This window comes from Arthrobacter sp. Hor0625, from assembly GCF_052567525.1.
The window spans coordinates 915,632-969,881 of the sequence record NZ_CP199586.1 but is presented as its reverse complement, the minus strand read 5'-3'; the positions used below and the strand labels follow the sequence as shown (position 1 = coordinate 969,881).

Annotated in this window: 54 protein-coding genes, 1 tRNA gene and 1 other RNA gene (2 of these 56 cut by a window edge); 28 read left to right on the top strand and 28 right to left on the bottom strand. The window is 69.4% G+C overall.

The genetic code is table 11. From position 1 onward, the window contains the following. A protein-coding gene (locus tag ACTWLI_RS04305; protein ID WP_445155445.1) for an FAD-dependent oxidoreductase crosses the window boundary here: on the top strand, nucleotides 1-666 show its 3' portion. It extends 588 nt beyond the left edge of the window; only the last 666 of its 1,254 coding nucleotides appear in the window; its start codon lies off the left edge, out of view; its stop codon occupies nucleotides 664-666. Nucleotides 667-755: 89 nt separating this feature from the next. Here ACTWLI_RS04305 and ACTWLI_RS04300 read toward each other — a convergent pair whose 3' ends face one another. The 5 genes from ACTWLI_RS04300 to acsA are packed head-to-tail and all read right to left on the bottom strand — an operon-like array spanning nucleotide 756 to nucleotide 6,413. Further along, nucleotides 756-998, bottom strand: a complete 243-nt coding sequence (locus ACTWLI_RS04300; protein ID WP_445155444.1) for an acyl carrier protein — start codon at nucleotides 996-998, stop codon at nucleotides 756-758. 46 nt (nucleotides 999-1,044) lie between these two features. Beyond that, the gene (locus ACTWLI_RS04295; protein WP_445155443.1) at nucleotides 1,045-2,535 is read right to left on the bottom strand and encodes a 2-oxo acid dehydrogenase subunit E2; all 1,491 of its coding nucleotides are present in this window, start codon (nucleotides 2,533-2,535) and stop codon (nucleotides 1,045-1,047) included. Beyond that, nucleotides 2,528-3,508, bottom strand: coding sequence for an alpha-ketoacid dehydrogenase subunit beta (locus ACTWLI_RS04290; RefSeq protein WP_445155442.1), 981 nt, complete (start codon nucleotides 3,506-3,508; stop codon nucleotides 2,528-2,530). The genes ACTWLI_RS04295 and ACTWLI_RS04290 overlap by 8 nt, the downstream gene beginning before the upstream one ends. Then, on the bottom strand, nucleotides 3,505-4,524 hold the full coding sequence (gene pdhA, locus ACTWLI_RS04285) for a pyruvate dehydrogenase (acetyl-transferring) E1 component subunit alpha (RefSeq protein WP_445155441.1): 1,020 nt from the start codon (nucleotides 4,522-4,524) through the stop codon (nucleotides 3,505-3,507). The genes ACTWLI_RS04290 and pdhA overlap by 4 nt, the downstream gene beginning before the upstream one ends. Then, nucleotides 4,521-6,413 (bottom strand): acetate--CoA ligase, encoded by a 1,893-nt coding sequence (gene acsA, locus ACTWLI_RS04280; protein ID WP_445155440.1) that lies wholly within the window; start codon nucleotides 6,411-6,413, stop codon nucleotides 4,521-4,523. Before acsA ends, pdhA begins: the two co-directional genes overlap by 4 nt. 131 nt (nucleotides 6,414-6,544) lie before the next feature. On the opposite strand from acsA, the gene pyrE reads away from it, so the two are divergent. The 4 genes from pyrE to ACTWLI_RS04260 all read left to right on the top strand — a co-directional run bounded on the left by pyrE (nucleotide 6,545) and on the right by ACTWLI_RS04260 (nucleotide 9,744). Then, nucleotides 6,545-7,120 carry an orotate phosphoribosyltransferase gene (pyrE, locus tag ACTWLI_RS04275; RefSeq protein ID WP_445155439.1) on the top strand — a complete coding sequence of 192 codons (576 nt, stop codon included), beginning with the start codon at nucleotides 6,545-6,547 and terminating at the stop codon, nucleotides 7,118-7,120. 103 nt (nucleotides 7,121-7,223) lie between these two features. Next, nucleotides 7,224-7,991, top strand: coding sequence for a GAF and ANTAR domain-containing protein (locus ACTWLI_RS04270; protein ID WP_445155438.1), 768 nt, complete (start codon nucleotides 7,224-7,226; stop codon nucleotides 7,989-7,991). Nucleotides 7,992-8,087: 96 nt separating this feature from the next. Beyond that, the gene (locus ACTWLI_RS04265) at nucleotides 8,088-8,651 is read left to right on the top strand and encodes a hypothetical protein (protein WP_445155437.1); all 564 of its coding nucleotides are present in this window, start codon (nucleotides 8,088-8,090) and stop codon (nucleotides 8,649-8,651) included. A gap of 52 nt (nucleotides 8,652-8,703) precedes the next feature. Then, a complete protein-coding gene (locus tag ACTWLI_RS04260) occupies nucleotides 8,704-9,744 on the top strand; it encodes a thioesterase domain-containing protein (RefSeq protein WP_445155436.1) in 1,041 nt (346 codons plus the stop codon). On the opposite strand, the gene ACTWLI_RS04255 is transcribed toward ACTWLI_RS04260, so the two are convergent. Next, entirely contained in the window at nucleotides 9,745-10,611 is an 867-nt protein-coding gene (locus tag ACTWLI_RS04255; RefSeq protein ID WP_445155435.1) for an HAD-IIA family hydrolase, read from the bottom strand. It abuts the gene before it with no gap. Nucleotides 10,612-10,663: 52 nt separating this feature from the next. On the opposite strand from ACTWLI_RS04255, the gene ACTWLI_RS04250 reads away from it, so the two are divergent. The 4 genes from ACTWLI_RS04250 (at nucleotide 10,664) to ACTWLI_RS04235 (ending at nucleotide 14,050) form a co-directional block, all read left to right on the top strand. Next, nucleotides 10,664-11,350: a TrmH family RNA methyltransferase gene (locus ACTWLI_RS04250; RefSeq protein ID WP_445155434.1), complete on the top strand. Its 687-nt coding sequence runs from the start codon at nucleotides 10,664-10,666 to the stop codon at nucleotides 11,348-11,350. A gap of 142 nt (nucleotides 11,351-11,492) precedes the next feature. Beyond that, a complete protein-coding gene (locus ACTWLI_RS04245; RefSeq protein WP_445155433.1) occupies nucleotides 11,493-12,413 on the top strand; it encodes an endonuclease domain-containing protein in 921 nt (306 codons plus the stop codon). 196 nt (nucleotides 12,414-12,609) lie between these two features. Continuing rightward, entirely contained in the window at nucleotides 12,610-13,629 is a 1,020-nt protein-coding gene (fbaA, locus tag ACTWLI_RS04240; protein ID WP_445155432.1) for a class II fructose-bisphosphate aldolase, read from the top strand. Nucleotide 13,630: 1 nt separating this feature from the next. Further along, on the top strand, nucleotides 13,631-14,050 hold the full coding sequence (locus ACTWLI_RS04235) for a DUF3151 domain-containing protein (protein ID WP_445155431.1): 420 nt from the start codon (nucleotides 13,631-13,633) through the stop codon (nucleotides 14,048-14,050). 92 nt (nucleotides 14,051-14,142) lie between these two features. Here ACTWLI_RS04235 and ACTWLI_RS04230 read toward each other — a convergent pair whose 3' ends face one another. Together ACTWLI_RS04230 and ACTWLI_RS04225 are read right to left on the bottom strand one after the other, a co-directional pair. After that, nucleotides 14,143-14,775, bottom strand: coding sequence for a uracil-DNA glycosylase (locus ACTWLI_RS04230; protein WP_445155430.1), 633 nt, complete (start codon nucleotides 14,773-14,775; stop codon nucleotides 14,143-14,145). Nucleotides 14,776-14,944: 169 nt separating this feature from the next. After that, nucleotides 14,945-16,153 carry a cobalamin-independent methionine synthase II family protein gene (locus tag ACTWLI_RS04225; RefSeq protein ID WP_445155429.1) on the bottom strand — a complete coding sequence of 403 codons (1,209 nt, stop codon included), beginning with the start codon at nucleotides 16,151-16,153 and terminating at the stop codon, nucleotides 14,945-14,947. 396 nt (nucleotides 16,154-16,549) lie between these two features. On the opposite strand from ACTWLI_RS04225, the gene ACTWLI_RS04220 reads away from it, so the two are divergent. The 4 genes from ACTWLI_RS04220 to ACTWLI_RS04205 all read left to right on the top strand — a co-directional run bounded on the left by ACTWLI_RS04220 (nucleotide 16,550) and on the right by ACTWLI_RS04205 (nucleotide 20,074). Beyond that, entirely contained in the window at nucleotides 16,550-17,839 is a 1,290-nt protein-coding gene (locus tag ACTWLI_RS04220) for an adenylosuccinate synthase (RefSeq protein ID WP_445155428.1), read from the top strand. 366 nt (nucleotides 17,840-18,205) lie between these two features. Then, nucleotides 18,206-18,715, top strand: a complete 510-nt coding sequence (locus ACTWLI_RS04215) for a hypothetical protein (protein WP_445155427.1) — start codon at nucleotides 18,206-18,208, stop codon at nucleotides 18,713-18,715. Between the two features lie 88 nt (nucleotides 18,716-18,803). Beyond that, nucleotides 18,804-19,352, top strand: a complete 549-nt coding sequence (locus ACTWLI_RS04210) for an RNA polymerase sigma factor (protein WP_445155426.1) — start codon at nucleotides 18,804-18,806, stop codon at nucleotides 19,350-19,352. Then, complete coding sequence (locus tag ACTWLI_RS04205; RefSeq protein ID WP_445155425.1) at nucleotides 19,349-20,074, top strand: hypothetical protein; 726 nt, start codon at nucleotides 19,349-19,351, stop codon at nucleotides 20,072-20,074. The genes ACTWLI_RS04210 and ACTWLI_RS04205 overlap by 4 nt, the downstream gene beginning before the upstream one ends. 90 nt (nucleotides 20,075-20,164) lie before the next feature. Here the strand turns inward: ACTWLI_RS04205 and ACTWLI_RS04200 are convergent, their stop codons facing one another. The 7 genes from ACTWLI_RS04200 to ACTWLI_RS04170 all read right to left on the bottom strand — a co-directional run bounded on the left by ACTWLI_RS04200 (nucleotide 20,165) and on the right by ACTWLI_RS04170 (nucleotide 28,212). Further along, complete coding sequence (locus ACTWLI_RS04200) at nucleotides 20,165-20,662, bottom strand: CoA-binding protein (protein ID WP_445155424.1); 498 nt, start codon at nucleotides 20,660-20,662, stop codon at nucleotides 20,165-20,167. Then, nucleotides 20,659-21,999 (bottom strand): O-acetylhomoserine aminocarboxypropyltransferase/cysteine synthase family protein, encoded by a 1,341-nt coding sequence (locus ACTWLI_RS04195; protein WP_445155423.1) that lies wholly within the window; start codon nucleotides 21,997-21,999, stop codon nucleotides 20,659-20,661. Before ACTWLI_RS04195 ends, ACTWLI_RS04200 begins: the two co-directional genes overlap by 4 nt. Then, nucleotides 21,999-23,192, bottom strand: a complete 1,194-nt coding sequence (sfnG, locus tag ACTWLI_RS04190; RefSeq protein WP_445155422.1) for a dimethylsulfone monooxygenase SfnG — start codon at nucleotides 23,190-23,192, stop codon at nucleotides 21,999-22,001. Before sfnG ends, ACTWLI_RS04195 begins: the two co-directional genes overlap by 1 nt. A 9-nt stretch (nucleotides 23,193-23,201) precedes the next feature. Then, nucleotides 23,202-25,241: an acetate--CoA ligase gene (acs, locus tag ACTWLI_RS04185; protein ID WP_445155421.1), complete on the bottom strand. Its 2,040-nt coding sequence runs from the start codon at nucleotides 25,239-25,241 to the stop codon at nucleotides 23,202-23,204. Then, the gene (locus ACTWLI_RS04180; RefSeq protein ID WP_445155420.1) at nucleotides 25,232-26,143 is read right to left on the bottom strand and encodes an ABC transporter permease; all 912 of its coding nucleotides are present in this window, start codon (nucleotides 26,141-26,143) and stop codon (nucleotides 25,232-25,234) included. Before ACTWLI_RS04180 ends, acs begins: the two co-directional genes overlap by 10 nt. After that, a complete protein-coding gene (locus ACTWLI_RS04175) occupies nucleotides 26,143-27,204 on the bottom strand; it encodes an aliphatic sulfonate ABC transporter substrate-binding protein (RefSeq protein WP_445155419.1) in 1,062 nt (353 codons plus the stop codon). Before ACTWLI_RS04175 ends, ACTWLI_RS04180 begins: the two co-directional genes overlap by 1 nt. Before the next feature lie 147 nt (nucleotides 27,205-27,351). Continuing rightward, nucleotides 27,352-28,212 (bottom strand): ABC transporter ATP-binding protein, encoded by an 861-nt coding sequence (locus tag ACTWLI_RS04170; protein ID WP_445155418.1) that lies wholly within the window; start codon nucleotides 28,210-28,212, stop codon nucleotides 27,352-27,354. A gap of 339 nt (nucleotides 28,213-28,551) precedes the next feature. Between ACTWLI_RS04170 and ACTWLI_RS04165 the strand changes: the two genes are divergently transcribed. From ACTWLI_RS04165 to ACTWLI_RS04140, 6 genes are read left to right on the top strand one after another with little or no spacing between them, the layout of a single operon-like run. Then, nucleotides 28,552-28,977: a CoA-binding protein gene (locus ACTWLI_RS04165; protein ID WP_445155417.1), complete on the top strand. Its 426-nt coding sequence runs from the start codon at nucleotides 28,552-28,554 to the stop codon at nucleotides 28,975-28,977. A gap of 45 nt (nucleotides 28,978-29,022) precedes the next feature. After that, complete coding sequence (locus ACTWLI_RS04160) at nucleotides 29,023-29,436, top strand: MmcQ/YjbR family DNA-binding protein (protein ID WP_445155416.1); 414 nt, start codon at nucleotides 29,023-29,025, stop codon at nucleotides 29,434-29,436. Further along, nucleotides 29,433-29,975 carry a DUF1990 family protein gene (locus ACTWLI_RS04155; RefSeq protein ID WP_445155415.1) on the top strand — a complete coding sequence of 181 codons (543 nt, stop codon included), beginning with the start codon at nucleotides 29,433-29,435 and terminating at the stop codon, nucleotides 29,973-29,975. The genes ACTWLI_RS04160 and ACTWLI_RS04155 overlap by 4 nt, the downstream gene beginning before the upstream one ends. Before the next feature lie 18 nt (nucleotides 29,976-29,993). Beyond that, complete coding sequence (locus tag ACTWLI_RS04150; protein ID WP_445155414.1) at nucleotides 29,994-30,596, top strand: hypothetical protein; 603 nt, start codon at nucleotides 29,994-29,996, stop codon at nucleotides 30,594-30,596. Between the two features lie 56 nt (nucleotides 30,597-30,652). Further along, nucleotides 30,653-30,970: a putative quinol monooxygenase gene (locus tag ACTWLI_RS04145; protein WP_346924528.1), complete on the top strand. Its 318-nt coding sequence runs from the start codon at nucleotides 30,653-30,655 to the stop codon at nucleotides 30,968-30,970. Nucleotides 30,971-31,006: 36 nt separating this feature from the next. Continuing rightward, on the top strand, nucleotides 31,007-31,300 hold the full coding sequence (locus ACTWLI_RS04140; protein ID WP_445155413.1) for a DUF503 domain-containing protein: 294 nt from the start codon (nucleotides 31,007-31,009) through the stop codon (nucleotides 31,298-31,300). A gap of 83 nt (nucleotides 31,301-31,383) precedes the next feature. Here the strand turns inward: ACTWLI_RS04140 and purL are convergent, their stop codons facing one another. From purL to purS, 3 genes are read right to left on the bottom strand one after another with little or no spacing between them, the layout of a single operon-like run. After that, a complete protein-coding gene (gene purL / locus ACTWLI_RS04135) occupies nucleotides 31,384-33,717 on the bottom strand; it encodes a phosphoribosylformylglycinamidine synthase subunit PurL (protein ID WP_445155412.1) in 2,334 nt (777 codons plus the stop codon). Continuing rightward, on the bottom strand, nucleotides 33,714-34,472 hold the full coding sequence (gene purQ, locus ACTWLI_RS04130; protein WP_445155411.1) for a phosphoribosylformylglycinamidine synthase subunit PurQ: 759 nt from the start codon (nucleotides 34,470-34,472) through the stop codon (nucleotides 33,714-33,716). The genes purL and purQ overlap by 4 nt, the downstream gene beginning before the upstream one ends. Before the next feature lies 1 nt (nucleotide 34,473). Next, complete coding sequence (gene purS, locus ACTWLI_RS04125) at nucleotides 34,474-34,725, bottom strand: phosphoribosylformylglycinamidine synthase subunit PurS (RefSeq protein ID WP_056736153.1); 252 nt, start codon at nucleotides 34,723-34,725, stop codon at nucleotides 34,474-34,476. Between the two features lie 220 nt (nucleotides 34,726-34,945). Here purS and ACTWLI_RS04120 point away from each other — a divergent pair, with 220 nt between their 5' ends. Both ACTWLI_RS04120 and ACTWLI_RS04115 read left to right on the top strand, forming a co-directional pair. Next, a complete protein-coding gene (locus ACTWLI_RS04120) occupies nucleotides 34,946-35,131 on the top strand; it encodes a hypothetical protein (protein ID WP_445155410.1) in 186 nt (61 codons plus the stop codon). A gap of 317 nt (nucleotides 35,132-35,448) precedes the next feature. Further along, complete coding sequence (locus ACTWLI_RS04115; protein WP_445155409.1) at nucleotides 35,449-38,589, top strand: S8 family serine peptidase; 3,141 nt, start codon at nucleotides 35,449-35,451, stop codon at nucleotides 38,587-38,589. Nucleotides 38,590-38,707: 118 nt separating this feature from the next. On the opposite strand, the gene ACTWLI_RS04110 is transcribed toward ACTWLI_RS04115, so the two are convergent. The 4 genes from ACTWLI_RS04110 to ACTWLI_RS04095 all read right to left on the bottom strand — a co-directional run bounded on the left by ACTWLI_RS04110 (nucleotide 38,708) and on the right by ACTWLI_RS04095 (nucleotide 41,111). Then, a complete protein-coding gene (locus tag ACTWLI_RS04110) occupies nucleotides 38,708-39,082 on the bottom strand; it encodes a serine protease inhibitor (protein ID WP_445155408.1) in 375 nt (124 codons plus the stop codon). Then, nucleotides 39,079-40,062, bottom strand: coding sequence for a 3-methyladenine DNA glycosylase (locus ACTWLI_RS04105; RefSeq protein WP_445155407.1), 984 nt, complete (start codon nucleotides 40,060-40,062; stop codon nucleotides 39,079-39,081). Before ACTWLI_RS04105 ends, ACTWLI_RS04110 begins: the two co-directional genes overlap by 4 nt. Then, nucleotides 40,034-40,540, bottom strand: coding sequence for an SSI family serine proteinase inhibitor (locus tag ACTWLI_RS04100; RefSeq protein WP_445155406.1), 507 nt, complete (start codon nucleotides 40,538-40,540; stop codon nucleotides 40,034-40,036). Before ACTWLI_RS04100 ends, ACTWLI_RS04105 begins: the two co-directional genes overlap by 29 nt. A 76-nt stretch (nucleotides 40,541-40,616) precedes the next feature. After that, the gene (locus ACTWLI_RS04095) at nucleotides 40,617-41,111 is read right to left on the bottom strand and encodes a MarR family winged helix-turn-helix transcriptional regulator (protein WP_445155405.1); all 495 of its coding nucleotides are present in this window, start codon (nucleotides 41,109-41,111) and stop codon (nucleotides 40,617-40,619) included. A 78-nt stretch (nucleotides 41,112-41,189) separates the two neighbouring features. Between ACTWLI_RS04095 and ACTWLI_RS04090 the strand changes: the two genes are divergently transcribed. Then, nucleotides 41,190-41,414, top strand: coding sequence for a hypothetical protein (locus ACTWLI_RS04090; RefSeq protein ID WP_445155404.1), 225 nt, complete (start codon nucleotides 41,190-41,192; stop codon nucleotides 41,412-41,414). Between the two features lie 131 nt (nucleotides 41,415-41,545). Further along, on the top strand, nucleotides 41,546-41,779 hold the full coding sequence (locus ACTWLI_RS04085; RefSeq protein ID WP_445155403.1) for a hypothetical protein: 234 nt from the start codon (nucleotides 41,546-41,548) through the stop codon (nucleotides 41,777-41,779). A 92-nt stretch (nucleotides 41,780-41,871) separates the two neighbouring features. On the opposite strand, the gene ACTWLI_RS04080 is transcribed toward ACTWLI_RS04085, so the two are convergent. The 4 genes from ACTWLI_RS04080 to ffs form a co-directional block, all read right to left on the bottom strand. Next, nucleotides 41,872-43,230, bottom strand: coding sequence for an aspartate kinase (locus tag ACTWLI_RS04080; RefSeq protein ID WP_445155402.1), 1,359 nt, complete (start codon nucleotides 43,228-43,230; stop codon nucleotides 41,872-41,874). 288 nt (nucleotides 43,231-43,518) lie between these two features. Continuing rightward, nucleotides 43,519-44,118, bottom strand: a complete 600-nt coding sequence (gene recR, locus ACTWLI_RS04075) for a recombination mediator RecR (RefSeq protein WP_056736130.1) — start codon at nucleotides 44,116-44,118, stop codon at nucleotides 43,519-43,521. A gap of 45 nt (nucleotides 44,119-44,163) precedes the next feature. Continuing rightward, on the bottom strand, nucleotides 44,164-47,319 hold the full coding sequence (locus tag ACTWLI_RS04070; protein ID WP_445155401.1) for a DNA polymerase III subunit gamma and tau: 3,156 nt from the start codon (nucleotides 47,317-47,319) through the stop codon (nucleotides 44,164-44,166). 27 nt (nucleotides 47,320-47,346) lie between these two features. Next, an RNA gene (gene ffs, locus ACTWLI_RS04065) (signal recognition particle sRNA small type) lies at nucleotides 47,347-47,443 on the bottom strand. Between the two features lie 368 nt (nucleotides 47,444-47,811). Between ffs and ACTWLI_RS04060 the strand changes: the two genes are divergently transcribed. Further along, nucleotides 47,812-47,896 (top strand) — tRNA-Ser (locus tag ACTWLI_RS04060). Nucleotides 47,897-47,989: 93 nt separating this feature from the next. On the opposite strand, the gene ACTWLI_RS04055 is transcribed toward ACTWLI_RS04060, so the two are convergent. Further along, nucleotides 47,990-48,913: an oxygenase MpaB family protein gene (locus tag ACTWLI_RS04055; protein ID WP_445155400.1), complete on the bottom strand. Its 924-nt coding sequence runs from the start codon at nucleotides 48,911-48,913 to the stop codon at nucleotides 47,990-47,992. A 242-nt stretch (nucleotides 48,914-49,155) separates the two neighbouring features. On the opposite strand from ACTWLI_RS04055, the gene ACTWLI_RS04050 reads away from it, so the two are divergent. The 4 genes from ACTWLI_RS04050 (at nucleotide 49,156) to ACTWLI_RS04035 (ending at nucleotide 53,679) form a co-directional block, all read left to right on the top strand. After that, on the top strand, nucleotides 49,156-50,475 hold the full coding sequence (locus tag ACTWLI_RS04050; RefSeq protein WP_445155399.1) for a M23 family metallopeptidase: 1,320 nt from the start codon (nucleotides 49,156-49,158) through the stop codon (nucleotides 50,473-50,475). A gap of 111 nt (nucleotides 50,476-50,586) precedes the next feature. Next, nucleotides 50,587-51,072 (top strand): glutathione peroxidase, encoded by a 486-nt coding sequence (locus tag ACTWLI_RS04045; protein ID WP_445155398.1) that lies wholly within the window; start codon nucleotides 50,587-50,589, stop codon nucleotides 51,070-51,072. Between the two features lie 244 nt (nucleotides 51,073-51,316). Beyond that, nucleotides 51,317-52,528, top strand: coding sequence for a formaldehyde dehydrogenase, glutathione-independent (gene fdhA / locus ACTWLI_RS04040; protein ID WP_445155397.1), 1,212 nt, complete (start codon nucleotides 51,317-51,319; stop codon nucleotides 52,526-52,528). A 206-nt stretch (nucleotides 52,529-52,734) separates the two neighbouring features. Continuing rightward, a complete protein-coding gene (locus ACTWLI_RS04035) occupies nucleotides 52,735-53,679 on the top strand; it encodes a phosphodiesterase (protein WP_445155396.1) in 945 nt (314 codons plus the stop codon). 6 nt (nucleotides 53,680-53,685) lie between these two features. Here the strand turns inward: ACTWLI_RS04035 and ACTWLI_RS04030 are convergent, their stop codons facing one another. Continuing rightward, nucleotides 53,686-54,250 carry the end of a stealth family protein gene (locus ACTWLI_RS04030; protein ID WP_445155395.1) on the bottom strand. Its footprint extends 1,019 nt past the window's final position, so 565 of the gene's 1,584 nt are visible here — the last part of the coding sequence; its start codon lies beyond the right edge, outside the window — the gene reads right to left on this strand; it ends in the stop codon at nucleotides 53,686-53,688.

The window sequence follows — 54,250 nt, the reverse complement described above, 5'->3', positions numbered from 1 at the left end:
GCCGAAACCGGTCCGGTGGCCGGGCTGATTCCCGCGTTCGGTCCCGGGGAAGCGCTGGTGGCCCTGAGCCGCACCGACTATTACCAGATGGGCTATCTCGCCCCGAAGAACGCCGGCGCGAGGATCCGGGCGGAGGGCGTCGAGGGTTTCCGGCGCCGGATCGCGGCGCTCCGCCCCGATCTCGCCGACCGGATGGACGCCATCGGTTCCCTCGAAGACCTGCACTGGCTCGACGTCCGGCTGGACCGGCTGCAGTCGTGGCACATCAACGGCCTGCTGTGCATCGGCGACGCCGCACACGCGATGTCCCCGGCCGGCGGCGTCGGCATCAACCTCGCCATCCAGGACGCGGCAGCGACGGCGGCCATCCTGGCCCCTGCCCTGCTGCGGGGCCGGGTCACCCCGGCGGACCTGCGCCGCGTCGAACGACGGCGGCGGTTTCCCACCGTCGTCGTGCAGACCGGCCAGCGGCTGATGCACCGGGCCGTCTTCGGCCCGATCATGGCCGGGAAGCGTTCCAGGGTTCCCGCCGCGGCGCTGTTCCTGGCCCGGAACGTGCCGGCGGTCCGCAGCATCATCCCGCGCTTCATCGCCTTCGGCCCGCGGCCCGAGCACGCCCCGGCTTTCGCCCGGCGCGCCGAGCCCAGGCCGCAGCCGCAACCCTGACCGGGGCCCCGGACCCGGCGGTTGCCCGAGACGGTCCTGCTGGACCCCCAGGCCGCAGCCGCAACCCTGAGCGCGGCCCCGGACCCGGCTCAGCCGTGGGCGGCGAGGTAGTTGACCAGTCCGTCCACGGTGGCCACGGCCGGGTAGTCCCGCTCTGGAATGTCCACCCCCGTGGCGTCGTCGATGGTCTGCACCAGACGGAGGAAGTCCAGCGAGTCGAGCTCCAGATCCTGGCGAAGCCGGGCGCCGCCGTCGACGTCGTCCAGGTCCACATCCGGGGCGACCTTGCCAAGCGCGGCCCGCACCGCCGCGCGGGCGTCCTGTTCGTTCATGGTGTCTCCGTCCCTCGGGTCTGTCGGTTCCGCGTCCGGCTGGTCGTTACAGGGCTTCGGGTCTTTGCAGCAGCTCGTCAATCCGTGCCAGGAAGCGGGCGCCGCGCAAGCCGTCGCTGACCCGGTGGTCGGCGGAGAGCGTGGCGACGACGGCGGGCCGGACGCCCAGCATGCCGTTCTCCGCCCAGGGCTGTTCCTGCACGCGGCCGAAGCCGACCATCGCCACCTGCGGCGGGTAAATCACCCCGAAGACACTGTCCACGCCCAGGTCGCCGAGGTTCGTCACCGTCAGGGTGGGGTCCGCCATCTCCGCGCGCTGCAGCCGTCCCGCCCGCGCCCGGCCGACCAGGTCGCGCAGCTGCTCCATCAGCTCATCAACGGACAGTGTCTGGGCGTCGTGGAGCGCGGGGGCGACCAGCCCGCCCCGGCGCAGAGCCACGGCGACGCCGAGGTGGACCGTGGTGCTGGGCCGGTGCGCGCCGTCCTCATAGAATCCGTTGATTTCGGGGACATCCATGGCTGCAAGGGCCGTGGCCTTGAGCAGGAGCGCCGACGGGACCAGCCGGGCCGCCACCGGCCGCTGGGCGTTGACCGACTGCATCCAGCCGACGGCGGCGCGCAGATCCAGGGTGGTGCTGAGGTAGTAGTGCGGGATGGTCTTTTTCGAACGGGACATCAGCGTCCCGATGGCGCGGCGCAGGCTGGCGACGCGGCCGGCGGCTTCCGGCGGCGTCCCGGCCGGAGCCTCCGCGGGCGAGGGGGAGGGTGCAGCCGCCTCGGCAGGAAGCGGGACCGGAGCAGGGCCGGCCGCTTCCCGCGGGCCGCCCGCCGGGGGAGCGGCTTCCGCCTGCCGGGCTGCGGCCCGCTGCACATCCGTCACGGTCACCGCGCCCTCCGGCCCGGTGCCGGAGAGTGCGGAAAGTTCGATGCCGAGTTCGGCGGCCAGCCGCCTGGCCCGCGGAGCTGAGCGCACCCGTGCCGCCGGCCGCGCGGCGGCGGCATGCTCCACGTCGGCGCGGGTCACCGCGCCGCCCCGCCCGGTGCCGTGGATCCGGCCGGGGTCGACCCCGAGGCGGTGCGCAAGGTGCCGGACCGGCGGCGCGATAGGGGGAGCCGCCGCAGGAGCCGCCGCCGGAGCCGCCGCAGGAGCCGCCGCCCAGGCTTCCTCCCCAGGAGCCCCGGCGCGGCTTTCCGCGGCCGCCGCCGGGGCTTCCGTGACCGGAGCCGCGGCCTCACCTCTCGCCGCCGACGCGGTGCCCTTCTGCGGGGTCGGTTCTCCCGCCGGGGTCTCCACCTCGGCCGGGGTTGCGGTGATCCGGGCCAGCGGCGTCCCCACCGGCACCGTCTCGCCGATGTCCACCAGCAGGTCCGCCACCACACCTTCCTGGAAGGATTCGACGTCCATGACTGTCTTGTCCGTGTCCACGACGGCCACCAGGTCTCCGCGGCGGACGTAGTCGCCAGGTTTGACCAGCCACTCCACGATCTTCCCGTGTTCCATGTCCGCGCCCAGGGAGGGCATCAGGAAATCACCCACCCGTTCCGACCGCCTCCCGGGCCGCCTCGACCACCCTGGCGACTGAGGGGAGCGCGGCCAGTTCGAGGTGCTTGGAGTACGGGATCGGCACCTCGGCGCTGCAGACCCGGCCCACCGGCGCGTCCAGGTCGAAGAACAGCCGTTCGCTGATCCGGGCGCTGATTTCGGCGGAGATGCTGCCGCTGCGCCACCCCTCGTCGACCACCACGGCACGGTGCGTCCTTGCCACCGACGCGAGGATGGTCGCGTCGTCGAGCGGCCGCAGGCTGCGCAGGTCCAGCACCTCGGCGTCGATGCCCTCGCCGGTGAGCTGTTCGGCGGCCTCGAGGGTGAGCGGGAGCGTCCCGCCGTAGGTGATCAGCGTGACGTCCCTGCCGGGCCGGCGGATGGCGGCGCTGGTGATGTCCACCGCGCCGGCATCCTCGGCCAGCTCGCCCGGGACGTTGTAGAGCGAGCCGTGCTCGAAGATCAGCACCGGGTCCGGGTCTTGGAGAGCCGTCCACAGCATCCCGCGTGCATCCTCGAGGGTGGCGGGGGTCAGGATCCGCAGCCCCGGGATATGGGCGTACCAGCCCTCCAGGCTGTGCGAGTGCTGGGCGCCGAGCTGCCGGCCGGCTCCGGTGGTCATCCGGACCACAAGTGGCACGTGGAACTGGCCGCCGGACATATGCAGCAGGGATGCGGCGTTGTTCACGAGCTGGTCCAGGGCCAGCAGGCTGAAGTTCACGGTCATGATTTCCACGATCGGGCGCATCCCGCCGAGCGCGGCGCCGATCCCGGCGCCCACGAACCCGGACTCGGACAGCGGAGTGTCCCTGATGCGTTCCGGCCCGAACTCTTCCAGCAGGCCCAGGCTGACGGCAAACGAACCGCCGTAGGCGCCCACGTCCTCGCCCATCAGGAAGACCCGCTCGTCACGCTGAAGCGCGTCGCGGATCCCTGCCCGCAACGCCTCCCGGTAGCTGGACTTCATGGCCGGGACCCGCCGTCGTGCGAGCCCGGCTCGCTGTAGACGAACCGCGTCAGGTCAGCGAGCGGCTCGGGCGTGCCGGCTTCCGCGAAATCGACGCCGGCGGCGACCTCGGCGTCGGCGTCGGACTGCAGCCGGTGCCATTTGGCCTCCGGCAGCTGGCCGTCGGACTCCAGGGCCGTCCGCAGCAGGGTGATGGGGTCCCGCTCCAGCCAGCGCGCCACCTCTTCCTTTTCCCGGTAGCGCTCCGGGTCGAACATCGAATGGGCCCGGAAGCGGTAGGTACGCAGCTCCAGGAAGTGCGGTCCGCCGCCGGACCGGACCGCGTCCACCGCCCGGCGGGCAGCCTCCTCGACGGCCAGCACGTCCATCCCGTCCACGGCCCAGGCGGAGATTTCGTAGCCGGCGGCCTTCAGCGCGATGTCGGTCTGCGATTCGGACCGGCCCAGCGCGGTGCCCATCGCGTAGAGGTTGTTCTCGCAGCAGAACAGCACCGGCAGCTGCCACAGGGCGGCGAGGTTGAGGCTCTCGTGGAACTCGCCCTCGGCGACGGCGCCCTCGCCGAAGAAGCAGACGGTGACGCGGCTGCGGCCGGCCATTTTGTCCGCCAGCGCCATGCCGACGGCGAGCGGCAGGCCGCCGGCGACGATGGCGTTCCCGCCGAAGAAGCGCGTGGCGGCGTCGAAGAGGTGCATGGATCCGCCCCGGCCGCGGCAGCAGCCTTCCACGGCGCCGTACATTTCGGCCAGGATCGCCCCGGCGGATACGCCGCGGAGCAGCGCGTGGCCGTGCTCCCGGTAGGTGGCGACGACGGCGTCGTCCGGGCCGAGCGTCTCCAGCACCCCGGCGGCCACGGCCTCCTCGCCGATGTACACGTGCAGGAACCCGCGGATCTTGGCGGCGCTGTAGAGCTCGACGCATTTCTCCTCGAGCCGGCGCACGCGCAGCATCTGCAGCAGCAGGTGCCGTCCGTGCGCCGGGTCCAGCGGCCGCGGCGGCGGGGCCATCGGGCCGCTCATGCCGGCGCCTCCGGCCGGGCAGCCGTGCCCGACCCCTCCGTGTTCGGGGCGTTCAGGCCCGGCGCCCCGGGACCGGCCCCCGGGGCCGGCGGGGACTCGATGGTGGAGGTGTCGCCTTCCGGAAGGCCCAGTTCGCGGGCCTTCAGCAGCCGCCGCAGGATTTTCCCGCTCCGGGTCTTGGGCAGTGCCGTGGTGAAGTCCAGCAGCCGCGGCGCCACCGCGGGCCCCAGCCGTTTGCGGGCGAAGCCGATGATGTCCAGTTGCAGTTCCTCGGAGGGCTCCCAACCGGGGCGCAGTTCCACGAACGCCTTGACCACCTCGCCGGCCACCGGGTCCGGGACGCCGATCACCCCGGCTTCGGCCACTGCCTCGTGCTCCATCAGCGAGCTTTCGACCTCGAACGGGCCGATCAGGTGCCCCGAGGATTTGATGACGTCGTCGCCCCGGCCGACAAACCAGTAGTAGCCGTCGGCGTCGCGCTTGGCGAGGTCGCCGGTGAGGTACCAGCCCCCGGCGAAGCACTTGCGGTAGCGCTCCTCCTCGTGCAGGTACCCGCGGAACATCGAGGGCCAGCCCGGCCGCAGCGCCAGCTCGCCCATGGTGTCCGGGTCGGTGACCAGGACTGCCTGCCCGTCCCGGACCACCGGCTTATCCTGGTCGTCCCGGGCCACCAGGGCGGCGTCGATGCCGGGCAGCGGCCGGCCCATGGAACCGGGCCGGATCTCGGTGGCAGCGAAGTTGGAAATCATGATGCCGCCGGTCTCGGTCTGCCACCAGTTGTCGTGCACCGGCTGGCCGAAAGCCTCCCGGCCCCAGACCACCACCTCCGGGTTGAGTGGTTCGCCGACGCTGGCGACGAAGCGCAGCGCGGACAGGTCGTGGCCGGCGGCACGCTCCGCCCCGGCCTTCATCAGCATCCTCAGGGCGGTGGGCGCGGTGTACCAGACGCTGACGCGCTGTCCGGCGAGGATCCGGTACCAGCGGTCCGCGTCCATCTCCTCCTCGTCCACGATGCTGGTCACGCCGTGGCTGAGCGGGGCGAGCACGCCGTACGAGGTCCCGGTCACCCAGCCCGGGTCCGCCGTGCACCAGTAAATGTCCTCCGGATGCAGGTCCAGCGCGAAGGTGCCGGTTGCGTGGTGGGCCGTGATGGCGTCGTGCACGTGGATGGCGCCCTTGGGCGTCCCGGTGGTGCCGGAGGTGAAGTGCAGCAGCGCCATGTCCGAGGGCTGCGTCGCGGCGATCTCCGCATCCGGCGGCGCAGCGCGCAGGAGCGCCTCAAGGTCCAGGGTTCCAGGCTCCGGGTCGCCGTCGGCGTCGGTCAGCAGCACGTGCCGGAGCTCGGGGAGCGAACCGCGCAGCGGGGCGACTTTCCGCCGGTAGAGCGCCCGCGTGGTGACCAGCGCGTGGCCCGTTCCGAGCTGCAGCCGCTGCCGGACCGGCTCCGGCCCGAACGCCGAGAACAAGGGGCAGAAGACGCTCGCGTTCTTGAATGTCCCGAGCATCGCCAGGTACAGGGCGGGGCTGCGGCCCGCGAGCGAAAACACGCGCTCGCCGCGGCCGACCCCGAGGCCGTGCAGCACGGCGGCGAACCGGCTACTCTGCTCTGCCAGTTGTGCGTAGCTCAGCGCATGGGTGGTCCCGTCGGGCCGGATGAATCGCAACGCTTCGCGGCCGCCGTGGCCCGCGGCGACATGCCGGTCGGCGGCTTCGTACGCGATGTTCAGGCCCCGGCCGGACGGCAGGCCGGCGAGCCCGCGCCGGGCGTCCTCCCACGAAAAAGCGGCGCGTGCCGCCTCATAATCCACCAGGTTGGGCCGGACCCGGAAGCTGCCCGGATCCTTGCGGATGACCGGCCAGCGCGTGGAAGGTTCGGTTCCTGCCGTCATGGTTCCATCGGACGCCCGGCCCGCGCCGGCTGCCCAGTGCCGGAAGTCCCGTGCGGGAAGGGGCACGGCAGGGGTCGTCATGCTACGCGCGCTCGCGGCCGGCGGTCCGCCCAGCCACTAAACTGGGTCGCATGACTGCCACCCCCGCCTCAGCCGCTGACGCCCGCGCCCGCCTCCTGGAACTGATCAAGGAACTGGCCGTCGTGCGCGGCAAGGTCATCCTTTCCAGCGGCGCCGAAGCCGACTACTACATTGACCTGCGCCGCATCACGCTGCACCACGAGGCTTCGAAGCTGGTGGGGCAGGTCATGCTCTCCCTGATGGACGACGCCGGGATCGACTTTGAGTGCGCCGGAGGCCTCACGATGGGCGCGGACCCGGTAGGTACCGCCGTCATGCACGCCGCCGTCGACACCGGCCGCCCGGTTGATGCATTCGTCGTCCGCAAGGCGCAGAAGTCCTACGGCATGGGCCGGCAGGTCGAGGGCCCCTCGGTCGAGGGCCGCCGGGTCCTCGTCCTCGAAGACACCTCCACGACCGGCGGGTCCGCGCTGGCCGCCGTCGAGGGCGTCCGCAAGGCCGGCGGTAACGTGGTGGCCGTCGCCGTGATCGTGGACCGGGACACCGGTGCCAAGGAAAAGATTGAAGCCGAAGCCGGTGTTCCGTATCTGTTCGCCTTCGGCAAGGACGAACTCGGCCTGAGCTAGGCAGTTCACCGGGGGCGGAACCGTGTGGACGGTGCTTTTGGGGTGACTTATGATTTTTTTGACACCCCCAGCCGGTGTCCCCGCACCGGAGGAGAAAAGCGACATGCTCCCGCCCCAGGAAGACCCGGAATCCGCCAGTACCGTGGACCAGATCCAGAACCTCATCCTCGACAGCGCTGACTTCGAGGAGTTCCTCAACGAACTGGCTCGATTTTCGGCGCAGCAGCTGGCCGGCGACGGCGACGAGGTGCTGTGCGGGATCACCCTGCTGCGGGACCGCAAAGCGGCGACCATCGGCTGGAGCAGCGAGTCCGCCCGGAAAGTCGATGAGATCCAGTACCGCCTGGCCCAGGGGCCGTGCCTGACGGCGGCACTCGAGGAACGTGAAGTCTACGTTCCGGACCTGTTTGACGAGGACCGCTGGGGGCCCGACTACGCCGAGGCCGTGGCCGCCCATGGCTTGCGCTCGGTGTTCTCGCTGCCGTTCCACCTGCAGGGCGAAGCCCAGGCGGCCCTGAACCTCTACTCGACCGCACCGCACAAGTTCGACGGCGAGGTCGCGGCGCGGGCCCGGGACTTCACCCGGGAGATTTCCCAGGCGCTGCGCATGGCCGTGCGCTTCTCGCTGCACACGGACAGCGCCACGAACCTGCGCGCCACGTTGGAGTCCCGCACGGTGATCGACATGGCGATTGGCATCGTCATGGCGCAGAACCGCTGCAGCCAGGAAACGGCGGTGCGGATCCTCACGGACGCCTCAAGCCACGGCAACGTCAAGCTGCGCGACATCGCCACCTCGCTGGTGGAATCCGTCGGCGGCTCGGCCACCCGCACGCACTTCCAGGAGCCGGGGCGGCAGGCCACCGGCTGAGGCGGCGGCGACCGGGGTGGCTTGTGCCCACTCCGACGGGCAGTTAGGCTGAGAGCGGTTGAGCCGTCGGCCATGGATCCTTTCTAAGGAATATCTATGGAGCACTCTCTTAATGCCCAGGCCAAGCTCGATGTCGGTTCGGACGTAATCCGGATCGACGTCCGTGGCAGCCTCAGCCAACAAACCCGTCCCGCTCTCGTGCAGCTCATTCAGCGTGCCCGTCGCATGGGCATGACGTCCCACATCCGGGTCGATCTTGCCAACGCCGAATACATCGAATCGTCCGCCTTGGCGGGACTGCGCCATGACCTGAATTCGGTTGACCTCTCCGATCTGGATGTGCAGTTCCACGCGGCCAGCCGCGCAACGTTGCCAGCCGCGGCCGGGGTCTCGCTCGAATTGATGGCTTACGGGGACGATTTCGGGCGGGTTTTCGAACCAGTGGACCTCGCCGGTGATTTCACGGCTTCCATCGATGCCTCCGGAACCGGCCCGCTGACCCGCTATTCCGACGACGAATTGCTGGCCGCCAGCGACTGTGTCTTCGGCCGGCTGGATGACCCGCAGGGTGGCGCTAAGTCCGAACTGCTGGCCCGCTATGACGACATCAGCCTGGAACTGAGCCGGCGCCAACACAGCCGCGAGCCCGAGCCGGTCTAGGCCCCGCCTGCCCCGATTCTGTTGCACGCCTGCCGGTGACTACGGTAGAGATGTGCCGCGGAACTCGGAAGCGAACGACGGGCGCGGGCCGCGCGACGCCGAGGCCCGTGTGCTCCGGCACGCCGCCGAGTTGGAGCGGTTCTCGCGGCGGAACTTCCTCACTGGAACTATCGCCGCGTCCGCCCTGGCAGCAGACATGCTGTTCACCCGCCGTGTCCAGTCGGAACGGCGCGTCAACAAGATCCTGCCGGTCCCCGATGATGTCGCTGAACTCTACTTCCCCCGGGCCAGCTGGTTCCTCTTCCCGGGCTACAAGACCAGCTGGGAAGAGGCGCAATGGATCCTGAACTCGCTGCGCGGGGCGCTGACCAAACGCGGCCAGCTGGCCGCCGTCGGCTATTCGAACGTCGGCCTCGAAATCGACAAGATCGTGATCGCGGTGATCGAGCACATCCGCGCGCACCAGCTGGACACCATCTACTTCTACGGCCACAGCTTCGGCGGGATGGTGGCCGTGCAGGTCGCGGCGCGGCTGCTGGAACTGCACGGCGTCCAGGTGTCCTTTATCCTGCTCGACTCCAGCCCAGCCAGCCGCTACGACGTGCTGGACCAGAGCTGGTTCGAAGGCGTCGTGTTCCTCTACGAAAGCGGCTTCCGGTTCCCGACCGTGCTGCGCGGCGGCTACGAACTCGGCGAACGGGTGCTCAACAAACATGAACGCAGCTGGGGCCAGATCCTGGACCAGACCCTGGAGCAGCTCTCGCCGATCGCCCCCTCCAGCGTCCTGATCCAGACCGAGTCCGCCTACATCTACCACTTCGACCTGAACCGCTACGTCGGCAAGCTGGGCAGCGCCAAGATGGCGTTCATCGGCAATCCCAAGGACCGGACCGTGAGCTACGAAACCGCCCGGGATACCTGGCAGCTCCGGTTCGGCGCCAACATGGTCTCCGACTCGCTGCGGACCGACGGCGCCCGGCCGGCGCACGCCAGCCCGCAGTGGAACCCCTCGGTCTACCGGCCGCTGATCGAGCAGCTGCAGGACGAGTTCCTGGCGCTGCCCGGCGGCGGAGGGCGGAAAACCGCGTTCTGATCAGATCTGGTTTTTGAGGTCCGCGACGGAGTTCAGCACCTGGTTGGGCCGGAACGGGTACGCCGCGATGTCGTCTTTATGGGTGATGCCGCTGAGCACCAGCACGGTGTGCAGCCCGGCCTCCATGCCGGCAATGATGTCGGTGTCCATCCGGTCCCCGATCATGGCGGTCGTCTCCGAATGCGCGTCGATCTGGTTCATGGCGGAGCGGAACATCATCGGGTTCGGCTTGCCCACGATGTACGGTTCCCGGCCGGTCGCCTTGGTGATCAGGGCGGCGATCGCGCCCGTGGCGGGCATCGGCCCCTCCTTGGACGGGCCGGTGGCATCCGGGTTGGTGGCGATGAAGCGGGCGCCGCCCAGGATCAGCCGGATGGCCATGGTGATGGCCTCGAAGGAGTAGGTGCGGGTTTCGCCGAGGACCACGAAATCAGGGTCCTGGTCGGTGAGGATGAAACCGGCCTCGTGCAGCGCCGTCGTCAGCCCCGCCTCACCGATGGTGTAGGCGCGGTTGCCCGAGGCGGAACCGCGCACCTGGTCCTTGAGGAACTGCGCCGTGGCCAGCGCCGAGGTCCAGATGTTCTCCTCCGGGATCTCCAGCCCGGAGCTTTTCAGCCGGGCGGCCAGGTCCCGGGGCGTGAAGATGGAGTTGTTCGTCAGGACGAGGAACCGCTTGGAGGTATCCACCCAGCGCTGGATCAGTTCGGAGGCGCCGGGGATGGGCTGGTTTTCGTGGACCAGGACGCCGTCCATGTCCGTCAGCCAGCACTCAATCTCCTGGCCGCTGCGGTACACCGAAGCGGCTGAGCGCACATCGTCCGCGTCCGAACGGTCCGCTGTCCCGTGCTCTTCGTGCTGGTCCGCCATGGTGCCCTCCGCCGATAGTGTTCCGCTTCCGGTCCCAGTCTAATGTTGATGCGTGACTGAACCCGAGACTCCCCGCGAAGCCGCATCCGAGCAGTCGGCAGCCCCCGACGGCGGGGCGGAGCCGAAGGCGGAGGTCGGCGTCGGCCCCTGGCAGGGTGACTGGCCGGAGGGCGACCACTGGGACGAGGACCTGCTCGCCGACGGCGACCGCCGCAACGTGCTGGACAAGTACCGGTACTGGAAGCACGAGGCGATCGTGGCCGAGCTGGACTCCCGGCGCCACAACTTCCACATCGCCATTGAGAACTGGCAGCACGACATGAACATCGGGACGGTGGTGCGCACCGCCAACGCCTTCCTGGCCAAGGAAGTGCACATCATCGGACGACGCCGCTGGAACCGGCGCGGGGCGATGGTCACCGACCGCTACCAGCACGTCCGGCACCACGCCACAGTGGAGGAGTTCGCCGCCTGGGCGCGGGCTGAGGGCCTGGCCGTCATCGGAATCGACATCTTCCCCGACTCCGTTCCGCTGGAGACCTACGACCTGCCGAGGGACTGCGTGCTGGTCTTCGGCCAGGAGGGCCCGGGCCTGAGCCCGGAGGTCCACGCCGCCGCCGTCGCGACCCTCTCGATCGAACAGTTCGGCTCCACCCGCTCGATCAACGCCGCGTCCGCCGCAGCGATCGCGATGCACGCCTGGATCCGCCGGCACGTCTTCAACCAGCTGCCGGGGTAGCAGCCGCGCCTGGCGCGCGAGATGACAGTTCGCGGCAGTGTTCGCCGCCGGCACTGCCGTGAACTGTCATCTCGGCGCGGACGGCATGGGCTCGCTGTGGATAACCCGACCAGCGGTCGAGCGGAGCGGCCACAATGGGCCCATGCACAGGGCGCCGCTCCCTCCCCACCTGGCCGCAGGCTCCTTCTCCCTCCGGGCCGCGGACAAAGCCGGCCTCACCCGCACCCGCACCGCGGCCAAGGACCTGGTGACGGTGTCGCGCGGCATCCGGGTGCCGCTGGCGTCGGCGGCGGTCGGTGCGGCAGCCCTGCGCGCCTACACCGACCTCGACGACACGTCCGTCCTGGCCCTGGGATCCGCGGGCCGGATCTGGAACGTTCCGTTCACTGGCCGCCACGGCGCGGACTGGCGGATCCACCTGGCCCGCCGCCGGGGAGCCAGCCCGCCGCGCCGCGCCAACGTGGTGGGCCACCTGCTGACGCTGCTCCCGGGTGAAGTCGTGGAGTACGACGGCGTCCGGCTCACTTCGCCCGCCCGGACCTTCCTGGACCTGGCGTCGGTGCTTTCGCTGGACGAACTCGTGGCGGCCGGGGATTCCTTGGTTTGCGCGCATGGTCCGGAGTTCCCGGTGCCGCGCCAACCGCTGTGCACGATTGCGGATCTTCGCGCCGTCGTCGCAAACCACCCCGGTGCAAGGGGTGTGCGCGCCGCGAGGGCGGCGTTGGAGCTGATCCGGGTGGGCGCCGACTCGCAGCCCGAAACCGTGATGCGGCTGGCCCTGGTCCGGGCCGGCCTGCCCGAGCCGGAACTGAACTATGTGCTGTGGGGAGTGCACGGCGCACCGGTGCTGTGGCCGGACGCGGCGTATGTCCGGCGGCGAATCTCGGTCCAGTACGACGGCGCAGGCCACGGCGGTCCCGAACAGTACCTTAGGGATATCCGCCGGGAAGCCGTGACGCGTGAGTACGGCTGGCTTGAGGTCCGGGTGTCCAAAGACGAGGTGACCGGGGAGCGTCCCGCCGTCGTGTGCAAGGTCCGGGCCGCACTTGAGAGCCGCGGCTGACGCGCGAGATGACAGATCGCGGCAGTGTTCGCTGCCGGCACTGCCGTTATCTGTCATCTCGGCGGGACGACTGTTACAGGCCCTGCGTGACCGGAAACACTGCCGCCGCAGAGGAATGGCTAGGATGGTGCGTAGCCGACGAGGTTCACTCCAGGGTCAACCCAGCCCGCAGACGAAATTCACCTAAGGAGTCAGCATGCCCATTGCAACCCCCGAGATTTACTCCGAGATGATCGACCGCGCGAAGACGGGCGGCTTCGCATTCCCCGCCGTCAACGTCACCTCTTCCCAGACCCTGAACGCCGCCCTGCGCGGCTTCGCCGAGGCTGAGTCCGACGGCATCGTCCAGGTCTCCACCGGAGGTGCCGCGTACTGGTCCGGCGCCTCCACCAAGGACATGGTGGCCGGCTCCCTGGGCTTCGCCGCGTTCGCCCGCGAGGTCGCCAAGAACTACGGCGTCAACATCGCCCTGCACACCGACCACTGCCCCAAAGACAAGCTGGACGGCTTCGTCCTGCCGCTGCTGGCCGCCTCCGAGGCCGAGGTCAAGGCCGGCCGCAACCCGCTCTTCAACTCCCACATGTGGGACGGCTCGGCCGAGACGCTGCAGGAGAACCTGCGCATCGCCCGCGACCTGCTGGCCCGCACCGCGGCCGCCAAGATGATCCTCGAGGTCGAGATCGGCACCGTCGGCGGTGAGGAAGACGGCGTCGAGAACGCCATCAACGACAAGCTCTACACCACGGTCGAGGACGCCCTGGCCACCATTGACGCCCTCGGCTCCGGCGAGAACGGCCGCTACATCACGGCACTGACCTTCGGCAACGTGCACGGCGTCTACAAGCCCGGCGGGGTCAAGCTGCGCCCGGAGATCCTCAAGGACATCCAGGAGCAGGTCGGCGCCAAGATCGGCAAGACCAGCCCGTTCGACCTGGTCTTCCACGGCGGCTCCGGCTCCTCCGAGCAGGAAATCGCGGACGCGGTGTCCTTCGGCGTGATCAAGATGAACATCGACACCGACACCCAGTACGCCTACACCCGCCCGGTCGCGGACCACATGTTCCGCAACTACGACGGCGTCCTGAAGGTCGACGGCGAGGTCGGCAACAAGAAGATGTACGACCCGCGCGTCTGGGGCGCCTCGGCCGAAGCCGGCCTGGCCGCCCGCGTCGTGGAAGCTGCCCAGCAGCTCGGCTCCACCGGCAAGACGTTTTAGCATGTCGGACGAGTTCCGCAAGAACCTGCTGGGCCCCGAACCCACGCTCCTGCCCGCCGAGACCGAGGTCACCGCGGGCCTGGACGCCGGCCACGAGGCGCTGGACCTGGTGGAAAAGCACCCGACGTCCTCGCTGCTCTGGGCCGTGCTGGCCGAAGAAGCGTGGAAGGAAGGCCGGACCATCGATTCCTACGCCTACGCCCGGGTGGGCTACCACCGCGGACTGGACGCGCTGCGCCGCAACGGCTGGCGCGGGGCCGGGCCGATCCCGTGGGAGCACGAGCCCAACCGCGGCTTCCTGCGCGCCCTCTACTCGCTCGGCCGCGCCTCGGCGGCGATCGGCGAGGCGGAGGAACCGGAACGGATCGCGAAGTTCTTGAACGAATCAGACCCCGCCGCCAAGGCAGCCATCGAAGCCTAGGGCCGGCAGGGGAACAGACGACGGCGGGCGCCCACCGAAAGGTGGACGCCCGCCGTCGTTTAAGGCCTTGGGGCCCGCGGCGTGATGGCCGGTCAGCTGGCCTTGGCCAGCCCCGTGCGCGCCATCGCGTCGGCGTAGGCTACGCGCATCTCTTCGAGGTACTGCTCCTGGCGGGCCGGGGTGCCGGCGAAGGCACGGCCGCTGGGCGAACGCACCTTGTACGTCTTCAACCCGCGGCGCCAGATCATCGGCACCTCGGTCTTGAGCAGCAGGTTGGCCAGCCGGTTGGCCTCGGTGCCGTGCGCCACGATAACGGAGGCCCGCGGCACCAGGGCGAGGAACTTCAGCAGCGGCTTCAGGCCCGCCGAGATCTGGTCCGGGGTGAACTTGCCGTTGGGCTCGCCGGCCACGTGCCACGGGTGGACGTTCCACGGCATGACGTATTCGGGGCGCAGGCCCAGCTTCCACTGGATGCCGAGCATGCGGGTCGCCGCTTCCTCGTCGCCGGCGGTGATGAACCCGGACGGGTCCGCGGTGCCGATGTTGGAGTACAGGCTGACAATCCTGCACTCGTCGATGTCGTGGGCGGGGTCCACGTAGGGGACGGTGGTGCCAGTCTTGGTGGCCTGCAGGGCGTCGCAGAGTTCGTTGACCGGGGCGACGTTCGCGTCATAACGCCGGCTCAGGAGTTGTTCGCGGAAATTTTCTGTGGCCAGGGCTGTCATGTCTTGCGGGGTCTCCTGCGGATTGGCAAAGCGCCAGACCGGCCGCGGGCACGACGAAGGACGGGCCCGCGACGGCCGGTATGGTTTGGAAATGTGGGTGGACCGGTTCCTGCCCGGTCATAACCAGTCTACCAAGCCCCGCCGCGTGCCCGGCGTGTCGCGGCGGCGGCTACCAGAGCCGGGCGCTCGCCCGCCGTGCGCCCTCGCCGAGCGCCTCGAGCTTGGCGAAGGCGATTTGCGGGTGGACGCGGCCGCCGAGGCCGCAGTCCGTGGAAGCGATCACGTTCTCGCGGCCCACCAGTTCGGCGAAGCGCACAATCCGGTCCGCCACCAGATCGGGGTGCTCGACGACGTTCGTGGCGTGCGAGACGACCCCGGGAATGATCGACTTGCCCTCGGGAAGCTTGGTGTCTTCCCAGACGCGCCACTCGTGTTCGTGCCGGACGTTCGCCGCTTCGAAGGAGTACGCGCCGGCGTTGACCTGCAGCACCGAGTCGATGATGTCCGCGAAGGGAATGTCCGTGGTGTGCGGGCCGTGCCAGGAGCCCCAGCAGACGTGCAGCCGGATTTGCTCCTGCGGAAGGTCGCGCAGGGCCCAGTTGGTGGCCTCGACCCGGAGCTGGATGAACTTCAGGTAGTCCTCGAGGCTCGGTTCCGGGTTGATCTGGTCCCAGCTCTCGGCCAGCGACGGGTCGTCCAGCTGGACGGTCAGGCCGGCGTCGATGATGGCCTTGTACTCCTCGCGCATGGCGTCGGCGCAGGCGTAGAGGAGCTCCTCGTCGCTCTGGTAGTACTCGTTGGCCACGCGGGCGCAGGAACCGGGGGAGAGGGACGCGACGAAGCCTTCCGTCAGCCCTGCCGCGGCGAGGCCGGTCTTGAGGTTGGCCACGTCCGAGCCGACGAGCGCCTGCCCGGTGTAGGTCAGTGGCCCGGCAATCTTCGGCTGGGTGACGGCCTTGCGGTGGGCCAGGATCCCGGAGGAGGGGTCGTTGTAGGCGTCATTGAACTTCTGCCGGTCGCGGCGGTCCGGGAAGGAGGTCAGGACGATGTGGCCGGGTGAGGACCGGTGCACCTGCGCGTCGGCCCAGCGGTCGACGTCGGTCGGTTCCAGGCCGCCGAGCCGCGAGAACGAGTAGTTCCACCAGGCGCCGTAGTCGACCGAACTGGACATCGTGTGCCCGTATTCGCCGTCGTTGGGGATGTCGATGCCCAGGTCCTTCTGGCGCTGGACGACGTCGGCCACGGAGGTCTCCAGCAGGTCCAGGAATTCGGGCGTGATCCCGTCGGCTTCCTTCGCCTCGTTCGCCGCGATCAGCTCCGGGGTGCGGGGCAACGAGCCGGCATGGGTGACGCGGATGTGGTCGGTGTTCTGGGACATGGCAGGGTTCCTTTCCATCGGTCCTGGCGGTAGCACCGGGTGCCGGCCGCGGCGTCCGCGAAAAGCGGGCCGGAACGGCGGGGTTGCTGCGGCGTCAACGGTCCAGGTCCCTCGGCCGCTCGGGATGGTCACTCCCACTTAATTCCACGCCGGCCCGGGCCGCAAGTCATGCCCGCTATATGTCGGCGGCCCGCGGACCGCGGCCGGAAACGGTGCCGCCCGGCGTTTTCGGCTAAACTTGGGTGGTAAGAGCCCCGGACCCTGGCGTTGATGGCAAGAGCAACAGCGGTAGATTCGGGGCATTCTCATGAACGGCGCTGAGCTGCGTTGACCACCCGGCGGACCACGTCCGGTGACTCAGTCGGAGTCCGGCCCGAACGAATGGGGGAGGATCCCATGCCAGCAATCGTGATCGTCGGAGCCCAGTGGGGCGACGAGGGCAAAGGTAAGGCCACCGACCTGCTCGGCGGCCGCGTCGACTACGTCGTCAAGCCCAACGGCGGCAACAACGCCGGCCACACCGTCGTCGTGGGCGGTGAGAAGTATGAGCTGAAGCTCCTTCCGGCCGGCATCCTGAGCCCGAACGCTGTCCCGGTGATCGGCAACGGTTGCGTGGTGAACCTCGAAGCCCTGTTCCAGGAGATCGACGGCCTCGAAGCCCGCGGCGCGGACACCTCCCGGCTGCGCGTCTCGGCCAACGCCCACCTCGTGGCCCCCTACCACCAGGTGCTGGACAAGGTCACCGAACGGTTCCTGGGCAGCCGAGCCATCGGCACCACCGGCCGCGGCATCGGTCCGGCCTACATGGACAAGGTGGCCCGCCTCGGCATCCGCGTCCAGGACGTCTTTGACGCCTCCATCCTGCGCCAGAAGGTCGAAGGCTCGCTGCGGCAGAAGAACGAGCTGCTGGTCAAGGTCTACAACCGCCGGGACATCGAGGTGGACGAGATCGTGGACTACTTCCTGTCGTTCGCCGAACGCCTCCGCCCGCTGGTCATCGACAGCACCTTCGTGCTGAACAAGGCGCTGGACGAGGGCAAGGTGGTCCTCATGGAGGGCGGCCAGGCCACGTTCCTCGACGTCGACCACGGCACCTACCCGTTCGTGACCTCCTCCAACCCGACCGCCGGCGGCGCCTCCGTCGGCTCCGGCATCGGCCCCACCCGGATCTCCCGGTCGATCGGCATCATCAAGGCCTACACCACCCGCGTCGGCGCCGGCCCGTTCCCCACGGAACTCTTCGACGACATGGGCGTCTACCTGCAGAAGACCGGCGGCGAGTTCGGCGTCAACACCGGCCGGCCGCGCCGCTGCGGCTGGTACGACGCGGTCCTGGCGCGCCACGCCTCCCGCGTGAACGGCTTCACCGACTACTTCGTCACCAAGCTGGACGTGCTCACCGGTATCGAGCAGATCCCGGTCTGCGTGGCCTACGACGTCGACGGCGTCCGGCACGATGAAATGCCGATGACGCAGACCGAGTTCCACCACGCGAAGCCGATCTTCGAATACTTCGAGGGATGGACCGAGGACATCACCGGCGCCCGCACCTTGGACGACCTGCCGGAGAACGCCCGGAACTACGTGCTGGCCCTGGAGAAGCTTTCCGGCACCCGCTTCTCCGCGATCGGCGTCGGCCCGGACCGCGACCAGACGATCGTGGTCAACGACCTGATCAACGACTAGCGGTACCGCGCAGGCGCGCGGTCCCGGACGCACGAGGCGGCGGCCCCCGGAAAGGGGGCCGCCGCCGTCGTATTTAACTCCCCCCGAAAAAAGAAAAAAGAATTTTCGGCGGGCGCGTAACCTTTCGGCACGTCCGGGCGATTACTCCTTTGTAAACGCCGCCCGGACCTGGTCCCCCCACTACGGACGGACGGCCTTACAGGGAAGATACGTCGGGTGCCTGCCCCATCAGGCCCCGCGCTTCGAAAGAAGGATCCGACGGGTACCTGCCCCCATCAGGTGCCGACTGGAACCCGAGTGCAGGCTGGCGCCTGCCCCCATCAGGCGCCGGCCAGCCTTCAACCAACCAAAGGATGTACGTTTTTCATGAAGAGTGTTAGCAAGACCACCAAGATTGCTGTCGGCGCCGCTATTCTGGCGGTCGGAGGGTTCTCCGGCATCGGCCTGGCCAACGCGGCACAGGTTTCGAACACCCAGCAGGCTGAAGTGAACCAGGCTACGCCCGCCACCCCGGCCGTTCCCGCCGTTCCGGCCACGGAGCTGCCCGCTGTCCCCGCCACCCCGGCCGTTCCCGCCGTTCCTGCCGCCCCGAGCGTTGACGGCGCTGCCAAGGGCGACGTCGACGCCGACGTCGAAGCTACCGAGGACGCCGAAGGCGCCGCCAAGGGCTCCGTCTCCGCCGACAAGGACGGTGCAGCCGTTGATGCGTCCGTCGAAGGTGCCGCCAACGCCAAGGGCGCTGCCGAGGCCAAGGCCCACGCCGGCGTGACCCTGGCCACCCCGGCCATTCCCTCCGCTGACGGCGCAGCCGCCACCCGCGCTGTTCCGGCCGTTCCGGCCAAGCCGTCGGTTGAGCTGCCGAAGCTCGACAAGTAAGCACTGAACGCCTCCCCTCGGAGGTGACGGGGTGCGGCCGCTAGACTATCGGGGGCCGCACCCCCAGCAGTAACGGAAGGAACGCCTCTTGGCAGACCAGCTGAGCGATGACGAGTTGTCAGCCGCCTTGGCTGGCGACCCCTCCGGTTTCAGCGCTGTCTACACGGTGGTTTCCCCTGCGGTACTTGGCTACTTCCGGGCCAAGGGCGTGGACGACGCCGAGGCGCTGACCCAGGACGTCTTCGTCGATGTACTGCCAAAACTGGCCGGCGTCACCGGGGGCCACAAGGGGTTACGGACTTTCATTTTTTCGGTCGCCCACGCCAGGCTGGTCGACCATCACAGGCGCTCCGAACGGACGCCGCACCTGGCCGAGTATGACCCGCTGAGCGACGCCCGGCATTCGGCCTCGGCCGAGGATGAGGCGCTCGGCTCGCTCGGCGGCCTCTCCCACACACTGTCCCTGCTCAACGAGGAGCAACGGGAAGTCCTGGTTCTGCGGATCGTCGCGGACCTATCCATCGAACAGGTGGCCGGCATCATGGGCAAGACCCCCGGTGCCATCAAACAGCTTCAGCGGCGCGGGCTCAGTGCCCTGCGCGAACTGGTAACCGAAAAGGACCACGCAGCATCATGACCGGCACGCGCAACACCCAGCAGGATGGCAGCATCCAGGCGATGCTCCGTGACTCCGGCCTCGAAGCAGCTACCGAGCTGCGCAGCACCCTGGAGGGGCTCCAGGCGCTCGTCCCGGACGAGGCGCCCGCACCCCGGGCCGACCTCGCCGCGCTGCTGGCCTCCGGCGCGCCGGCCGCCTCCGGGGCTCCGGCGGCTGCCGCCAGCGTGGTCAGTCTGGCCGACCGCCGCCGCGGCCACAAACGCCGGATGGCCCTGATCGGGGGCGCCGTCGTCGGTGCCATGAGCCTGGGTGCCGGCGCCGTGGCCGCCTCCAGCCCGGACTTCCGCGAGAACGTGGGCCACACCTTTACCGTGCTCTTCACGCCGGCAAAGCCTGCCCCGGCTCCGGCGGCACCCGCCGGGAGCGCGCCCGCGGACCTTCCCGCTGCCCCGGTGCCCGTCCCGGCCGGAGCCTCGCCGACCGGAACCGCCCCCGCCGCTGCCGTCCCGGCGCCGCCGTCGCCCCTGGCCACCGTTCCGGCGCCGCGGCATCACGCCCCGGAGGGCACACATCCGGCCGTGACACCCCCGGCTGTCGGGCGCGGAGGGGTGCTCCCGACGCCGGACAAGCGTCCGGTTATCCCCGGCCTGCCGGGCCAGAACGGCCGAGGCATCCCGGCCAGCCCGCTCCCTACGGTCCCCGCCCTCCCGGAACTTCCGAAGACGTCGTCAGGCTCCTGACACCGTTTTAACCCAGCCAGCCCGCAGTTCATTGCCACTGGGATACCCCGGACGACAATGAACTGCGGGCTGGCTGGGTTCCGCTACGGCCTAGGCGAGGACCTGCCGTTTCGAGGAGATGACTCCGGTGTCGAAGCCGGCCAAGTGCAGGCCGCCGTGGAAACGGGCATGCTCGATCTTCACGCAGCGGTCCATGACGACGTCGAGCCCGGCCGCCTCTGCTTCCTTCGCGACGTCCTCGTGCCAGGAGCCCAGCTGCAGCCACAGCGTCTTGGCGCCCGCGGCGATGGCTTCATCGAGCACACCGGGCAGGTCGTCATGCTTGCGGAAGACATCGACGATGTCCGGGCTCTCCGGCAGGTCGGCAAGGGACGCGTACGTCGGTTCGCCCAGGATCTCCTTCACAACCGGGTTCACGAAGTAGACCTTGTAGCGGGTCGAGGACTGCAGGTAGGTCGCCACGAAGTAGCTGGCCCGGGACGGCTTGTCCGAGGCGCCGACGATGGCGATCGACCTGGCCTGGCGCAACAGGTTCAGGCTTTCCGGCGCGGAGGGACCGGTCCAGGTGCGGGTATCTTCGCTGCTCATGCGTGTGCTCCGATCGTGCAGGTTTCTGCGGCCGGTTCTTCCGAGGCTGGCTCCTCAGACGCCGCGTCCAGGGCCTGGTCCAGGTCCCAGAGGATGTCCTCGATGTCTTCCAGTCCCACCGAGATCCGGACCAGATCTTCGGGCACCCCGGCGGATTCGAGCTGTTCGGGGCTCAGCTGCTGGTGCGTGGTGGAGCCGGGGTGGATGACGAGGGTCCGGGAGTCGCCGACGTTGGCCAGGTGCGAGGCCAGCTGCAGGGACTCAATGAACTTCTGCCCCGCGGCGCGGCCGCCCTTCACCCCGAAGGAGAACACCGAGCCCGGTCCCAGCGGCAGGTACTTGCGGGCCCGTTCGAAGTGCGGGTGCGAGGGCAGGCCCGAGTAGTTCACGTACGCCACGCGCTCGTCGGCTTCGAGCCATTCGGCCACGGCCTGGGCGTTCTTCAGGTGCTCGTCGAGGCGCTGCGGGAGCGTCTCGACGCCCTGCAGCAGCTGGAACGCGGACTGCGGCGAGAGCGCCGGCCCGATGTCGCGCAGCTGTTCGCAGCGCAGCTTGGTGAGGAAGCCGTACTCGCCGAAGTTCCCCCACCAGGAGACGTTGCCGTAGGAGGCCACCGGTTCGGTCATGGTGGGGAACTTGCCATTGCCCCAGTTGAAGCGGCCGCTTTCGACGACGACGCCGCCGAGGGTGGTGCCGTGCCCGCCCAGGAACTTGGTGGCGGAGTGGATCACGATGTCCGCCCCGTGCTCGATCGGCCGCACGAGGTAGGGGGTGCTCAGGGTGGCGTCGACGACGAGCGGGATGCCGGCGTCGTGCGCCACCTTCGCCAGCCCCGCGAGGTCCTGGACCTCCGAGGACGGGTTGGCCACCACCTCGACGAAGATCGCCTTGGTGTTCTCGCGGATGGCCGCGGCGTAGTCCGCAGGGTTGGTGCCGGGCACGAAGGTCGTGTCCACCCCGAAGCGGCGCAGCGTGACGTCCAGCTGGGTCACGGTGCCGCCGTACAGCTGGGAGGAAGCCACGAGGTGGTCACCGGCCTGGGTGAGCGCGGCGAAGGTGACGAACTCCGCGGCCATGCCGGAGGAGGTGGCCACCGCGCCGATGCCGCCGTCGAGGGACGCCACGCGCTCCTCGAACGCGGCCACCGTGGGGTTGCCGATCCGGGAGTAGATGTTGCCGTACTTCTGCAGGGCGAAGAGGTTGGCCGCGTCCTGGGTGTCCTTGAACACGAACGAGGTGGTCTGGTAGATCGGCACCGCCCGGGCGCCGTGCTCGGCGTCGGGGGTACCGCCGGCGTGCAGGGCGCGGGTGCGGAACCCGAAGGTACGGTCGGCCATTATGCGTTTACCTCAATCTTGGTTGCCGGGATGGAGGACACGTCCAGTTCGGTGCCGTGCTTGCGGGCGAGGTCGGCCTCGAGTTCGCGCACGATCGGCAGGACGTCCTTGCCGAACGCGGCCACTTCCTCCTGGAAGTGCAGGTAGCAGGTGAGGAGCAGGTTCACGCCGATCTTCTTGTACTCGACGATCCGTTCCGCGATCTGCTCCGGGGTGCCGATGAGCTGGGTCTTGAAGCCGTCGTTGTACTGGATCAGGTCCTCGAAGCTGGAGTCGGCCCACATGCCCTTGCCGTCCTTGGTGGACGCGCCGGCTTCCTGAACGGCGTCGCGGAACCCTTCGACGGCGGGTTTGTGCGCCTTCGCGACGATCTCGCGGAGGGTTTCGCGGGCCTCCTTCTCGGAGTCCCGGGCGATGACGAAGCCGTTCAGGCCGAACCTTGGAGCGGGGAGGGCGCCTTCGGTCCCGCGCTTGGTTTCGCCAGCCGCGGCGACGACGCCGGCGATGTTCTCCTTGAAGCCGTCGAGGTCCTTGCCGTTGGAGAAGTACCAGTCCGCGACCCGGCCGGCCGTGGCCTGCGCCGCGGTGGAGTTCCCGCCAAAGAAAATCTCCGGGTGCGCCCGGCCGGGAACGTCCAGCGGGGCCGGCTGCAGGGTGAAATCGTTGATGTTGTAGTACTTGCCGGACTGGCTGAAGTTCTTCTCGGTCAGCAGGCCGCGGAGCACCCGGATGAACTCCTCGGTGCGGACGTACCGCTCGTCGTGTTCGAGCCATTCGAGGCCGAAGTTTTCGAACTCCGCCTTGAGCCAGCCGGAGACGATGTTCACGGCGGCGCGGCCGTTGGAGATGTGGTCCGCGGTGATCAGGTACTTCGCCAGCACGCCGGGGTGCCACATGCCGGGGTGGACGGCCGCGATGACCTTGAGCCGCTCGGTGGCGGCCAGCAGGCCGAGGCTGAACGAGGTCGCCTCGTGCTGCTTGTCCGCGCCGTAGGAGGCGGCGTAGCGGGTCTGGGTCAGGGCGTACTCGAAGCCGGAATCCTCCGCGATCCGGGCCAGCTTCTTGTTGTAGTCGAAGTCCCAGCCGGTGCGCTGTTCGATGGTGGAGACCACGAGGCCGCCGGAGACGTTGGGGACCCAGTAGGCGAACTTGAGCGGTTCGGAAAGACGGGCGACGCTGCTGATGTCAGTCATGGGGGTTCCTTACTTCTGGGGTGTTTCGGTGGTGTTGCGTTCACACAGGACGGTTTGGATGCCGGCGATGGAGGGCTCGTTCTGCAGCGAGGTGGTGTCGCCGAGGTCGCTGCCCTCGAACAGCTGCGTTAGCAGCCGCCGCATGATCTTGCCGCTGCGGGTCTTCGGCACATCGGGAACGACGACGACGTCGCGCGGCTTCGCGATCGGCCCGATCGCCTTCGCGACGTGGTTCCGCAGTTCCTCAGCAAATGAATTTGGGCCCACGCCCGCAGGGTTCCCTGCCCGAGCTTGGGAGGGTAGGGGGCGGGTGGGGACCACGAACGCCACGATCGCGTGGCCGGTCTTCGGATCGGCGACCGGGCAGACGCCGGCCTCCACCACGTCCGGGTGCGAGACGAGGGCGGATTCGATCTCGATCGTGGAGAGCAGGTGCCCGGAGACGTTGAGGGTGTCGTCGACCCGCCCCAGGATCCAGATGTCGCCGTCGTCGTCGTACTTGGCGCCGTCGCCGGCGAGGAACCAGCCCTGCTCCGCGTACTGGCGCCAGTACGAGTCGTAGTAGCGCTGCGGGTTCCCCCACACGGTCCGGGCGATCGCCGGGCCCGGGGCGTCCACCACGATGAAGCCCTGCACGCCGGGCGGAACCGGCGCCCCGGCCTCGTCCACGATGCGTGCGCCGACGCCGGGCAGCGGCCGGGCGGCGCAGCCCGGCTTAAACGCGGTGTCGGTCGGGGCGGGGGAGAGGATCGTGGCGCCGGTCTCGGACTGCCACCAGGTGTCCACCACGGGGGCGGTGCCGGCGCCCACGTTGTCCCGGAGCCAGCGCCAGGCCTCGGGGTTGACGGCCTCGCCGACGGTGCCGAGCAGGCGGATGGAGGATAGGTCGTAGTCGGCCGGGACGCCGTCCGGGAACCAGCCCATCAGCGACCGGACCAGGGTGGGCGCGGTGTAGTACTGCGTGACCCGGTACCGTTCGATGATTTCGAAGTGCCGGCCCGGGTGCGGGGTGTTCGGCGTGCCCTCGAAGATCACCTGGGTGGCGCCGTTGGAGAGCGGGCCGTAGAGCTCGTAGGTGTGGGCGGTGACCCAGGCCAGGTCCGCGGTGCACCAGTGGACGTCGTGTTCGCGCCGGGCCGGGTCCGGGTGGCTGAAGAGGTGCTCGAAGCTCCAGGACGCCTGCGTCAGGTAGCCGCCGGAGGTGTGGACCAGGCCCTTGGGCTTCCCGGTGGTTCCGGAGGTGTACATGATGAACAGCGGCGTCTCGGCGTCGAAGGCTTCGGCGTCGTGGACGTCGGAGGCGCGCCCGAGGGCGTCGTGCCACCACACGTCGCGGCCCGGGGCCATCGGGACGCTGTCCAGGTCTTCGGGCGCGGTGGTGCGGTTGACCACCAGCACGTGCTCGACCGCGTTGTCCCCGGCGACGGCGGCGTCGGCGTTGGCCTTCACCGGGACCGCGGTGCCGCGGCGGAACTGCCCGTCGGTGGTCACCAGCAGCTTGGCGCCGGTGTCCTCGACCCGGAACTTCAGCGCCTCGGCGGAGAACCCGCCGAACACCAGCGAGTGGACCGCGCCGATCCGCGCCACGGCCAGGGTGATGACCACGGTTTCGGGGATCACGGGCAGGTAGATGACCACCCGGTCGCCCTTGCCGATGCCGAGGTCCAGCAGGGCATTGGCGGCCCTGGCGACCTCGCGCTGCAGCTGCGCGTAGGTGATGGTGCGGCGGTCGCCCGGTTCGCCCTCGAAGTACAGCGCCACCTTGTCCCCGCGTCCCGCCGCTACATGGCGGTCGACGCAGTTGTAGGCGACGTTGAGCTTTCCGCCGTCGAACCAGCTGATCTCCGGTCCCGCGCCGGCCTGCGGATCCGCCGGAACGAGGCGGTGTGCCGTGTGCCAGGGTTTGCCGGCGCCGGACGATCCGCCCGGCGCGTCCTGCCAGTCCAGCCGCAGGGCGGCCTCTTCCCAGAACGCGATGCGTTCGGCCTCTGTATCCGGGGCATTGTTCAGCGGGGCCGGCGTCACGGTCTCAGGCAGTGTCACGCCCATCGTTTCACCGCCCACTTTTCCGCCAGGCCCAGCAGGGCATCGGTGATTTTGCCGATCACGGCGAGCAGCACGATGGCGAGCAGGAGCCGGTCCGTGCGGCCGTTGTTCTGCGAGTCCGTGAGCAGGAAGCCCAGGCCCATCGAGGAGGCGATCAGTTCCGCGGCCACCAGGAACAGCCACGCCTGGGCCAGGGCCAGGCGGAGTCCGGAGAAGACTGCAGGCACGACGGCCGGGAGCTGGACCGTGGTCAGCAGTTTCACGCCCTTGAGCCCGAAGGCGCGGGCGGCTTCCACGAGGTTCCGGTCCACGTGGCGCAGGGCCAGGGAGACGGTGGTGAAGACCGGGAAGAACGCCCCGATCAGGATCAGGGTGACCTTGGAGTCCTCACCGATCTTCATCCAGAGGATCAGCAGGGGCACCCAGGCCAGGGACGGGACGGCGCGCAGGGCCCCGATTGTCGGCGCCAGCAGCGCGTCGGCCACCCGGGACAGGCCCACAAGTGAACCGAACACCAGGCCCAGGGCGGCGCCGGCTGCGAAGCCGATCAGCACGCGCTGGGTGGAGATGGCGATGTGTTGGCCGAGCTGGCCGCGCTGGATCAGGTCGAGCCCGGCATCCAGCACCATCGCCGGGGGCGGGAGCTGGACCACGCTGAACAGCCCGGCAGCGGTGGACAGCTGCCAGGCCGTCAGGACGGCGGCGGGAAGGATCAGTCCAAGGAGCAGGCGCGCCCAGCCGTTGGCCAGGATCCCGGCGGGGGACCATCCGTTCGCCGGGGTTCCGGGCCCGCCCGTAACGGGCGAGTCCGGCCGGGCGGCGCCTGCTGGAGTTGCGGGGACGGCTGCAGCGCGCCCGTCCACAACACTGGTGCCGGTGGGCAAGGAAGTTCCGAAGCGGGGCATCAGGAATCCTTGATGGCGGAGGCGTCCGCCTTCTTCACCAGCGAGTCATCGAGAAGGGACGCGACGGCGTCGTCGATCTGCTTCTGGTTCGCCACATCCCCGGTCTCCACAAAGCTCGGACCGATCTTGGCCAGGACCTTGCGCTGGGCTTCACCCGGTGCCGGGTCGACGTCGAGGTTGCTGCGCTGCAGCACCACCGTCTTGGCGACGGCCAGGTCCAGCCCGGCGGCGTCGGCCAGGATCCGGGCGGTCTCGTCCGGGTTCGCGGCGGCCCAGGCGCGGGCCTTCTCGTAGGCATTGACGACGGCCTGGGCCTGCGCCGGCTTGTCCTTCAGGAACGACTCGGTGGCGTTGAGGAAACCGTAGGTGTTGAAGGAGAGGTTGCGGTAGAAGAGCGTGGCGCCCTTCTGCTCCGCTCCGGCCATGATCGGGTCCAGGCCGGACCAGGCGTCCACGGAGCCGTTTTCGAGCGCGGTGCGGCCGTCGGCGTGCTGCAGGTTCTGGACCGTGACGTCCTTTGCGGACAGGCCGGCCTCGGACAGGGACTGCAGCAGGAAGAAGTACGGGTCGGTGCCCTTGGTCGCGGCCACGGACTTGCCCTTCAGATCCGCCACCTTGGAGATGCCGGAGCCGGGCTTGGTGACCAGGGCGGCCCATTCGGGCTGGGAGAAAATATCGATGGTCTTGATCGGCGAGCCGTTGGCTTTGGCCAGCAGGGCGGCGGAACCGGCGGTGGATCCGACGTCGACGGCGCCGGAGCGGAGCGCCTCGTTGGCCTTGTTGGACCCGGCGGACTGGACCCATTTGACGGTGACGCCCTGGTCCTTCAGTGCCGTCTCCAGCCAGCCCTTTTTCTTGATCACGAGGCTCAGCGGGTTGTACGTGGCGAAGTCGATGTTCAGGGTGGCGCCGCCCGCGGCGCCGGCGGTGCCGGCCGCGGCGGGATTGCCCGATCCCTCCCCGGCGACGCAGCCGGTGAGGGCCAGGGCGGCGGAAACGGCGGCGGCCGTGAGAACCGAACGGCGGGTGGTGGTGCGGGCATTGGTGGGGGCGAAAGGCATGGTGGGTCCTTTGGGAAACGTGCGAACGGTGCGGATGATCAGGAAGAGCGGGGTTGTCGGGGCGCAGCGGCCGGGCCGGGCGGCGGGTGCCGACCGCGCAGCGGCGTGTGCGGAGCCCCGCAGGGGCGGGAGGGTTGCCGGGGAGGGCTAGTGTCCGTCGACGCCGAGGCTGGCCAGCAGCGAGGCCCGCATTCGGGCCAGCTCGGCCGAGGCCCGGTCGCGGGGGCGTTCGCCGGGGACGACGACGCTGCGCACGATCGTCGCGCCCGCGACGGCAGTGGCGCCCTTCGGTGCGCCGGGTTCCGGGGAGGTCTCTTTGCCGAGGACGATGATCCGGTCGGCCAGCTGGAGCGCCTCGTCGACGTCGTGGGTCACCAGCAGGACGGTCGTCGGCTCCGCCCGGTGGACCTCCAGCAGCAGATCCTGCATCTTGATCCGGGTCAGGGCATCGAGTGCCCCGAAGGGCTCGTCGAGCAGCAGCACGCCGGGGTTGCGGGCCAGGGCGCGGGCCAGGGAGGCGCGCTGGGCCATGCCGCCGGAGACCTCGCGCGGCCGGTGCTTGGCGAAGTCCTGCAGGCCGACGAGGTCCAGGAGCCGGGCAACCTTGGCTTTGCCGTCACGGGCGCTGAGCCCGGGCGGCAGCCCGATGGCGATGTTGGCCTGCAGGGTGTGCCACGGCAGCAGGCGCGGTTCCTGGAAGGCGAAGGCGCAGCGCGGGTCCACGCCCCGGACGTCCGAACCGTCGATGTGGACGCTTCCGGCGCTCGGCGCGTCCAGGCCCGCGGCGGCCCGGAGCAGGGTGGATTTGCCGCAACCGGAGGCGCCGAGGATGGCCAGGACCTCGCCGGCGCGGACGTCGAAGCTCACGTCGCGCAGGACGGTGTGGGCTTCGGCCCCGGCACCGAACGTGCGGCGCAGGCCGCGGAAGGACACCGGCAGGGCGGAGGAATGGGCGGCGGCGGACGAATCCGCCGTGGCCCGGGGCGCTTTGGACAGGACAGCAGTCATAGGGTTACTCCATCGGTCCTGGCAGTAGCACCCTACGGAACGAGCCTCCGGTCCGGGTGGTCAATCCGGCCGTTCCCGTGGCTCGCTGCCTTGCTATCGGCGGTCTCCCGGGAGGAGATCCGACGACCAGGGTTGCTGCGGCTTCATCGATCCAGGTCTCTCAGCCGCTCGGGATGGTCACTACCCACTAAAACCGAAACGCCGGATTCGCCCAAATCCGACGCGTAATATTCGGACACGTCGCCCCCGCTGCCCGGTCTGCCATCCGAATGTTCGGCAGTGCTGCATCGGCCCCAGGGCGGGGCCCGGGCCCGCGGCGGCGGCACGTAGGCTGTGCACATGACGCACGTCAACGATCCCGAAGTCATTGAACGGCTCCTGCGTACCAAAGGTCGGTGGGCCGTCGTCGGCCTGACCACCAACGAATGGCGCGCCGCCTACGACACGTCCCTCTACATCCGCGACCGGCTCGGCATGGAGATCATCCCGGTCAACCTGCCCGGGGACTCCGTCCACGGCGAGACCGGGTACACGAAGCTGGCAGACATTCCGGCGTCCAAGCACCCGCTCGACGTCGTCGACTGCTTCGTGAATTCCCACAAGGTCGGCCCGGTGGTGGACCAGGCCATCGCCGCCGGCGCGAAGGCCGTCTGGCTTCAGCTGGGCGTGATCGACGAGGCAGCCGCCGCGCGGGCGAAGGCTGCCGGACTGGACGTGGTCATGAACGCCTGCCCCGCTCAGGAAGCGCCGCGGCTCGGGCTCTGACCGACCGCCGCGGTGCGTCGGCGGCCGTCCGGCTAGGCTGGGAGCATGGATCCAGCAGCGCTCCGCGGGCTATGTCTGGCTTTTCCGGGCGCCTACGAGGACTATCCGTTCGGTCCCGAGACCGCGGTCTTCAAAGTCCGTGCCGCAGTACCCGGCGGCTCCCGGCACGAGGCGAAGATGTTCGCGCTCTCGGCCATGGACCCCCAGGACTTTTCGGTCAGCCTGAAATGCGAACCGGCCCTGGCCGAGCAGTTGCGTACGGCCCACCCCGAGATCACGGGCGCCTGGCACCTGAACAAGAAGCACTGGAATGGCGTCCGGCTGGACGGTGAGCTCCCGGATGCGATGATCCGCGACCTCGTGGAGGACTCCTATGACCTCGTCGTCGCCACCCTGACCCGCCGCCAGCAGGTGCAGCTGGGCTGGGCGCGGCTGGCCCGCGGGGAGCCCCGGCCGTGACCGGGCCTCGGATCGCCGGCGGCGAACTGAACTACGCGGGGATCGGGGCCACCGAAGGCGGCCCGTTGCCGGAAGGGACCGAGGCCCTGGTCACCCAGGCCTACGTGGGCGACGGGGAAGCCGCCTACCGGCGGGCCGTCCAGGGCATGCTGACCTGGCAGCTGCAGAAACGGGCCGGGCTGCGGGTCAAGGCGGAGTCCGACGTCGTGCGCCCCGGGACACGGGTGGTGAGCGGCTTCGGCGTCGGGCCGTTCCGGATCAACGCGCCCTGCGAGGTGGTGTGGGTGCGCCGGCCGGTCCCCGGCGGCGGTCCGCAGTCCGCGGGGTTCGGCTACGGGACCCTGCCGGGGCACCCGGTCCGCGGAGAGGAGTCGTTCGAGATTTCGCTGGACGAACAGGGGAGGGTGTTGATCACAGTCACCGCCTTCGGGGTTCCGGCCAACTGGTTCTACGCCGCAGGGAGCGCCGTCACCGCCCGGGCGCGCCGGCACATCACTTCCCGATACCTTAGGAGTGCACGGGAACTGGCCGCAGGTTGACTGAGCAGGAGCAGGTGAATGCTGAACCAAGAGACCCTTGACCGTTTGTGGGACTTCGATGATCCCGCCCTTTCGGAGTCCCGCTTCCGCGCGGCGCTCGCGGACCCGGGCTACGACGGCGACGAACGCGCCGAGCTCGCCACCCAGCTGGGCCGGGCCATCGGGCTCCAGGGCCGCTACGAGGAAGCCGACGCGCTGCTGGACGGCATCGACGCCGACGAGCCCACCGTGGCCGTCCGGGTCCTGCTGGAACGCGGCCGGGTGCTGAACTCCGGCGGCCACGCGGAGATGGCGGTCCCGCTCCTGGAGCAGGCCGCCGAACTCGCCGACCACCTCGGCGAGGAGTTCCTGGCCGTGGACGCCCTGCACATGCTCGCGATCGCCGATACCGCCCATACCGAGCCCTGGACCCGCAGCGCCCTGGAATACGCCTCCACGGTCCACGACGTTCGGACCCGGCGGTGGATGGTGGCCCTGCACAACAACCTGGGCTGGACCCTCCACGAGGCTGGCCGCTGCGCCGAGGCCATGGTGGAGTTCCAGCTCGCGGAGCAGTGGGCCGAGCGGGTGGGCACCCCGCAGCAGCAGGAACGCGCCCGGGCGGCCATCGCGGCCTGCTGAGCGCCGCCGCCAACTGCAAGAATGGAAGACCCCAACCCGAACCGAAAGGCGCAGCCGTGATCTTCATCGTCGTTAAATTCAAGGTCAAGCCCGACTGGTCCGAGCGCTGGCTCGGCCTGGTCGAGGACTTCACGCAGGCCACCCGGAAGGAGCCGGGCAACCTGTGGTTCGACTGGTCCCGCAGCGTTGAGGACCCCAATGAGTTCGTCCTGGTCGAAGCCTTCAAGGACGACGCCGCCGGGGACCACGTCAACAGCGCCCACTTCAAGCAGGCCATGGCCGACATGCCGCAGGCGCTGGCGGAAACCCCGCGGATCATCAGCCGCCAGCTCGACGGCGAAGGCTGGGACCGGATGGGCGAGCTCACCATCTAGTCCGCCCGTCTCACCGATTGGTGGGAAAATTCAGTCATGTGGATCGGCTGGATTGAATTCGATGTCCTCCTCGGCGACGTGCACAGCCTGAAGGAGAAGCGCTCCGTGGTCCGCCCGGTGCTGGCCGAGCTCAAACGCCGCTTCGAGGTGTCCGTGACCGAGGCGGAGTACCACGACCAGTACCGACGGACCGTGATCGGCGCCGGAATGGTCGCGGCGGACCGGGCGCACCTGGTGGAGGTGCTGGCCGCCGTCGAACGCTTCGTGGCCGCGCGCCCCGAACTCGAACTGCTCAGCGCCCGCCAGCGCGAACTCCGCAGCGACGACTGACCCCCTGAAAGCGCGAACGGACACTTGAGGCCCTTAACAAAGGGCCTCAAGTGTCCGTTCGCGCTTAAACCGACGGGGTGGGGCTAGCCGAAGTACTTCGGCAGCGTCCCCTCGTGGGCTTCGCGGAGTGCGGCCAGGCTCAGGGTCTCGACGCCGTTGATCTCCAGCTCGCCGCTCTCGGCATCCACGACGCCGATCCGGACGTGCGCGAAGCCGCGGGCGGTGCACATGTCCTTGAAGCGGATCTCCTCGGACCGGGGCACCGCCACGATGGCGCGGGCCTGGGACTCGGAGAAGAGCGCGGTGAACAGGTCCACGCCGTCGCGGTCCATCACGTCCTGCAGCGAGATCCGTGCACCGACGCCGTAGCGCAGTGAGGACTCGACCAGGGCCGCCGCGAGACCGCCTTCGGAGAGGTCGTGCGCGGAGTCCACCATGCCGTCGCGGGAGGCGTTGATCAGGATCTGGCCCAGCTCGCGTTCGGCGGCGAGGTCAACCTTCGGCGGAAGGCCGCCCAGGTGCCCGCGCAGCTTGGACCACTCCGAGCCGTCCAGTTCCGCCGCCGTCGTGCCCAGCAGGTAGATGGCCTGGCCGTCCTCGCGCCAGCCCGAGGGCGTGCGGCGTGCGACGTCGTCCAGCTTGCCCAGCACCGCCACCACGGGGGAGGGGTGGATCGGAACGCTGCCGGTCTGGTTGTACAGCGAGACGTTGCCGCCCGTGACCGGGATACCGAGTTCCATGCAGGCGTCGGACAGGCCGCGGATGGCCTCGGCGAGCTGCCACATGACGTCCGGGTCCTCCGGCGAGCCGAAGTTCAGGCAGTCGCTGACGGCCATCGGTATGGCGCCGGCGGTGGCGACGTTGCGGTACGCCTCGGCCAGGGCCAGCTGCGCGCCGTGGTACGGGTCCAGGTAGGTGTAGCGGCCGTTGGCGTCGGTGGCCAGCGCCACGCCCAGGCCGGTTTCCTCATCCACGCGGACCACGCCGGCGTCGTCCGGGAACGCCATGGCCGTGTTGCCGCCGACGTAGCGGTCGTACTGGTCGGTGATCCAGGACTTGGAGCACATGTTCGGCGAGGCGACGAGCTCGGTGACCGCCGCGGCCAGTTCCGCCGGGGCCGCGGGGCGGCCGGCGTCCTGGACGGAGCCGGTGAAGGCGTCGGCCTGGACCGCGTCCTGCCATTCCGGCCGGGCGTACGGGCGGTCGTACACGGGGCCGTCGTGGGCGACGGTGCGCGGGTCGACGTCGACAATCACTTCGCCGTCCCAGGTGATGATGAGGCGGCCGGTGTCGGTGACCTCACCCAGCCAGGAGTACTCCACGGCCCACTTGTCCATGACCGCCTCGAACGCGGCGATGTTCTCCGGCGTGACCACGGCCATCATGCGTTCCTGCGACTCGGACATCAGGATCTCGCCCGGCGTCAGGGTCGGGTCGCGCAGGAGCACGGAGGTCAGCTCCACCTGCATGCCGCCGTCGCCGTTGGAGGCCAGCTCGGAGGTGGCGCAGGAGATTCCCGCGGCGCCGAGGTCCTGGATGCCCTCAACCAGGGAACCCTTGAACAGCTCCAGACAGCACTCGATCAGGACCTTCTCGGCGAAGGGGTCGCCCACCTGGACGGCGGGACGTTTGGAGGGCTTGGTGCTGTCGAAGGACTCGGAGGCCAGCACGGAGGCGCCGCCGATGCCGTCGCCGCCGGTCCGGGCGCCGAACAGCACGACCTTGTTGCCCTTGCCGGAGGCGTTGGCGAGGCGGATGTCCTCGTGGCGCATGACGCCGACGGCGAGGGCGTTGACCAGCGGGTTGCCCTGGTAGACGGAGTCGAAGACCATCTCGCCGCCGATGTTCGGCAGGCCCAGCGAGTTGCCGTAGCCGCCGATGCCGGCCACCGCGCCGTGCATCACCCGGGCGGTGTCGGGGTGGTCGATCTCGCCGAACCGGAGCGGATCCATGACCGCCACCGGCCGGGCGCCCATCGAAATAATGTCGCGGACGATCCCGCCGATGCCGGTCGCCGCCCCCTGGTAGGGCTCCACGAACGACGGCGAGTTGTGGGACTCGATCTTGAACGTCACGGCCCAGCCGTCGCCGAGGTTGGTGACGCCGGCATTCTCGCCGATGCCCACGAGCATGTCCTTCTTCATTTCCTCGGTCACCTTCTCGCCGAACTGGCGCAGGTGGTTCTTCGAGGACTTGTAGGAGCAGTGCTCGCTCCACATCACGGAGTACATTGCCAGCTCGGCGCCGGTCGGGCGCCGGCCCAGGACCTTGACGACCTCGTCGAACTCGTTCTGCTTCAGGCCCAGCTCGGCCCAGGGCAGCTCGGTGTCGGGGGTCTTGGCCGCGTGCTCCACGGTGTCGATGTTGAACTTCTTGGCGGTCTCCGCGGGCTTCGCCACTGCCGGTGTCTCCGTCATTTGTTGTCTCCCACGATCTTGTTCAGGACAGAGGTGAAGAAGCCGAGGCCCTCGGTGCCGGAGCCCGTCTGCGGGCCGAACCCGGCCTCGACGGCGTGCTCGGGGTGCGGCATGAGGCCGACGACGTTCCCGGCGGCGTTGGAGATGCCGGCGATGTCGCGGCGGGAGCCGTTCGGGTTCCAGCCGACGTAGCGGAACACGACCCGGCCCTCCGCCTCCAGGGCGTCCAGGGTCTTCTCGTCCGCGATGTACTGGCCGTCCTGGTTCTTCAGCGGCACGGTGATTTCCTGCCCGGCGGCGTAGTCGCCGGTCCAGTCGGTCGTGTTGTTCTCGACCCGCAGGACCTGGTCGCGGCAGAGGAACTTCAGGTGGTCGTTCTTGATCATCGAGCCGGGCAGGAGGTGCGACTCGGTGAGGATCTGGAAGCCGTTGCAGATGCCGAGGACCGGCAGTCTGGCGTCCGAGTTGGCGGCATCAATGACCTTGGCCATCAGCGGCGCGAAGCGGGAGATGGCGCCGGCGCGGAGGTAGTCGCCGTAGGAGAACCCGCCGGGAATGATGACGGCGTCCACGTCGCCCAGGGTGGTGTCCGCATGCCAGAGCGCCACCGGGGTGGCGCCGGCCAGGCGCACGGCGCGGGCGGCGTCGCGGTCATCGAGGGTGCCGGGGAAGGTCACGACGCCGATTTTGGCGCCGGCGAGGCGCGGGTTGGCGGCGACGGCGACCGCCTCGCCGATCAGGGGGAGTTCAGTCATCTCAGGCCTCGACGACCTCGACGTTGACGACGTCCTCGATCACCGGGTTCGACAGCAGGGTCGCCGCGGCATCACGGGCCTGGGCCAGGATCTCCTCGGTCACCTCGCCGTCGACGGTCAGTTCGAAGCGCTTGCCCTGGCGGACAGAGCTGAAAGCGGTGAAGCCCAGGCGGGGCAGTGCACCCACGATGGCCTTCCCCTGCGGGTCGAGAATCTCGGGCTTGGGCATGACGTCGACAACGATCCGGGGCATCCGGCAACTCCTGTGCGTGAGCATTGGGTAAGGGCGCAGCGGAGTGGTGCCGTCTCACGCCGATCCGCTGTGGTGGACAGCGTGATGCGGGCGCTCCGCGAGCTTGCAAGCCCATTCTACCGGGCGCCGTGGTTCCTGCCGTCTTCGTGACCCCGGGCCCTCCGGCCGGGCACCGAAGCCGGCTATGGCCTCGGCCCGGTGCGCTCAGTAGGATGTGCGCATGGCTGAGAAATCGAAATCAGTACTGCTTCCCGTCATGGCCGCCGCGGTGTTCGCCGGGCTGGGCCGGATGGTGTTCCAGAAGATCCGGGCGGACCGGGCAGCCAGGTCCACGAAGGTGGCCGGACCCTTGGATGAGAAGACGAAAGCCTGGATCAGCGAGGTGGTCCGGACTCCCCGCCAGTAGGGGGACGGCCGGCAGGCGACAACACAACCGGTACCGGTCCGCGCCGGGCGCGGACCGGACAGGCAGCAGACAAAGCCGGGGCGGGACCAGCCGCCCCGGCTTTGCCATGCCCCCGCAGTGACGGGACTTGTCGCGGAATATGACCATTTTTGATTAGAAGCCTGTGGTCTATGTCATATTTGTCTCTCAGTCTGTACTGTATGAATCGGCTGGTATCCGCAGGGTCCGAGAGACGACTCCTGATCCCGTACCTGATCCAGACCGCAGTCCCCGGCAAAGGCGCCGGGACCGTTCCTTCTGAAAGGTTCAAAACACTCGTGAAATCACCAGGAAAGAGCTTCCTTCGAAGCGGGGGACTCCGGAGGGCCGCGGCACTGACCCTGGGCTTGCCGGTTCTCCTTTCAACAGTTGCCATCGCGCCCGCCACCGCGGCGCCGGCCCAGGGCTCCGCGGTCGCGGAAGTCGCACAGAAGAGCCTTGACCCGGCCAGCTACCCGGATGGCCGCTACATCGTCCTCCTCGCCGAGAAGCCCGCGGCAACCTACGAGGGCACGACGGCCGGCCTGCCGGCCACCAAGCCCGCCAAGGGCAAGAAGCTCGACGCCAACAAGGCCGAGGTCAAGAAGTACCGCGCGCACCTTGAGCAGAAGCAGTCTGCGGTGGCGGGCAAACAGAGCGTCAAGATCCAGCGCCAGTTCACGGCTGCGGTCAACGGCTTCAGCGCCGAGCTGACCACCGCCCAGGCCATCAAGCTCGCCAAGGACGCCAACGTCCTGACGGTCGCCCCGGATACGGAGAACGCGCCCGACTACTCCAGCACCGACTTCCTCAAGCTCAGCGGGGCCAACGGCACCTGGAACACCAAGTTCGGCGGCCAGGACGGCGCCGGCAAGGGTGTCGTCGTCGGCGTCATCGACACCGGTTACACCCCCGACAGTGCCTTCTTCGCCGGTTCCGAGGTCAAACCGCTGGTGGGCGCTCCCGTCGTCGGTGTGCCCTACCGCACGGCGGACGGCAAGATCGCCATGCTCAAGGCCGACGGCGAGACGTTCATCGGCGAGTGCCAGAAGGGCACCGGCACCGGCGCGTCCTTCGACGGCTCCGCCTGCAACTCCAAGGTCCTGAGCGCGCACTACTTCGCCGACGACTTCCTGCGCTACGTCCCGGCAGGCGACCGCTCCCCGCTCGAGCAGCTCTCCCCGGTCGACGTCGCCAGCCACGGCACCCACACCGCCAGCACCTCCGCCGGCAACGCCAACGTGGAAACCTTCGTTGACGGCCGCAGCTTCGGCCTGACCAGCGGCATCGCCCCGGCAGCCAAGCTGTCCGTGTACAAGGTCTGCTGGGAAGACACCGACCCCGACACCGGCGGCTGCTACAGCTCCTCCTCGGTCGCGGCTGTGGAGCAGGCCATCGAGGACGGCGTCGACGTCCTGAACTACTCCATCTCCGGTTCCGCGACCTCTGTGATCGACCCGGTATCCGTGGCGTTCCTCAACGCCGCATCCACCGGCATCTTCGTAGCGGCCTCTGCCGGCAACTCCGGCCCGACCGCCAGCACCGTCAACCACGGTGCGCCGTGGGTCACCACGGTCGCCGCCAGCACCTTCTCCCAGGAGCTCCAGGGCACGGTGGAATTCGCCGACGGCACCAAGTTCCGCGGCGCCAGCATCATGAACGGCGAAGTCAAAGACGCCGGCGTCGTGCTGTCCGCCAACGCGGCGGCCAAGGCCGGGGACGCCAACGCGGCCCTGTGTGGCCCGGACACCCTCGACCCGGCGAAGGTCGCCGGCAAGGTTGTCGTCTGTGACCGCGGCGTCTTCGACCGCGTCGCCAAGAGCGCCGAGGTCAAGCGCGGCGGCGGCGTGGGCATGATCCTGGTGAACCTGAGCGCCTCCTCGCTGGACGCTGACCAGCACTCGGTCCCGACCGTGCACGTGAACCCGCCGGCCACCGAGGCCATCAAGGCCAAGGTCACCGCCAACCCGGCCATCAAGGTCTCGCTGGTCAACAAGGACACCACCGGGCTTCCGCTCGAGGCCCAGCCGCAGATCGCCGGCTTCTCCTCCCGCGGGCCGCTGCTGGCCACGGATTCGGACCTGCTCAAGCCCGACGTCGCGGCCCCCGGTGTGGCAGTGCTGGCCGGGGTTTCCCCGATCGGTGAAGGTGGAGCCAAGTTCGGCTTCATGTCCGGCACCTCTATGGCCGCCCCGCACGTCGCCGGTTTCGGCGCCCTGCTCCTGGGCAAGAACCCGACCTGGTCGCCGGCTGCGGTGAAGTCCGCCATGATGACCACCGCTTCCGAGGTCAAGCTCGCCGACGGTTCCAAGGACACCGACGTCCACGCCACCGGCGCGGGCGAGGTGGACCCGGCCCGCATGGTGGACCCGGGACTGATCTACGACGCCGACGCTGAGGACTACCTGAAGTTCATCCAGGGCACCGGTGTGGATCTGGGCCTAAAGTCCAGCACCAAGCCGCGGGACATGAACGTAGCGTCCTTCGGGCTGGGCAACCTGACCGGACGGATCGAGGTCACCCGCACGCTGACCGCACTGACCCCGGGCGTCTACAAGGCCAGCTTCAACGTCCCGGGCATCAAGGTCAGCGTCGCCCCGGCAGCGCTGAACTTCAAGGCCGCAGGCGAGAAGCGCACCTTCAAGGTCACGTTCGAGAACCAGGGCGCCGCACTGGGCAAGTTCGCCATGGGCCAGCTGCGCTGGACCGGTGCCGGCAAGACCGTCACCTCGCCGATCTCGGTCCGTCCGCAGTCCGTGGTTGCCCCGAAGGATGTCTTCTTCAGCACCACGTCCGGCACCGGCTCGGGGGACATCGACGTCGTCTCCGGCACCAACAGCCCCGTGGGCATGACCCTCGACGGACTCTCGAAGGCGGACTCTTCCGCCGTCGAACTGGTCCCCGGTCCGTTCGCGGGCCGCGCCGATGCCTCGACGTTCGTCAAGTCGGTCCAGGTCCCGGCGGGCGTGCCGCTGGCGAAGTTCTCCGTCCTGTCCTCGGATCCGGCTTCGGACTTCGACATGTGGGTGGTGACCCCGCGCGGCGTTGAGCAGGTTGCGACCTCCTCGTCGAGCGAGTCGCTCTCGATCTCCAACCCGGCGGCCGGCAAGTACACGATCTACGCGAACCTGTACTCCAGCCCGGACGGCAAGGCCCGCAAGGCCTCGGTTGACGCGGCGGTCCTCGGCGCGAACGTGGGCAACGCCACGCTCTCGCCGAACCCGCTCAAGCTGACCAACGGCAAGGCCGGGAAGGTCACGCTGAAGTGGACCGGTCTGAAGCCGGGTTCCTACATCGGCCGGGTGACCTTCGCCGGTGCCAGCGCACCGACCTTCGTCAGCGTTTCGGTGACGGCGGCCGGCACCGCCACGGTGGCCCCGGCAGCGGGCGCTCCGGCCGTGAGCCGGGACGCAGGGAAGGCGCGCAGCAACGCCAGCTAGGCAGTAGCGCATTCGGAAACGGCAATGGCCGGCGGTTCATCCCGCCGGCCATTGCCGTTTCGTGCGTCTGCTGCGTCATCCCGCTGCTGCGGCGTGCGTGCGCCGTTCCCGGCAGGGCTCAGCTGGCCCCGGTCCCTCCGGCCGTGCCGCCCAGCAGCGGGGCCATGGCGCGCCAGCGGGCGATTTCGCAGCCGTCGGTGCGGCTGAACTCGCAGTGCACGGAACGGCCCAGGTAGCGTCCGGTGACCACCGCCACCTGCGGGCCGCCGTACTGCTGCGTGCACAGGCGGGGCGGCCCCGGCTGCGGAAAAAACACCTCCTCGCCGTGCTCCCGGAGCGCGGCCAGCGCGGCGGCGGGATCCGGCAGGGTGGTCGCGTCCGCCGCCGTCCCTTCGTCGGCGACCAGGCGGAAGCTGTATTCGGGGGCGCCGGGGGCTTCGGTCAGGCGGATGGTGAGGTCAACGTCGTGCACGGTCTCGGCGGCGTCGGTCATGGGCGTCCTTCCTGGGAAACGGGCAGCGGGTGAGCCGCGCCGCCGGCGGCGTCCAGCAGCGGCGAAAGCTGCTCCAGCAGCCGGTGGCGGAGTTCCTGGGCAGCGGCCGCGAAGGTCCGCTGTTGCTCAACATATTCGGCCTTGCCGTCGGCCGTTTCGATCCGGATCGCCGGATAGCCCCACTCGCTCAGTTCGTAAGGCGAGGCGCGCATGTCCATGGCGCGGATCCGCCAGGAGAGCTCGAAGCAGTCCATCACCAGCTCGCTGGGCAGCGCCGGCGCCAGCTTGTACGCCCACTTGTACAGGTCCATGTTGGCGTGCAGGCAGCCCGGCTGTTCCATCGCCCGTTGGTTCTCCCGGCTGGGCCGCAGGGCGTTCAGCGGCGCTGCGTCCGGGGTGTAGAACCGGAAGGCGTCGAAATGCGAGCAGCGGATCCGGTTGTCCTCGACCACCCGGTCCGTCTGCTCCGCGCCGAGCCGCAGGGTGAGGTATTCGTGCCGCAGCTCGAACTTGTCCTGCCGGTAGACCATGGCCCACTCGTGCAGGCCGAAGCAGCCGAACTGCGCCGGCCGGGCGGCGGTTCCCGCCAGGATGATGCCGGCAAACTGCACGGCGTCGCGCCGCTCGGTGACGAAGCGTTCGACGTCGACAGTCACCGCTGCGGTGCCCGGTGCCAGCCCCGCCGCGGCCCGCTCGCCGGCGTCGGCGGCCCGGTAGTACTTCCAGCCGGCCCGCTCCGCGGCCGCCGGCCCCGACAGCACGGTGCCGGCGCCGGGATGCCAGCGGAGCAGTTGCCCGGGCTTCTGCGTGTAGTAGGTGAAGAGGAAGTCCTCCACCGGGTGCTTCAGGCCGGCGGACCTGCGGGCGAGGTAGGGGTCGGCGTAGGTCCGGACGCGCTGCTGGTGCGCGGCTTCACGGGCCAGCCAGCTGTCCTCGGGGAGATGCTGCAGCTTAGGCTCCACCGCTGGATCCCAGGACATCCTTGGCCGCGTTCCAGAGTTCAATCTCGCAGCCGTCGGTCCGGCTGAACTCCGATTTCACTGTTTTGCCGTCCACTGTTCCGGTGACGGTGGCCGTCTGCGGTCCGCCGTACTGCTGTGTGCAGGCCCGGTCCGTGGGGCGGGGGCCGGGGCTCAGGATCGCCGGATTCTGCTTCACGGCGGCGCACGCTGCGGCAGCGGTGGGGTGGTTGCTGCCGGCCGCCGGCTCCCCGTTGCTGCACCGAAGGGTGTAGCTGACCGCCTTCGCGTCAGCGGAGGACTTGAACAGTACCGCGAGCTCGGCATCACCCTGTCCCGGGACGGCTGTCGGGGACGTTCCGGGCGACGCAGGGGCGCTCGAGGCGGAGGACGGGGCCGCGGTCGGGGATCCCGGGCCGGAACCACCGCCCGGCGCGCAGGCGGCGAGGCCGGCTGCCACCATCAGGACGAGCGCGGCGGGGATCAGGTTTTTGCGCATGGACGCCTCCTCGGTTTCAGCCCCATTCTAGCGCTGGACGGTCCCCGGGGACCCGGGGCGCCCGGCCTAGTGCGGCCTACTCGTGGCCGGGGACGCCGCCGGCCGCCGCTCCGGCCGATTGGGTCGCAGCGATCAGCCGCATCATGGCGCCGTGGAGTTCAGCGACCTGTTCGCGGTCCAGCCCAAGCAGGGCCATCATGGTGCCCGGGACCGCCGTCGCCTGCTGCCGCAGCGCGGCCCCTTCGGGTGTCAGCCCGACCGCGAGGCTGCGTTCATTGCCAGCGACCCGCTCCCTGGTGATGTAGCCCGCCGTTTCGAGCCGGCGCAGCAGGGGTGAGATAGTGGCCGGTTCCTGGGCCAGGGCCCCGCTGATATCGCGCACGGACCGCGGGCTGGACTCCCACAGGCACAGCATGACGAGGTACTGCGGATGGGTGAGGCCCATGGTGTCGAGGACCGGTTTATAGGCGCCGACGACGCTGCGGGAGGCCACCGTCAGCGCGAAGCAGAGCTGGCGTTCGAGCAGGAGATCCTCGTCCGCGGAAACGGTTGGTGCAACAGCCTCGGCCACAGGGCCCCCTTCAGATAGTTAGTGCACTAATTATTAGCGTACACTGATGGTGCATCCGGTAACGAGGAGAGGGTAGCCATGGCCAAGGAAAATGCCGCAGAGAAATTCATGCGGAGGACCGGGAAACTTCGGGCCATTTTCGGTCCCGCCAGCCGCACCTCGATCGGCCACGAGATGACCGCGCAGAACCGCGAACTGTTGGCCCAGCGGCAGGCCGAAACCCAGCAGTGGGAAACCCTGCACCGCCCGGACGGCAGCACCTACGTCGTGCCGCGGGACCCCTCGGACAAGTCGCTTCGCTAAGCTCCCGGCCGGGACGGTACCCGCCCGCCCGCCGCGCCTTTTGCCGGCGTCGGGCGTAAAATTAGGGGCACTGGCGCCCCTGCGCCATTGCTGTTCCGCTTTTCCTGCCAGCAGGAGAGGGGGTGGGAAATATGGCATATGCACTGAGGAAGGCTGCGTTGCGCCGGCAACTGCACCCGTCGGTTTGGGTGCGGTTCCTCTTCGGCCCTGCCTCGCGCGGTGACTACTCCGCGCCGGTCGTGCACCGGCATGACGACTTCGAGCAGGCCTCGGAGACCGATCTCGCCGGCTTCGAAGTGGAAACCGACTCGGAGGGGCACCACTACGCCGTCCGCCGGGAGGACCTCCCCAAGGAACAGGTCTGAGGCTCCGGTGAGTCAGGCCAAGTGATGCGCAAAAGGGAGCGGCAAGCTGCCGCTCCCTTTCGCAGGCCCGCGAGCCGGCCGCGGGCCTGCCGCTAGCGGCCGGTGCCGCCGTAAACCGTCGCTTCGTCCTCGCTGTCCAGGTCGAAGGCCTTGTGGATGGCGCGAACGGCGTCGTCCAGCAGGTCGGCGTGGGTCACCACGGAGATGCGGATTTCGGAGGTGGAGATCATGTTGATGTTGATCCCGGCCTCGGAAAGCGCCGCGAAGAAGCGCGCCGAAACACCCGGGTGCGAGCGCATGCCCGCACCGATCAGCGAGAGCTTGCCGATCTGCTCGTTGTACTCGATGCTCTCGAAGCCGATCTCGGCCTGCGCGGCGCGGAGGGCGGCCAGGGCGTCGGCGCCTTCGACGATCGGCAGGGTGAAGGAGATGTCCGTGCGGCCGGTGCCGTGGGTGGAGACGTTCTGGACGATCATGTCGATGTTGGAGTGGGAGTCGGCGATGACCTGGAAGATCGCCGCGGCCTTGCCGGGGATGTCCGGGACGCCGACGACGGTGACCTTGGCTTCGGAACGGTCGTGTGCAACGCCGGAGATGATTGGCTGCTCCAAGGCAACTCCCTCTTGAATCGTGATCTTGTCGTCGGCGCTGGGCAGGACCCAGGTGCCTTCGTGCTGGCTGAATGAGGACCGGACGTGCAGCGGCACTCCGAAGCGGCGGGCGTACTCCACGCAGCGCAGGTGCAGGATCTTGGCCCCGGAAGCCGCCAGTTCGAGCATCTCCTCACTGGAGATGCTGTCGATCTTGCGGGCGGACGGCACCACGCGGGGGTCGGCGGTGTAGATGCCGTCGACGTCGGTGAAAATCTCGCAGACGTCGGCGTTGAGGGCAGCGGCCAGCGCCACCGCCGTCGTGTCCGAACCGCCCCGGCCCAGGGTGGTGATCTCGTTGGTGCTTCGGCTCATGCCCTGGAAGCCGGCCACAATCGCGATGTGCCCCTTGTCCAGGGCCGTGCGGATCCGGTGCGGGTCGACGTCGATGATCCGGGCCTTGCCGTGGATGCCGTCGGTGATCATGCCGGCCTGCGAACCGGTGAAGGACTGGGCGGAGGCGCCGTACTTGTTGATCGCCATCGCGAGCAGCGCCATGGAGATGCGCTCACCGGCGGATAGGAGCATGTCCATTTCCCGGGCCGGTGCGGAGTCAGTCACCTGGGCGGCCAGGTCGAGGAGCTCGTCCGTGGTGTCGCCCATGGCGGAGACCACGACGACGACCTCGCCGCCGGCGTTGTGGGCGTCCACGACCCGGCGGGCGACCCGCTTAATCCCCTCTGCGTCGGCCACAGAGGATCCGCCGAACTTCTTCACGACCAGGTGCTTGGTGACGGCAGGCTCCGCGGGCAGCACCTGCGGCTGCGGTCCGGGGTGGACTTCGGTGGTGGGCAAACTCATGCGGGCACCCTCACTGGATCATCGGGGTTCTGGGCGAAACTGCCAAGCGGCGCAACCAAGGGGCGCGACGGCGGCTTCTGGTCCAAGTTTATCGCCGCGGGCGGTCCGGCGTTGAATTGTGACCGAATGGCAGACGGGCGGGGTCCTCTGCGACGGGCATGCCCATTGGCGGGCTTGAAGGAGGGGCAGAACAGTGTTCTGCCCATCGCTGGTCCGCGCGGTTGGGCATGTCCGTTCCCGGGGGAGCGCGGAAAACGCCGCACCGCGCCGGTGGCCGGTCCGGTCAGCTCAGCTCAGCGCGTTGCGGCGGCCTTCGAAAGCGCGGCCCAGGGTGACTTCATCGGCGTATTCGAGGTCCCCACCGACGGGCAGCCCGGAGGCAAGCCGGGTAACGGCAATGCCGATCGACTTCAGCATCCGGGCCAGGTAGGTCGCCGTCGCCTCGCCCTCGAGGTTGGGGTCGGTGGCGATGATGATTTCCTGGATGGCCCCGTCGTTGAGCCGGGTGAGCAGCTCCCGGATCCGGAGCTGTTCCGGCCCGATTCCTGCGATCGGATTAATCGCCCCGCCCAGCACGTGATACCTACCGCGGAAGGATCGGGTGCGCTCGACGGCGAGGACGTCCTTGGACTCCTCCACGACGCAGATCACGGCCGGGTCCCGGCGCGGATCCCGGCAGATGTTGCACAACTCCTGCTCGGTCACGTTCCCGCAGACAGTGCAGAACTTCACCCGCTCCTTGACGGTGGTGATGGCCTCGACGAGCCGTTTCATGTCCTGCGGATCGGCCTCAAGGATGTGGAAGGCGAGACGCTGGGCGGACTTGGGACCGACACCGGGGAGACGGCCGAGTTCATCGATCAGCTCCTGGACTGCACCTTCGTACACAATATCCTCGTTCGATTAGGGGTGGGGCCAACCGGCCGCCGGGGGCTAGAAGCGCGGCGCCAGGGGACTTCCGTCCAGGGAGCGTTCCTCGAGCAGCTTTCCGCCGAGGATGCGTTCGACGGCTGCGCGGCCGAAGACCCCCGACTCTTCGATTGTCTCGTCGTCGGCGCTGGGAATGTCCTGTTCGTAACTGGTGGCCGCGACCGCCGCCCGCGCCGGGGCCTTGGCGCGACCAGCCTCCGCTTCGGGGCTGTTCGACAGGCGCTGGTACAGACTCTGCCGTCCGGATGCCGGAGGGGCACCGACGGGGGCCGTCGTCGTAACGGACGCGGTCGCCGCGGTGATGACGGCGGATCCGGTCGTGGTCGGCACAAGCACCGGCTCCGGGCTCCCGAGCCTAGCCGCGCCGGCAGGGGCCGGCCCGGGGGCGGCGTCGGCCTGCCGGGGCGAAGCTCCGGCGCGGAACGCGCCCACCGGCTCCGGGATCTGGGCCACGGCCGGCTCGTAGTGCGGAGGCTCGGGCTCCTCGCTGCGTGCTGCTGGAGCCGCCGCGGGCTCCGTGGTGCCGCGCCGGCCCACGTTCAGTTCCGTCCCGACGGTCCAGACCCCGGGGGACTGCTCGACGGCACGAGCCCACGGGTCCTCAGCAGTGTCCGCGGCCCCGCGGGCCGCGGTCGTGGAGCCCTGCCCCGCGGGCGCCCCGGACGCAACTCGGGAAGGGTCCGGCGCGGAAGCGGGCGCCGGAGCGGCGTGCTCCGGCGTGCGGGACGCTGCCGCCCGAGCCGGGGCGCCGTCGGAGGGGCTCCAGTCCATGGGCGGTTCTTCGTCCAGCGGCGGAGCGTCTTCATCCCGGGGCGGACCCCAGTCATCGTCCGGGTAGGAGTACGACCCTGCGGTGTCGGGGGCTGCGCTCTCCTGCTGTGCCGGGCGCGGGGGCGCCGCACTAGCCGAGGGGGCCGCCGGTGCAGCGGAGGGAACAGGGGCGGCGTCGCGGGAGGCATCCGGTGCCGGGCTCTGTTCCCGGACCGCGCTGGGAGATACGGGCGCGCCGTCGGTCAGCCCGGCGCCGCCAGCGCCGGATGCGTTCCGGGAGTCCGTGGTTCCGGCGGCAGGCTGCCGGGACTCGGGGCCGGGATCCGCCGGAGCGGGCGCCAGGCCCCAGGCGACGTCCGCCGACGTGGCCGGCATTTCCCGGCTAGTAGGCGCTTTTGGGTTTGGCTCAGAGCTCGCTGCACTGCTGGCGCCGCCGGCGACGGCGGTGATCTGGCAGTCGATGCCGATGGTCCGGGAAATCGCCTGGCGCAGGTTCTCGGCGTGATCGGCGCGGCCGAAGGCGCCGGCGAGGCCCGGGGTGGTGAAGGACAGCGTGAGGACCTGGCCCTCAAAGTGGCCCACCTGCGCGTTGGGTTCGACGAGCGCCCAGGTGCTCCGCTTGATCTTGGTAAGGGCCTGCAGGATCTCGGGCCAGGCGCGGCGCAGCACCTCGACGTCGGCGGAAGAGCCGGCAGGTGCGGGCGCGGAGGTCGCCTGGGCGCTGGCAGCGGGTGCCTGCGTGGTTGCTGCCGCGGGAGCCGGCGTGGCCGCGGGAGCGGGCGGAGCCGCCGGCGGTGCAGCGGGTGCGGTGGCTGCCGGTTGCGGACGCTCCGCCTCGCCCGCCGGCGGCGCGGCGCTTGGGGCCTGCCCGGCCGGGCGGGAGCCGCCGCGGGACGCGGCGGCCTCATCAACCGGCCAGTCGTTCGTGCTGACCCGCGGCGCGGTGATCGGGGTCCGTTCCTGCTGGCCCTGCGGCGGCGCTTGCTCCGCGGGTGCCGCTGCGGGAGCTGCGGCCTGTTCCGCTGGCCGGGCGGCCGCGGCGTTCGGGGCCGAAGCGGCGGCGGCGGGTGCGGGAGGCTGGCTGGCGGGTGCCGCGGAGGCCGGGGGAGTGGCCGGCACGGAGGCGGCGGGAGTAACCGGTGCGGATGGTGCGGGGGCAGCGGCACCCGCGCCGACAGCTGGTGCGGGGCTGCCGGCGGGGGCGCCGACGTCGTTCCCGGCGTAGTTCATGCGCCGTTCCACCCGGTCGATGCGGGCGGCAATGCCACGTTCGTTCTGCTCGGAGCTGGGCAGCAGGATCCGGGCGCACAGGAGCTCCAGGTGAAGCCGCGGAGAGGTGGCGCCGGTCATCTCCGTCAGCGCGGTATTGCTGACGTCCGCGGCGCGGGACAGCTCGGCTGCGCCGAGGTTATGGGCCTGGTTCTGCAGGCGGGCGATCTGGTCCGCCGGCATGCCGCGGAGGATCGACTGGGCGCTCTCCGGCATGGCCTGGACGATGATCAGGTCGCGGAACCGCTCCAGCAGGTCCTCCACGAAGCGGCGGGGGTCGTGGCCGGTCTGGATCACGCGGTCCACTGCGCGGAAGACCGTCGCGGCGTCGGACGCTGCCACGGCCTCGACGACGTCGTCCAGCAACGAGGCGTGGGTGTAGCCGAGCAGGGCCACCGCGAGCTCGTAGTCCAGCCCGTTCGGTCCGGCGCCGGCCATGAGCTGGTCCAGGACCGACAGCGAATCCCGCACGGAACCGCCGCCGGCGCGGATCACGAGGGAGAGCACCCCCGGAGCGACCGGAACGTTTTCCTGCTGGCACAGCAGCTCGAGGTACGCCATCAGCGGCTCGGGCGGAACCAGCCGGAACGGGTAGTGGTGGGTCCGGGACCGGATGGTGCCGATGACCTTGTCCGGTTCCGTGGTGGCGAAGATGAACTTGATGTGTTCCGGCGGCTCTTCGACGATCTTGAGGAGGGCGTTGAAGCCGGCCGAGGTGACCATGTGGGCTTCGTCGATGATGAAGATCTTGTACCGGTCACGCACCGGCGCGTACGTGGCGCGTTCACGCAGGTCGCGGGCGTCGTCGACACCGCCGTGGCTGGCCGCGTCGATCTCGATCACGTCGAGGGAGCCGGCGCCGCCGCGGGCCAGTTCGATGCAGCTGGGGCAGACGCCGCAGGGGGTGTCGGTCGGGCCCTCGGCGCAGTTCAGGCAGCGCGCCAGGATGCGTGCGGACGTGGTTTTACCGCAGCCGCGCGGGCCGGAAAAGAGGTAGGCGTGGTTGACGCGGTTCTTCCGCAGGGCCGTCATGAGCGGCTCGGTGACGTGCTCCTGTCCGATAACGTCCGCGAACGAATCGGGGCGGTATCTACGGTAAAGAGCGGTTGTAACAGTCACAGCTAAACCCTACCAATCGGCACAGACATAAAAGACCCCCCATGCACCCGCCAGAGCCCATTTACCCTTGCTACCTTCCGGTCCTGGGGGAGTTCAACAGGATGACGCCACATGAGGGGCCGTCGACTACTTTACCCGACAATCGGGACTGCCCCGAATCCGGCCTCCCGCGGGCCCGGACACGCTCTGACGGAGGCGCCGGACTGGCTCTGACGGACATGCCCGTCCTTCTCGGCGAGGCCTGGGCATGCCGGAGCGGGCCTGACGGGCATGTCCATCCTTGGCGGTGGGGGCTGGGCATACCGGGTCATGCTCAGTGGTGGAGAGGGCGGTTGGGCATGTCCGTTGGTGTGAAGGACGCGGCGCGCGGCCGGGGAGGCGGCGGCCCGGGGAGGGGCGGCATGGCAGGCTCCGGGCCGGCGGCGGGGACGGATTTGGGCGAAGCCGGGAAATTCAGGTAGTCTAGTATCTGCTTTTGATTCAGAAGCAATTGGAGAATTCGCCTAGCGGCCTATGGCGCACGCCTGGAACGCGTGTTGGGTTAACGCCCTCGGGGGTTCAAATCCCCCATTCTCCGCGGTTGGCCCCGGTCCTTAGGACCGGGGCCTTTTTGCATGCCCGGCGGGACACCCCGGGCGGCCCCGGCCCGCGGCTTCAGCCTCCCGGTTCCTCACGCCCCGGTCGGTTCCTCATACCCCAGCCGGCGCAACCTCGAACGGGCGGCCTGTTCGCTCGGGCCCATCCTGCCGAGAGCCAGATGGACGACGCCGAGTGTGGCCGTGGTGGCCAGCCGGACCGGCAGGGGGAACGGCCCCAGCCGAGGCATCCGCAGCCCCAGCATCGCCCGGTACTTCGGTTCGAGGCTGGCCACCGCCGCCGCGAACAACACCCGGTATCCCGGCCGGAGGACGGGGTGGAGCGGGGGATTGCGGATAAAGGCCACCGTTTCGGCCACCCGACCATCCGAGGTGAGTTCGCCGTCGTCGTACCAGCGGTCCAACTGTGCGCGCATCTGGGCCTCGCTCAGCGGGGGCGACTCGACGCCCATCAGCGTGCCCGCCTGCGCCCACTCGCGGACGTAGGCATCCGGCCCACCCGGAATCGGCCGGCCCCAGAGCTTATGGGCCGAAAGGAAAGCATCGGTGAAGGCAATGTGGACCCACCGGAGCAGGTCCGGATCGTTGGCCGCGTAAGGCCGCACCGCGCCGTGGCCGTCCACATACGTGCCGCGTACCGGCTCGTGCAGCCGCAACACCCAGTCCGACGCCGCGCGGGCCGCGTCGGTGGAGCCGTACGTGACGGTAAAGATCCAGCGGATCGTTCCGGCGAGCCGGCCCAAAGGATCCTCCCGGAAGCGCGAATGATCGTGCACGCCGGCCAGCGCGCCCGGATGCAGGGCCTGCATCAGCAGGGCCCGGATGCCGGCCACGATCGTGGGCATGTCTCCGTGGACGGCCCAGACGGCGGAGCCGGGACGGTGGTACCCGGCGTCGTCACCCTCGGCGAGGTGGCCCACCCACTCCGGGACAGCGTCCCGGGTTCCGGTGAACGTGTACTTGAGTTCGGCCTGCCACTCCCGAAGGACATTGCGCATACCCCTATTCTTACCCGGGCCGAAGGGGGCCGGTACCTGCTTTCCCGCCGCGGCTACTGGGACCGCGGGGAAGTGCCCGCAGACAAGGCATCAGGGAGGTTCACAGGGGCGGATGAGTGTGTTCACATAAGGAGGTGGGTCCGACGGGAATGGGGCCTGGCGGACAGGATTGCGGGAGTCACATCGTGGGAAAACACTGGGGAAACTCATCGAATGGACGGTCCAGGGCTTCGACGGTTGTCGTGCGCTCCCTGTCCGCAGCCTCCGGGGTGGCCCTGGCCCTGCTGCTTTTCGGCGCACCTGCGCCCGCCGGTCCCGGGACCCGGGGCGCGACGACGCCGGCCGCTGCCGGCTCGGTTGGTCCCGGGCTGCTCGACGCCCGAGGCGACGCATCCGCCGTAGCCGGCGACGGGTCCGCGACGGCGGCCGGTCCGCTGACGGTGGACCGCCGGGCCCTGGTCTCCTTCACTACGGTCCAGACCCGGTCCAAGACGGGTAAGGGGGAGCTGCGGGCAGCTTCGGCCGGTCTGACCCGGCCGGGCAAGGGCTTCCTGATGGCTCCGCTCGAGACGCTCAACCAGTCCTCGCACTTCGGCCTGCGCACCAGCCCCCTGACAGGAGCGGCCGGGGAATTCCACTGGGGCCAGGATTTCGCGGCGCCGTGCGGCACCCGGGTCTATTCCGCCGACGCCGGCGTGGTCCGGGCAGTGGGCTGGCACCCCTGGGGCGGGGGGAACCGGGTCGAAATCGATCACGGCAACGGCCTGATCACGACGTACAACCACCTGCAGGGCATAGCGGTCCACAAGGGCGAATCCGTGGGGGTCGATGAAGTGATCGCCCTGGTCGGAACCACCGGGTCCTCCACCGGCTGCCACCTGCACTTCGAGACGATCCTCAACGGCACGCACGCGAACCCGCTGGACTGGAAGTTCCTTCCCACCCGGCAGGTCGACCGGCTCGACGCCATCCGGATGACCAGCTACGCACCCGGCGCCGCCAGGGCCGGGGGCGGCGGTTCGGGCAGCCCCGACGCCGACTGGGCGATCCCGGTGGCGGCAGACCACACGCACGCGGTCGCCGGCGGCATCCAGGAAAAGCCGGTGGCACGCACCGGCGGCGCCCGCACGGCCCCGCCGCCCACGAAGACGCCGGGGGCAGCGCCGACGCCGACCGCAAAGCCAACGCCAACGCCAACACCAACCGCAACGCCCACGCCCACGCCGGGCGTCCCCACGGCCCCGGGCACGACGCCCGCCCCGGGCACGACGCCCGCCCCGACCCCGACGCCCACCCCGACGCCGACGCAACCCGCGACCCCGACGCCCGCCCCGACCCCGACGCAACCCGCGACCCAGCCCACGGTGCAGCGCAGCCCCGACCCGACCCTCGCGCCGGCCCCGGCACCCGTGGTGACCGATCCGGCGTCGGCAATTGGGCCGTCCGCAACCGTCGCCCCGCCCCCGCCGGCACCCTCGCCGACCGTGACTGCGGCGCCCGCGGAGAGCACCGCCACCCAACCGTCGGCCGGCCTGGAACCGTTGGCAACGCCGTCGCCGTAGCCAGGGCCGGCCGCCCCGGGACTCTCTGCCGCGGCAGGCCCATACCGCTGTGCGGCGGCAACGAACCTGTGTCATGACCCTTTCCGGCCCCTACGAGCGAGGAACGCGCCCATGACCGCCCTGCATTCCATTCCACTGACCCTCAACGACGGCACCGAGACGGACTTCGGCAGCTTCAAAGGACGCGTGGTGCTGGTGGTGAACGTCGCCTCCCAGTGCGGCTTTACGCCCCAGTACGCCGGCCTCGAAGCCCTGCACAACAAGTTCCGCGCCGAGGGCTTCAGCGTCCTGGGCGTCCCGTGTAACCAGTTCGCCGGGCAGGAGCCGGAGGACGACGCCGGGATCGCCGCGTTCTGCCAGCGCAATTTCGGCGTGACGTTCCCGCTGACCGCCAAAGCGGACGTCCGCGGCCGGAAACAGCACCCGCTCTACGCCCAGCTCACGAAGTTCCGGACCGGCCTCCTGCCCGGGTTCGTGAAGTGGAACTTCGAGAAGTTCCTGGTGAACCGCGACGGCGTGGTCATCGCCCGTTTCGCCCCGACGGTCGAGCCTGACTCCCCCGAGATTATCGAAGCGGTCCGGCAGGCCCTCGCCTGAACAAGGCGGCGGAAAACCCGCGGGAGCCCTGCCGAAGGCAAGGGCACAAGGGGCCCTATCCCTGCGCGGCATCCCGGCCTAGACTGGCCGGACCTTCCGACATTTAGCCACCACCGCCGGGCAGACTGGTCTGCCCTGCCGGCGACGCAGCCGGTCGCGGCGGCCCGCGGGAGGTGCATCAGCACGCTTCGAGAATCACAACTGGGCACTCAGCATTGGGGTCCGTGAAACCAGGAGGAAAGTGATGACAGGAAACAAGGCCGTTGCCTACAAGGGGCCAGGAAAAGTCGAACTGATCGACATCGATTACCCCACTTTCGAACTCAAGGACGGCCCGGGGGTCAACCCCGCCAACGTGGGGCGGCAGGTGCGCCACGGTGCCATCATCAAGACCGTTGCCACGAACATTTGCGGGTCGGACCAGCACATGGTCCGCGGACGCACCACCGCCCCAGCCGACCTGGTGCTTGGCCACGAAATCACCGGCGAAGTCGTGGAAGTGGGCCCGGATGTCGAGTTCATCAAGGTGGGGGACCTCTGTTCTGTCCCCTTTAACATCGCCTGCGGCCGTTGCCGCAACTGCAAGGAACGCAAGACCGGCATCTGCCTGAACGTCAACCCCGACCGGCCCGGCAGTGCCTACGGCTACGTCGACATGGGCGGCTGGGTCGGCGGACAGGCCAACTATGTGCTGGTGCCGTACGCGGACTGGAACCTGCTGAAGTTCCCGGACAAGGACCAGGCCATGGAGAAGATCATGGACCTGGCCATGCTCTCGGACATTTTCCCGACCGGCTTCCACGGCGCCGTCTCGGCCGGTGTCGGGGTAGGCTCCACCGTCTACGTCGCCGGTGCCGGCCCGGTGGGCCTCGCGGCCGCCACGAGCGCCCAGCTGCTGGGAGCCGCGGTGGTGATCGTGGGCGACATGAACGAGGACCGACTCAAGCAGGCGCGCTCCTTCGGCTGCGAGACGGTGGACCTGTCCAAGGGAGGGCCGGCCGAGCAGATCGAGCAGATCCTGGGTGTCCCCGAGGTCGACTGCGGCGTCGACGCCGTTGGCTTCGAGGCCAAGGGGCACGGCCACGACGCCAAGGAAGCCCCGGCGACCGTACTGAACTCCCTGATGGAGCTCACGGCGGCCGGCGGCGCACTCGGCATCCCGGGCCTCTACGTCACCGGCGACCCGGGCGGCGTCGACGAGGCGGCCAAGAAGGGCGCACTCTCGCTCAGCCTGGGCACCGGCTGGGCGAAGTCGCTGAGCTTCACCACCGGACAGTGCCCGGTGATGAAGTACAACCGGCAGCTCATGATGGCCATCCTGCATGACAAGGTGCACATCGCCAAAAACGTCAATGCCAAGGCCATTCCCCTTGAGGACGCACCTAAGGGCTACGCCGAATTCGACGCCGGCGCAGCCACGAAGTACGTGCTCAACCCGAACGGCTACCTGAGCTAGCCGCCCGGAAGCCAAGTAATCCCGCTTCCGGCGGGCACCGCCTGTCCATGCCCGGACAGGTATGTGCCCGCCGGAGTACTTGGTTATTGCCATTTTCAAAACATGCCTACTGGAGTTTGCACACCGCAGGCCAATTGTCTGGTTGGATAGATAGTACTGAGAGGGACGCAGGGGGCCACCGCCCCACCCAACCAGGAAGGTCTGCAATGGAGCTCATCGAGGCCGAGCACCCCCGGCCACGCCATTTCCTACTCCACCTGAGCGATCCGCACCTGCTGGGAGGCACGGATCCCCTGCACGGTGTGGTGGCCAGCGATACCCGCTTGAGACAACTCTTCGACCAGGTCCTCGCCTCCGGCGCCCGCCCTGAAGCCGTGATCTTCACCGGCGACCTGGCCGACCGCGGCGAAGTCGCCGCCTACGCAAAACTCAGGGCCATCGTCGACCCCGCCTGCAAGGCGATGGGCGCCAAAGCCATCTGGGCCATGGGCAACCACGACGACCGGTCCAACTTCCGGACCGGTCTGCTGGACCAGCCGGCGGACGCGGCGCCGGTGGACCACAGCTACTTCATCAACGGCCTGCGGGTGATCACCCTGGACACGTCCGTCCCCGGCTTCCACCACGGCGAACTGGACCCCGAACAGCTGGAGTGGCTCGCCGCCGAACTCTCCACGCCGGCGCCGGACGGCACCATCCTGGCGCTGCATCATCCTCCCGTACCCTCCGTGCTGGACCTGGCGGTGCTCGTGGAGCTGCGCGGCCAGGCGGCGCTCGCCGGGGTGCTGCGGAATTCCGACGTGCGCGCCATCCTCGGCGGCCACCTGCACTATTCGACGACGGCGACGTTCGCGGGCATTCCCGTTTCGGTGGCCTCGGCCACCTGCTACACCCAGGACCTGAACGTCCCCGTCGGCGGCAGCCGCGGCCGCGACAGCGGCCAGTCCTTCAACCTGGTCCACGTCTACGAGCACACCATCGTCCACTCGGTGGTGCAGGTCGGGGACACCCTGCCGGCGGTGGGCGAATTCGTCACGGCCGAGGAAGCCCAGCGGCGCATCGCCGCCGCCGGAATCCGCCTCCCGCGCCAGGCCAGGCTCGAGGACCCCGCGGCCGGGCCGGGCCAGCGCAGCATCGCCACCCGCAACTAGCAGAGGCTACTTCTCCCAGGGCGCCTTGATCGGAAAGTACTTCTCCAGGAAATCAGTAACCACTTCGGCGCGCTCATCGGCCGGGACCTCCGGGAAGCTGCCGTCGTTGAGGCAAAAGAAGTCCATGTTCCGCTTGGCCAGCAGCTTCGGCAGGTAGCTCAGGCCCGCCCGTGCGGTCGTATCCACATACCGCACCTTGGCCGCCGTCTGGGTCACGGCCCGGCCGGTCAGCAGCGCGTAGTAGTGGTAGAACGAGTTGGTCACCGAGATGTTGTCCGCCGCGCGGAACCTGCTGGCCGCCGTCTTGGCGAATTCGGCGGGGAACTCCTCCTCCATCTGGGCCACCAGGCTGCGCCGGAGCGGCGCCGCGGTGTGTTCCAGGTGCCGGGTCGTGATCCGCCCGAAGCGGTCCCACAGCAGCTTGCGGTTGACCCGCGCCGCGTTTTCGAACCCGCTGCGCTCGGCGTCGTTCTCACCGAGGCCGATGCGCGTCTCCGCCTCGATGAACTTGGTGATGCCGCCTGGGGTGAAGAACATGTCCGGCCGGACCGTGCGGCCGAAGAACATGTCG

Excerpts from the sequence above, each read along its gene's own strand:
- ACTWLI_RS04270 (WP_445155438.1), top strand. The coding sequence starts at position 7,224 with ATGCTCCCGCCCCAGGAAGACCCGGAATCCGCCAGTACCGTGGACCAG.
- ACTWLI_RS04230 (WP_445155430.1), bottom strand. The coding sequence starts at position 14,775 with ATGACAGCCCTGGCCACAGAAAATTTCCGCGAACAACTCCTGAGCCGG.
- ACTWLI_RS04300 (WP_445155444.1), bottom strand. The coding sequence starts at position 998 with ATGAACGAACAGGACGCCCGCGCGGCGGTGCGGGCCGCGCTTGGCAAG.
- ACTWLI_RS04035 (WP_445155396.1), top strand. The coding sequence starts at position 52,735 with ATGGAGCTCATCGAGGCCGAGCACCCCCGGCCACGCCATTTCCTACTC.
- pyrE (WP_445155439.1), top strand. The coding sequence starts at position 6,545 with ATGACTGCCACCCCCGCCTCAGCCGCTGACGCCCGCGCCCGCCTCCTG.
- ACTWLI_RS04220 (WP_445155428.1), top strand. The coding sequence starts at position 16,550 with ATGCCAGCAATCGTGATCGTCGGAGCCCAGTGGGGCGACGAGGGCAAA.
- ACTWLI_RS04205 (WP_445155425.1), top strand. The coding sequence starts at position 19,349 with ATGACCGGCACGCGCAACACCCAGCAGGATGGCAGCATCCAGGCGATG.
- ACTWLI_RS04150 (WP_445155414.1), top strand. The coding sequence starts at position 29,994 with ATGCTGAACCAAGAGACCCTTGACCGTTTGTGGGACTTCGATGATCCC.
- ACTWLI_RS04180 (WP_445155420.1), bottom strand. The coding sequence starts at position 26,143 with ATGCCCCGCTTCGGAACTTCCTTGCCCACCGGCACCAGTGTTGTGGAC.
- sfnG (WP_445155422.1), bottom strand. The coding sequence starts at position 23,192 with ATGACTGACATCAGCAGCGTCGCCCGTCTTTCCGAACCGCTCAAGTTC.
- ACTWLI_RS04055 (WP_445155400.1), bottom strand. The coding sequence starts at position 48,913 with ATGCGCAATGTCCTTCGGGAGTGGCAGGCCGAACTCAAGTACACGTTC.
- ACTWLI_RS04245 (WP_445155433.1), top strand. The coding sequence starts at position 11,493 with ATGCACAGGGCGCCGCTCCCTCCCCACCTGGCCGCAGGCTCCTTCTCC.
- acsA (WP_445155440.1), bottom strand. The coding sequence starts at position 6,413 with ATGACGGCAGGAACCGAACCTTCCACGCGCTGGCCGGTCATCCGCAAG.
- ACTWLI_RS04225 (WP_445155429.1), bottom strand. The coding sequence starts at position 16,153 with ATGTCCCAGAACACCGACCACATCCGCGTCACCCATGCCGGCTCGTTG.
- ACTWLI_RS04120 (WP_445155410.1), top strand. The coding sequence starts at position 34,946 with ATGGCTGAGAAATCGAAATCAGTACTGCTTCCCGTCATGGCCGCCGCG.
- fdhA (WP_445155397.1), top strand. The coding sequence starts at position 51,317 with ATGACAGGAAACAAGGCCGTTGCCTACAAGGGGCCAGGAAAAGTCGAA.
- ACTWLI_RS04195 (WP_445155423.1), bottom strand. The coding sequence starts at position 21,999 with ATGGCCGACCGTACCTTCGGGTTCCGCACCCGCGCCCTGCACGCCGGC.
- ACTWLI_RS04090 (WP_445155404.1), top strand. The coding sequence starts at position 41,190 with ATGGCCAAGGAAAATGCCGCAGAGAAATTCATGCGGAGGACCGGGAAA.
- ACTWLI_RS04170 (WP_445155418.1), bottom strand. The coding sequence starts at position 28,212 with ATGACTGCTGTCCTGTCCAAAGCGCCCCGGGCCACGGCGGATTCGTCC.
- pdhA (WP_445155441.1), bottom strand. The coding sequence starts at position 4,524 with ATGAGCGGCCCGATGGCCCCGCCGCCGCGGCCGCTGGACCCGGCGCAC.
- purL (WP_445155412.1), bottom strand. The coding sequence starts at position 33,717 with ATGACGGAGACACCGGCAGTGGCGAAGCCCGCGGAGACCGCCAAGAAG.
- ACTWLI_RS04290 (WP_445155442.1), bottom strand. The coding sequence starts at position 3,508 with ATGAAGTCCAGCTACCGGGAGGCGTTGCGGGCAGGGATCCGCGACGCG.
- ACTWLI_RS04175 (WP_445155419.1), bottom strand. The coding sequence starts at position 27,204 with ATGCCTTTCGCCCCCACCAATGCCCGCACCACCACCCGCCGTTCGGTT.
- ACTWLI_RS04100 (WP_445155406.1), bottom strand. The coding sequence starts at position 40,540 with ATGCGCAAAAACCTGATCCCCGCCGCGCTCGTCCTGATGGTGGCAGCC.
- ACTWLI_RS04045 (WP_445155398.1), top strand. The coding sequence starts at position 50,587 with ATGACCGCCCTGCATTCCATTCCACTGACCCTCAACGACGGCACCGAG.
- fbaA (WP_445155432.1), top strand. The coding sequence starts at position 12,610 with ATGCCCATTGCAACCCCCGAGATTTACTCCGAGATGATCGACCGCGCG.
- ACTWLI_RS04265 (WP_445155437.1), top strand. The coding sequence starts at position 8,088 with ATGGAGCACTCTCTTAATGCCCAGGCCAAGCTCGATGTCGGTTCGGAC.
- ACTWLI_RS04160 (WP_445155416.1), top strand. The coding sequence starts at position 29,023 with ATGGATCCAGCAGCGCTCCGCGGGCTATGTCTGGCTTTTCCGGGCGCC.
- ACTWLI_RS04200 (WP_445155424.1), bottom strand. The coding sequence starts at position 20,662 with ATGAGCAGCGAAGATACCCGCACCTGGACCGGTCCCTCCGCGCCGGAA.
- acs (WP_445155421.1), bottom strand. The coding sequence starts at position 25,241 with ATGGGCGTGACACTGCCTGAGACCGTGACGCCGGCCCCGCTGAACAAT.
- ACTWLI_RS04110 (WP_445155408.1), bottom strand. The coding sequence starts at position 39,082 with ATGACCGACGCCGCCGAGACCGTGCACGACGTTGACCTCACCATCCGC.
- ACTWLI_RS04105 (WP_445155407.1), bottom strand. The coding sequence starts at position 40,062 with ATGTCCTGGGATCCAGCGGTGGAGCCTAAGCTGCAGCATCTCCCCGAG.
- ACTWLI_RS04140 (WP_445155413.1), top strand. The coding sequence starts at position 31,007 with ATGTGGATCGGCTGGATTGAATTCGATGTCCTCCTCGGCGACGTGCAC.
- ACTWLI_RS04165 (WP_445155417.1), top strand. The coding sequence starts at position 28,552 with ATGACGCACGTCAACGATCCCGAAGTCATTGAACGGCTCCTGCGTACC.
- ACTWLI_RS04255 (WP_445155435.1), bottom strand. The coding sequence starts at position 10,611 with ATGGCGGACCAGCACGAAGAGCACGGGACAGCGGACCGTTCGGACGCG.
- purQ (WP_445155411.1), bottom strand. The coding sequence starts at position 34,472 with ATGACTGAACTCCCCCTGATCGGCGAGGCGGTCGCCGTCGCCGCCAAC.
- ACTWLI_RS04215 (WP_445155427.1), top strand. The coding sequence starts at position 18,206 with ATGAAGAGTGTTAGCAAGACCACCAAGATTGCTGTCGGCGCCGCTATT.
- ACTWLI_RS04235 (WP_445155431.1), top strand. The coding sequence starts at position 13,631 with ATGTCGGACGAGTTCCGCAAGAACCTGCTGGGCCCCGAACCCACGCTC.
- purS (WP_056736153.1), bottom strand. The coding sequence starts at position 34,725 with ATGCCCCGGATCGTTGTCGACGTCATGCCCAAGCCCGAGATTCTCGAC.
- ACTWLI_RS04080 (WP_445155402.1), bottom strand. The coding sequence starts at position 43,230 with ATGAGTTTGCCCACCACCGAAGTCCACCCCGGACCGCAGCCGCAGGTG.
- ACTWLI_RS04085 (WP_445155403.1), top strand. The coding sequence starts at position 41,546 with ATGGCATATGCACTGAGGAAGGCTGCGTTGCGCCGGCAACTGCACCCG.